Raw genomic sequence first — 57,671 nt, 5'->3', positions numbered from 1 at the left:
TTACCGCTTGTGCGTAACCTTTAGCCCATACAGAAGCTGAGTTGTCGATAGCTGTAGGGGATTCCAGTTTCAGTGCGCGAGCCAGTACAGCCGCTACTTCTTCAACAGTTACCTTGCCGTTGTAGTTGAAGATACCTTTAACAGTATCTTGACCTTGCATGTATCCAGCTTTAGTAACAGCTTCGATGTAAGGAACTGCCCAGTTAGTAGCAGTGTAGCCTTTGTCTTTGTAAGTCAGCTGGCCAGTTACTTCTTGCAGACCGAACAGCTTAGTGATGATCTTAGCGAACTCAGCGCGAGTCAGGTCTTTCTCAAGGTGAGCCTGACCGTCTGGGTAGCCGTTCAGGATACCTTTAGCTGCCAGAGCGTTGAACGCTTCTTCTGGAGATGCTTTTGCTGTTTCACCAAATGCTACAGAGGCAAACATCGAGAATGCCATTGCTGTAGATAATGCTACGGATAAAATTTTCTTCATAACCTTTTTTTCTCCTCCTTGGACATTCATGAACTGAGAATTTTCTTTAGTTGGGTAGCTCATGTCACTCATTAGCCGATGCACCCCCTTTCCCGAGTTGAGCAAGCAAGTATAAATAATGTCTGTGACGGGTATCACAGAAACTTGTAAACATGTTTGAGGGCATACTAATACTAGATTCCTAATTCTACCTAAGTATTATACAATGTGCCTCAAGTCGCGTAAAGAAAATTTTTCTACTTAGTCATGCACTCCATTCACAAGAACCTGTGATAACATCTTGTGCGAATGACTCTAAATCTTAGACGCGCATGTTGCGGAAAAGTTGCGCCTGCCTGAAAAAAACTTTTTGAATTCCCTGCCCCGCTCAATAGAAGAGGATTTATGTATGATCTACTAACTATTGTTAATGATGGGTGGCTACGGGAATCAGTATAGCATAGCGCTTTGGCAACGTCATTAAGCAATATTTGTTAAGTAAATAAACATAATCTTCCTAACTTAAACGGATGTTCAGACTAAATTGCATTCTTTGTATACGCATATTATTGAAGAACGTTTCTTATAGGAGAATAAACTTCTATTATAAAATAAAAAAGCGCCGTTTCCGGCGCTTCAAAGCTTCTTAAATATCGTTCTCCTAACGGATCTTCATCGAAAGCTGAATCAGTTCCTGTCGTTTCTCGGGACTGGAGTTGACGTTCTCATACAGCGCATCGATGGCCACACGGTTCTCACGGTAGGTCTTCTCATGCTTAATGGTGGAATGAGACCATTCGATCAGGGCGTTCTCTGCAAGAACAAGATCGTTATATGCTTCATGGAATCCTGTAGCCTGTACAAGCTCCTCCATAGTCTCCTGGGTAATTTCCTGAAGTGCGCGCTTAGCGGCAATTTCTTTCTCCAAAACCTTTGCTCTATTCTCAAACATATTCTTGGCCTTTGTGTAGTCCAGCTGTGCTTTTGATAAAATCGGTTTCATCGATGGCTTTCACCTTTCAGAAAAAATTATCTTCTAGGACATTGTAACGTAAAACGCCCCGGATTACAAAGTTAATGTGGGAATCTGGAACGATGTTACAATAAAGCCGGCCCGCGAACAATTTTCGCGGACCGGCCGTCTCAGGCTGGTTAATTAAAATTCTTCGGGAAGATGCTTGTGCTCTTCTGAAGAAGGGCCACCGCAATCTTGCCGGCTTCCGCTCTGGTCAGCTTGCCCTTCGGATTGAAATTATATACGGCCTTGGACTGTCCTGTAACCGTAACTGCGCTGCCTTCCATGATTTTAGCCTTGGAGACCGCTTCGATCGCCGGACGGGAATAGTAATCCATGCTGCCCACATCCACGAAAGACTTGCCGAGGCTGGCCGTCAATTTATCATTGTTGGCGTTCATTTTGAGCTTCAAGGCCCTGGCAATCATTACAGCCGCTTGTTCGCGGGTCAGCGCCTGATCGGGTCCGAAGAATCCGTCGCTCAGCCCAGTCACAATCCCCGCTCTCGCCGCCGTCTCGATCGTCTTAAAGTTCCAAGTTGCGGCTACGGCTTCCGGTACAATATCGAAGAATGTTTGCTTGTTTGTATCGTAATCCAGCGGAATGTTCAGCCCCTTGACGAGCAAGGTGGCAAACTCACCGCGGGTGGTCGTATCGTCGGCCCCGAAGGCGTCCGTCCGCAAGTTAGTCATAATTCCTTTGGAATACAGTCCATTCAGAATATTCCGGGCCCACGGGTGATTCGTTATATCGGTATACCCTCTACGCAGCTTCATAACGGTATAATATCCGAACTCATCAAACGGAACTGTAATCGTGTGGTTGGAAGTGTTGACCTCACCACCGATATTCTCCCATGACCCGGTATCAGTATAACGGAAGACAGTAACTGTCGTTCCTACATCATCTACCACATTCGAGTTGAAGGACAGCGTCAGTTCTCCCCGTTGGGACGGTACAATTTTGCGGTTGCTGCTGAACTGCGTGAAATTGCCTTGAAGCGAGTAAGGAGCAATGCCGTTTGAAGCCGCCTTGTAACCGGCCGTTCCTTTGACACCTTCTTCACCCAATCCGCCATTCAGCCAATAAATATCGGACACACGGGAGAAATTATTGGTCGCTATGGTGGAGTTGAAGCGCACTACCAGGTCGGATGGAATTAGCACAGTACTTGCCCCATTGGTTGTTCTGGCATCCGCATCAATATTAATCGTGTTGCCATAATCATTTTTACGTTCAACTACACCGTCAACCGGATCGGCGATACCAAACAGCAGTTTCATGTCAGGGTAGTATTTGCTCGCACCGGTAGTTGTATACCCCTGCATAACCGTCCCTTTAGGGAAGGTAAGCTCCAGCCCCTTGTTGAATACCGTGTATTTGTTTGCCACCTTTTCCGCCATGTACTGAGTATCCACCTGCACGGCACTCGCGTAATAGACGGTAACAGTATCGTTCAAGGTCGAATCGGCACGGACAATCGTTATTTTAATTGAAGTGGCTTTGTCCGGCTTAAGTCCGACGTAATCATACACGAAGCGGTTCGTCAGATCGGCTCGCGGTGTTGCTTCATATTTATCGATCAGAACCTTGGTTGCACCTTCGGCCTCAATATCAAAGCGGACAAAGTTCTTGTTCACTACAATCTGATCCCCGACAGTCGCTACTGGCGACAACACCAGATAGGGTGAAACTTCACGGACGATCTCCAGACGCTGGGTCGTACGTGCACCGGTATCATTGAGGAGTTCCAAGTTATAGACGTGGCTGCCCGGTGTCTCAAAATCGATTCCGCGGATACGGAGCATGAAGTCCTTGGTGCTGCCCGCATAGTCATAATAGTAAGTCTTGCCGTTAAACGTAAAGGATCCCGGATTGGCACGTTTGTTCTCTGAATCCAGCATTTCAGCATTTGAAGCAGAGGTGAAGAACAGCTCAGAACCATAATACAGATTGAGTGTCGTGGCTCCGCTTCCGCGCAGCACCAGATCATAGCTGGTCTGGTTTGTGGTATATTTGCTGTCGCTGTATACAAACTCAGCTGCCGGATCAAGAATTTTGGACAATTCCGCACTGGTATAATCGGCTACGGCATCATGATTGAACTCTGCCCGTCCTGCGGACAATGCAGGATGGAACTGGGACAGTGTGGAGACATTGGTATCAATGATGTAAATCCGGATTTCCTTACGGATCTCACGCTTGTTTCCGGCATCATCGGTAGATACTCCCGTGAAGACAATTTTGTTCTCACCGTAGAGTAACGGACCGTCACTCTTGATCGCCAACGGTATGGTAAACTTTGTAACTGGTGTTGTACCAGTGCCGGGAACGGCAAAGGTGATGCCGAGCTTCTCATTCGATACCCCATTAATGAAGAACTGGGCGCTGCTGATATTCTCGAAGCCGATATATTCCCCGCTGATGGTCAGCGAGTTGTTCTGTTTAGAGTTAAACTCATAGGTCTGCCCGTCAAAAAGGTTATCAATATAAATGTAATTCTTCGATACATACGCGATCTTTACATTCAGATAGGATTGCGAGTCCTTGAACTGAAAGCGTACCTGCTGCTGGCCGTTGGAGAATCCGGAGATTTTGTATACCTGCTCATCGGCGGCAAGGCCTGCAGAAGGTGTTACCCGCGTTAAATTCAGCGCTTTATTGCTGAGGGGGAGATAAATTCCCGTTAACACATCCGAGTTATCAAGGTCCTTACTGCCCTTAACCAGGATATAAAAGTCGGCGCTCTCTACCTGAGTTCCCTCAAGCGGCAGTCTGGAGACTGAAGCCAAATCTCCGGTTCCGTTGTAACCAGGAAGATAGTACATATTTTTGATTACAGTCTCTCCGGGCATGTATTTGTAGGAAGTTACTTTGGAAGTTTGGAAAGTTCCATAAGTGATTCCCAACGTAAGCGACTTCGTCCCTTTGGTGTCAGGAATCGTAAAGGTATTCGTCTTGAATGTGACCAGTCTGTAAGCAGGAGTCACACCGTCCGGACCCGGAATAATCACTTCGTCACTGTCTGTGCCTGGCGTTACAGTAACCTGGCCGGTAGTGGCATTCACCGAATAGGATTTAAGAACGGTAAAAGGAATGGCTGCAGAACCGCCGTCAAGTTTAATGCTGCCTACACTGCCAAACGAACTTGGGCTTGCTGAGTAAGGTAGCAAGACTTGGCCAATAATCGCTACTGTTGTATCCTCTACCGTCAAAGTCGGCGTATTATCCAGGATATTATAGACCCGCGAGCCTTGCTGGAGTTGAAGATCGGTAAATGGCTGAGTCGTATCGAAATAATAAAGCGACCGGTCCACAGTAATCGAGTCCGAGGCGTTCTGAATTACCACTCTGATGGTATTTAGCCCGGAATTCAAATTCAGTGTCGGGGTATAGAATGAACCATCCTCCAGCAATGAGGTTTGCAGGGCAGTACCGCCGTTCAGGGCGATGGTCACTTTCGTGGCGTTGGCCACATTCCCTTGAAGAGTGATCGTCGGGCTGGAAACAACGACCTGTGTTCCTTCATTAAGATTGATATCGCTGGCCCCGCTGCCGAGAACTTTTAATGAAGTGACATAAGGAACCTTATCATACAATACATAAAAAGATTCCGAGCGTTTCAGGTTCCCCTGCATCCCGGAGAAAGTAATCTTATTGAATCCCGAATATAGAGTAAGACCATTGGTGATAAAACGGTTATCTGGACTTGTCGTATCGACAGTCACCGTTCCCGTAGTCACATGAGTAGCATCCGTGGTCCAGGCACTTCCGGTCAGGGTGAGCTGTTCGACTGTAACCGTCATAGTCGTAGAAGTAACCTGAGAATAAGTCCCTGTAATGCTAAGGGTCGGACTGCTGGTCTTGTAAGCTGTATCGCGATTCAGATCCGTGGCTTGGGTTCCGGATGTCTGAGTAAGTTGTATCGTCTTGCGCAGGTCGAGATTATCCGGGCTGAAATAGGTCGTCGATGTTAAACCTGCCGCTGAAACAGGCTGTATTAATCCGGCGGGAAATAACGTTATAATCATTGCCGCCATGACCAGCCATAGGAACGGCCTCTTGATGCGTTGCATGTGCTTATCTCTCCTTTTGATTCATCTGCTTGCCCATAACACTTGCTAGTGTCTTTTATCGGTCAATCCGGCCCATATTTTTAGGGGGAAAAGCAAAAAACTCATCCTAAAAAGGATGAGTTTTGTAAATTCAGGAATAAAATTGACAATTAGTGCTGAGGCTCAGGATTTCGAGCTGCGCTCCGGAGCAAGCTTCATGCGCATGCGCAGGAAGAAATCGAGCAGCGGACGTTTGGTCTTGCTGATAATGCCGGTAATCTCTGCACCGATCTGCAGGAAGAACAGCATCACACAAATTACGACGAACGTTACCCAGTTGGCTTCATAGAGTGAAGCCGACGTTTGGATAATAGCCAGCACTCCAAAGAATGCGGCAATTCCGTAAATAATCAGTACTGTCTGACGGTGGCTGAATCCCAGCTCACGCAGGCAATGATGCAGGTGGCCTTTATCCGGCGCAAAGATCGGCTTCTTCTGCAGCTTGCGGCGGACGATAGCAAAGAAAGTATCCGACAAAGGAACTCCAATGATCAGGAGCGGTGTAATAAACGATACGACCGCAATCTGCTTGAACCCGAGCAGGGCAAGGAGTGCGAGACAGAAGCCCAGAAAGAGCGAGCCGGTGTCACCCATGAATATTTTGGCCGGATGGAAGTTAAAGAACAGGAACCCTACGATGCTGCCAAGCAAGAGCAGACACAGCAGCGCAACCATAGTATTGCCCATGATAAAAGCCATCACTGCCATTGTAGCAATAGCGATACCGGATACGCCAGCCGCCAGCCCGTCCAGCCCGTCAATCAGATTCACGGCGTTCGTGACACCGACAATCCAGAACAGGGTCAGCGGAATCGCAATCCAGCTCTCCAGCGAGGAATACGTATCATTAAATGGAATATTTACGAAATCTACAGTAATGTTGAATCCGAAGACTACGATACATGCCGCAGCAATCTGTCCCAGCAGCTTCACCTTTGCGGAAAGCTCGAACCGGTCGTCCAGTGCGCCGAGCAGAACAATGAGTCCGCCTCCGGACAGCAAGGCCTTGATGAAATCAGACTCACGCGAAGTGAAGTCATAAGGGATAACCGGCAACACGGCCAACAGGCCGAGTACAAACGCCAGAAAGATTCCCAGGCCGCCAAGACGGGGCATGATGGTCGTATGTACCTTACGGGCATTCGGCACATCGGTCGCTCCAATGCGGATGGCGAATTTCTTCACCAGCGGCGTAATGAGCAGGGCGAGTCCCATACATACGATAAATCCGGCGATGTAGATGATTAACATTTGATCAGTCGACCCCCATTTCTCTACCGCATTGAATTATACGCTGAACCAAAAGTAAATTCCAATTCCATTTTCAGGCGGCAAAAAGGCCTTTTTCAGCAAAAAACCGCATTTTATTGAACTTTTGTTACTGTATCTTTCTCCCGCAGCACTTTTACTGCGAATTTCGGCAAGGCAAGCATTCTTTTGTACCGGGTAGGCTCTTTAATTAACCGGTACAGCCATTCCGCACGCAATTTCTGGAAGGCCACGGGCGCCCGTTTGCTCTTGCCCGAGATCACATCGAAGCTTCCGCCGACCCCCATCATAACCGGAATATTGAGCCGCGTTTTATGTTTGGCGATCCAAGGTTCCTGACTGTCGGCTCCTCTGGCCACGAACAGGATATCGGGCTTCGCCGCGATGATCTCATCAACGACTGCATCATCCGCTTCCGGCCCAAAAAAGCCGTCACGATACCCTGCAATCACAACACCGGCATATTGAGATTGTAACCGTGCCGCGGTCTCACGAATCACTTCCGGCGTAGAACCGAGCAGGTAAATTCTCCAATGATAGGTTTCACCCTGACGGAGCAATTCATGTAAAAGATCGAATCCCGCCACCCGTTCGGCGACAGGCTCACGGCAATATTCCGCTGCCCATACGACCCCGGTTCCGTCCGGAACAACCAGCTCCGCTGATTTCATAATATCCATATAAGCGGGGTTCTCCAGCGCGGTCATAATCATAATCGGGTTGGCGGTAATGACCTGATGCACTTCCCGGTTCCGGATCGCCTCCGTCAAATAAGCAACCGTAGCGGTCATATCGACTTTGGAAACGCGAATGCCGAAGATCGGCACCGTAGGCAGCTTGCTGTTCTCTTTCACAATCACTCATCCTTTGCGGTGAAAATATTCGGTAATCTGCCGGGCAGGCGCCTCGGCTTCTTCAACCAGCCTGGCAATCAGCGGCTCACGCTCCCGTCGCCATACATCGCCGGACTCCAGCAGCCGGAGCAGCTCGCGGGCAACCTGCGAACTGTCCAGCGATGCCGTCGAACCGACGGGACGGGAATCAATCTGCTCCAGAAAATGGTCAATCTTCGGATCATAGGATACGCCCATCAGCGGCACACGGCGGCCTGCAGCGTAAATCAGGCTGTGCAGCCGCATCCCGATGAGGGCGTCGCAGCAGGCTACTTCACGCAGCATCTGCAGCGGATGAAGAGCGTCCTCACAGAGGCTCACCCTTCCGCCAAGCTCAGCGACCCTATTCTCCACACGCTGCATCACATAGCGCGAAGCTTCATTGTCTAATGGGTGATGGAACGGCAGAAAACGCAGGTGCAGCGGAGCCTGGGCACAGGCCTGCAGCAGGCCGTCAGCAATGGCATCCAGCTCTCTTCTGGATTCTTCCCAGAAACGGACGGAAATGCCTACACGCTTAAGGCCATTCCCCTCTGCAGTGCTATTATGGCCACTAACAGCCGCAGCTGCCGGTGCTTCCTGAGGAAGCGCTAAACCCATCACCGGGTCAGGCACCACATCGATGCGCTCTCCGGTCAATCCCATGGACTGCAGCAGCGCGCGTGATTTCTCATCGCGCACGGAAATGTAAGTGCACTTGCGGAATACCGCTTTGATCAGCGGATGGAACAGTTTGCGGTTTACCGGGCCGATGCCCTGGGCATAGATAAAGGTAGGCCGGCCCATCCACTGGGCCATCTTGATCACGGCCAGATAGTAAGGGATCGTCTTGCCGCTGGTTACATCCTGCAGCAGGCTGCCGCCGCCGCTAATCAGTCCGGCGCTCTCGTAAATAGCCTGCCGAACCTCCATCAGCTTCATCCGGTGCACGGATTTCACCCCGTAGGCGGCACTGGTCCCTTCAGGATCAATAGACAGCACGACAGGCTCCAGATCAACTCCGGCCGCTTCCGAATACTTGCGCAGCGCCAGCAGAATCGATTGCAGGACCGCCTCATCCCCGCTGTTCCGGAAGCCGTAATATCCGGAGATGATTATTTTTTGAGGAGCGGCGACCATCGTTTCCAACACCCTTCCGCAATTTGCCAGACTCCCACTGCAATCAGACCGATAACAAGACCCAGGCCGAGGCCAAGCAGCCCGCGGATCAGGGAAATTACAATCGGAGAATGAATATGGGCAAAGGTATCAACCATCGAGAGCTGGCCGATTACCGCAATAATCAGAATAAAGGCGGCATTCCGGTACTTATAGGCCATAAAGGCCCCGAGAATAAATAACGGATGGGCAAGCAGGAATTCCTTATTGCGCGGCCGCACATGCACCGTGTTCTCCAGGAAGGTCCGGAAAGACATTTCCAGTGCACTGACGCTCCCGCTGTTTCCGGTTCGCTTGAGGTAATACCAGCCAACCGCTGCAACAACGACGGCGGCAGCAACCATTGCCAGCGTAACCGGCGTCCGCAGCAGCTTGCCGGTCTTGTTGAACGCAAACTCTCCGCGGTACAGCAGCACGTAAATACCGGTAAGGGCGATCGGAGCCAGGTGAAGCAGGCTTACGCCACGGAACTGGTTCAGCACCAGCGCGTAGGTGACATTGTTCAACAGTGCGATGACAAAAGGCACGGCACTGAGGGAGATCAGCGCAGTCTTCACATACAGCACCAGGCTGTGCGCCAGCCTGCGGCGCGGACTCATCGCCGTGTACTTGCGTGCGGCTGCACCGAGCGGCGGCCCCTGCTCATTGATTTTGCGGACAGCCATCACCATAGCGACTGTCGGCGCACTGATAGCCACAGCCAGTGCCAGCGCCTGTTCAAACAGTGTAGGCTTCAGAACAATAAGTCCTGCGCTGCCTACAAGGCCAAGCGCCCAGGCTGCAAGTGTCAGCCAAGGAATGAAATAAGAAACCAGCAAAGCAACCATAGATACGGCACCGACGACAGCGCCGAGCTTGAAATAACGCTGGAACGAGGAATCCGCCACATCGAAGGCAGTAGCCTGTCCCAGGGTAAATCCGTTATCCTCAATCTTGGCTACTGCTCCTTCCGGTCCGGTAAGACTGGTAATGAGATTATCCAGACTGTCGGTGATCTGCGCCTTAGAGGTGTTGCGCAGCGGAATCGTGTTCAAATAGAGCATCCGGATATTACGGTCCTTGGTTGCCAGTGCAAAGCGGTCGGATATCACTTCCGGACTCAAGTTGGAATCGCCCTCGCTGAGTGAGTACAGCCGTGTAACGTTATAATCCAGCAAATAGGCCAGCTTGGAAAAGCCCTTCTGCTGAGCCTTTATATTTTCGATAGCAGCAATACCAATCCCACGCTCGTTCAGCAAATCGGCAAAGGCCTCGATGCTGTTCAAGTCTTCATTATCGTTGAAGCCCTTAACAGACTCACCTTCGAACAAAATCCGTTTAACGCCCAGTTCCGCATATAGGTCCAGCAGCTTCGTGACTGCCTCCTGATTGTAAGGAAGCGAGTCCAGCAGACGCGGTACGATATTAAAGCCTTTGTCGTGCAGCATTTCCAGCGTAAGCGGGTCGGGCTGCAGCGGCTTCAGCGTGGCATCCTCCATCGGAGTCTGGATTATAAGTCCCTGCTGGCCGCGGAAGCTCCAATTCTCCGTAGCGATATTCTGGCCCGCAAATGCTTCCCGGATAATCGGCGCCAATGCCGAGTTGTTCTCCGCACTTGTAAAGAGAACATATGTAAAGTTCTCATTCTCGGGAATGACGGTATCGGTAAGATTAGCGATGTCAGCCGCTCCCCAGATCATCAGGCGGCGCGCCTTACGGAAATCCTCAAGCGTATTCTCATAGATGGCCATGCTTTGCACGCCGGCTTCCTTCAAACGGTCAAGCTGCTCGGATATATAATCCTGCGGGTTGCTGCGGTAGCTGGCCACCTCCACAAGATCGCGGTAATCAAATACAAATTCCACCGTCTTGGATGACTTTTCTGTCTGAAGCCGGTCATAGACAACCGGGAGCGCTGAAATTACACCGAGCACCACCAGGATCCATAACCATTTCCGTGAAGCCATATTCCACCTTTGCCATTTCTGCTGCACCAAAAGTACCTCCTCTATCGCTGTAAAGCCACTTTACAGGCGGCTGCATACCCATAATTTGCCTAACAACCGTCCCTTTTCATGCAGAAACGGATGTGCGTCCTTGAAAGGAGCAGTATCCGTTTCTGCTTTAACCGATTTATCTTGTATTATTTCCCGTCAACACGGCCCATAACCTGTTCAGTCAGGGCGGCTACCTTATCTTTGGCGTTCTGGAGCGACTCGCCCCGTACCGCAAAGTAAACCTTGATTTTCGGTTCTGTACCGGAAGGACGCAGGCAGAACCAGGAACCGTCAGACAGCAAATATTTAAGTACATTTTCCTTCGGAAGACCGTCAAGGCCGAGCGAGTAATCCAAAACTTCCGTTACGCCCGCTCCGGCGATCTCCTGCGGCGGGTTGCTCCGCCAGTCGGCCATGATTCCCTGGATTTGGGCCACGCCGTCTTTGCCCTTCAGCGTACGGGACTCCAAACTTTCAAGGAAGTAGCCGAACTGTTCATACAATTCCTGAAGCACATCATAAAGTGTTTTGCCTTGGGCCTTATAATACGCCCCGGCCTCGGCAATCAGCATAGCCGCCAGCACAGCGTCCTTGTCGCGGGCATAGTTCCCGGCCAGATAGCCATAGCTTTCTTCGTAGCCGAAGAGGTAGGTATAATCACCGGACTGTTCGAACTGCGTCATTTTTTCGCCGATATATTTGAAGCCGGTCAGGGTATTGAACACGGTAGCTCCGTAATGCTGCGCTACTGCCGCTCCCATCTCGCTCGTAACAATTGTCTTGACGACGGCACCGTTCTGCGGAAGCTTGCCCTGTTCCTGCAGACGGCTCAGATAATAATGAATCATCAGCGCGCCCGACTGATTGCCGGACAGCACAACGAATTTGCCTTCATTGTCGCGCACAACGGCTCCCATCCGGTCGGCGTCCGGATCGGTGCCAATCAGCAGATCGGCACCCAGCTCTTCGCCCAGCTTGATCGCCAGCGTGAAGGCTTCGCGTTCCTCCGGATTCGGCGACTTCACCGTGGAGAATTCAGAATCGGGCTGCTCCTGCTCAGGCACCACATGCACCTGGGTGAAGCCGATCTTCTTCAGTACACTGCGAACCGGCAGATTGCCTGTTCCGTGCAGCGGAGTGTATACAATCTTAAAGTCTTTGCCGAGCGTCGAAACAATCTCATCACGGGCTACACTTACTGCCGCCACCGTATCCGTGAAGGCCTCATCTTCCTGCTCACCGAGCCAGTGCAGCAGTCCGCCGGCTTCCGCTTCTTCGCGGGACAGGCGCTTTACGCCATTGAAGGAATCCACTTCAAGAATGTGGGCGATAACCTTCTCTGCCTCGTCCGGCACCAGCTGCCCGCCTTCAGCGTTATACACCTTGTACCCGTTATATTCCGGAGGATTATGACTTGCCGTAATCACCACGCCGCCCGAAGCCTGTAAATGCCGGACCGAGAAGGACAACTGCGGCGTAGAGCGTAGGGATGGGTACAAATGGGCTTCAATGCCGTTGCCGGCCAGCACAAGCGCTGTCTCCAGGGCAAATTCCGGCGAGAAGCGGCGGGAATCGTGGGCAATGACTACGGACGGTCTGCCCTCTCCCTGATGCTGCTCCAGAATATAATTGGCAAAGCCTTGAGTAGCGCGGCCAACCGTATACCGGTTAATCCGGTTGCTGCCCGCGCCGATAACACCGCGCAAACCGCCAGTGCCGAATTCCAAATCACGGTAAAAGCGTTCCTCCAGCTCCTGCGGATCATTCTCCAGCGCCTTCAGCTCTGCCTTGGTCAGTTCATCTACAGAAGGGTCCTGCAACCAGCGGGACAGGGTTTCTGCCGCTGCTTGGCTCAATTGCGTCATATGAAATCTCTCCTTCTCCTCTATAATAAGTGATTGTATAACAGGGGTCAGCTAAGCGCGAACATAATTTCCCCGGAGGCGACGACTTTGTCCTCCACCTTGGCTGTAGCTTGTCCCTTGCCAATGCTGCCTTTCAGCCGGGTGATCTCCACCTCAAGCGTCAATGTATCCCCTGGCACGACCTGACCGCGGAAACGGAAGCCGTCCAGTCCGGCCAGAAAGCCGATCTTGCCGCGGTTGGCTTCCACGCCCAGAATGGCGACCGCCCCTACCTGGGCCAACGCCTCGGTAATCAGTACGCCGGGCATAACCGGATAACCGGGAAAGTGTCCGGCAAAAAACGGCTCGTTGACGGTAACGTTCTTAATGCCCACCGCACGTTTACCCATCTCGATCTCGGTTATTTTGTCCACCAGCAGAAACGGGGGCCGGTGCGGGATAATTTCCTGGATTTCATTGATATTCATCATTGGGGCAAAAAGCTCCTTTCACTATGTAACCGCATCTTTAGAAAACAAAGCCAGCTCTAAATCTCTAAGAGAACCTGCATAAATATGGGCCGCTTCGGTCAAAACTATAATATCCTTCACCACCTGCAGCAGTGGAGGTTAAAATAAGGGGCTTTCTCCACCGCATGCAGCTGCGAGGCGGAGAGGGCCCTTTTGGTGTTCCTCCAGCCCTCCATCATTATACAGTTTCCAGTATAAAAAAGAAAACTCCCCTGCACAACAGGGGAGCTTCGCAAACCGCCTTCACCGGTCCAGTGTTAAGGCGCAAACACCAGGTCATATACATGCTTCCAAGTGCTCCATTGGAGCACTTCAGCGAATTCTCTCTTTCCGAGCAACACGTAACCTGCCGTCAGACCGCAGCCAAGCGCAGCAATGAGCAGCAGCGGAATCAGAAACCACTGAATAATCCTCCAGGCTGACCGGCGTTTCCTGACTTCAGGCTTTGGTGCTTCTGTCGGTTCTTGTTCTTGTCGTTGCGAGTTCTGAGGACTCATCCCTTCACCTACCCGCGCATAGTATTAGCCAGCCCCAGCATCTGGTCACTGGAGGAGAGTGCCCGGGCGGCAAGCTGATAGATCCGCTGGACCTGCATCATTTCAGTTATTTCCTTGCTCAGATCCACATTGGATTGTTCCAGATATCCGGAGCGTACGCCGACTGCCGCCGCCTCTCCGGCTGCCCGCTGCACAAATGCCTCATCCGCCGTTACGCCATCCGGAAGCACATAAAAGTTACCGTCTACCGCCTGCAGGGTACTCTTGCTCAGCGGCTCCACGATCATAATCGTACCGGCTATCTCAGCCGGCTCATTCTCCCCGGTCTTGGTCAGCACACGGCCGTATTCATCAATCGCAGCACTGACATTCACCGGCACGGTGATCGGTTCGCCTTCGGTATTCAGTACAGAGTTGCCTGTATTGTCAACCAGCAGCATGCTGTCAGCATTACCCGGATCGGGAGTGAAATGAAAGGCGCCCTGGCGCGTATAAGCGACCGCACCGTTCACCTGAACGCCGAAGAGGCCGTTGCCCTGCAGCGCCAGATCCGTCGGGTTGCCCGTTTCCTGGAGTGTCCCTTCCTCCCAGTTGTTGCTGATGGTGGAGACGCGAACGCCATACCCGATATTGAAGCCCAGCGGCATGCTGCGGCCGGTCTGATAGTAATCCCGGGACTGCTGCTGGACACGGGTGAGCACATCCTCGAAGGAGCCTTCCTTGCTCTTGTATCCGGCCGTATTCATATTGGCAATATTGTCCGCGATAATGTCCAGCCGCTGCTGCAGGCTGGACATCGAAACAGCGGCTCCGATTGTCGAATTGTTCATGGGTCAACCCTCCCGCTATACTCTGCCGACTTCGTTAACGGCCTTCTGCAGGCTGCTGTCATAAAATTGAATCACTTTCTGATTGGCTTCATAAGCCCGGTAGGCGGCATTCATATCTACGGTAACCTGGGTAATATCCACATTGGAATTCTCCAGATATCCCTGACGGAGCTGCAGATTGTCTGCCGCACCGGCAAAGCGGATTTCTGCCGCATCGGCATCATCAGCATGAAACACGCCGTTTCCGTCGCGCACCAGCTCCTGAGGCTGGGTGACTACACTGATACCGATACGCACTCCGCTCGGAAGCCCCGTCTCCGGATTAATCACATTGCCCTGCCCGTCCACTTTAAATTGATCCTCAGGCCCTGTCAAGACCAGCGGGTTGCCGCCTGCATCCAGCACACGGAAGCCTCCTGCACTCAAGACCTCGCCCGCCGGGCTCACCGTAAAGCTGCCGTTGCGTGTATATAAATTGTTGCCTTCGTCATCCTGTACAGTAAAGAATGCCTGCGGCTGGTAAATAACCTCGCCCTCAGGGCTTACATACTTACCCGATCCGTCAAACTGGATATTTCCTCCGCCTCCAGGATTCGCTACCTGAAGATCGGCGGAAAGTGCAAGGTCCAGCGTCTTGCCGCTCTCGATAAGATCGCCCTGCAAATATTGGGAAATGGATTGTTCGGCGAATACCCCCGTGTTCATCCGGCCCACCGTCTTCGCTTCGCCGCCGCTCATGGCGGAGATCAGCACTTCGGGAAAAGCATGGCTGACACTGTTCACCTGCTTGTACCCCGTTGTATTCGCATTCGCAATATTCTGCGTTGCCGTATCGTGTCTGCGCTGCTGGGCCACCATTCCTGCCGCCGCCGTATATAAGCCTCTGATCATGAGGAATATCCACCTTCCTGAAATCTGCTGTTACTCTTATTATCGGCCGGCTTAGAATTTTTTCTTAGAAACTTTGTCCAAATGGTCCAGCATAATTCCCGTTCCCTTGACCACACAATGCATCGGATCTTCCGCTACCCACACCGGCACGTGCAGCTCCTCGGAGAGCAGTTCGTCCAGCCCGTTGAGCATCGCCCCCCCGCCAGTCAGCACAACGCCGCGGTCGATAATGTCCGCTGAAAGCTCCGGAGGTGTACGTTCCAGCACTGATTTGGCCGCCGCCACGATCATCGAAACCGGATCCCACAGCGCTTCGCGCGCCTCATCGGCCGTCACCGTAAGTGTCTGCGGCAGACCGCTGACCATATCGCGTCCGCGGATGTCGATCTCCTTCTGCATACCGGTGCGGACCGTACCGATGGATACTTTGATGTCCTCCGCCGTACGCTCACCGATCAACAGCTTATATTTCTGCTTGATATATTTTAAAATGGCCTCGTCGAACTTGTCCCCCGCGACTTTAATCGAGGAGGCGGTAACGACGTCGCCCATGGACAACACGGCTACGTCCGTCGTTCCGCCGCCAATATCGACGACCATATTTCCGCTCGGTTGGTAAATATCCATGCCTGCACCGATGGCCGCAGCCTTCGGTTCTTCCTCCATATACACATCCTTGGCCCCGCTGCGTTCGGCAGCCTCCCGGATTGCTTTCTGTTCAACCGATGTGATATTGGTGGGGGCACAGATCAAAATGCGTGGCTTGGCGTACCAGCTGCGGCCGCCTACACGGTCGATGAAATATTTAAGCATCGTTTCGGTGATGGCAAAATCGGCAATGACGCCGTCGCGGAGCGGACGGATGGTTGTGATGTTCCCGGGTGTACGTCCGACCATGCGGCGAGCCTGTTCTCCGACCGCAAGGACTCTCTTCGTATCACTTTCAAGCGTGACCACGGAGGGTTCATCAAGAACAACCCCCCTCCCTTTGACATGAATAAGCACATTGGCCGTGCCAAGATCAATTCCGATATCCTTGCTAAGCATAATGAAAAAGCCCCCAAAGTGTTATTTTAGATGAGAATTGTCCGGATGGAACTAAATTTAAAAATACCATACTTTAGGGGAAGGTTACAATGTATCATGCCTGAATAATTGCTTAAAATAGCGACAATCTCATGGCTTTGCGGCTATGGCGACTTCCCTTTTTTTACCGGACGTTTTTTTATATTTGATCTTAGTGGCCTCTCCCCCCCGAAGATGACGGACCTGCTTGTGATATTCGAGAATATGCTTCACCTGGTCTGCCAGATCCGGATTGATCTCCGGCAAACGCTCAGTCAAGTCTTTATGCACCGTGCTTTTTGAAACGCCAAATTCCTTGGCTATCGTCCGGACCGTATGCCTGGTTTCCACGATGCAGCGTCCGATTTTGATCGTACGTTCCTTGATGTAATCGTGCACGCTCCCGCCTCCCAACTGTGGATAGTTTGGTACATTATATGAGGGGCGGGCCTAGATATTCGCGCTTTCAGGGCGTGACAAGCTCCTTGGGGCTCATTTTATTTCCTGGACAAACTAAAGGCACTGCGGGGATCGTCAATAAAATAGCCCGGTGATGTAGACCCCTGGCTGAAGCAGGCTCAGGTACTTTGCGGATAGCAAGATATCCCGGGATGCAAAAAGGCGGGGGCGAATAGCCCCCGCCTATCAAAAGCGGATTAACGCTGCGGCAGCAGATCGCTCGGATTGACCGGCTTGCCGTCCTCATGCACTTCAAAGTGCACGTGGTTGCCCAGGTTCTTCTCAATTTCACTGCGTCCGGCCGTAGCCAGCGTATCGCCTTGCTTCACCTGATCGCCCTGCTTCACTTTAACTTCGCCGAGGCTTTGATACACGGTTTGCCGGCTGTCCGGAGAAGTGATTTCAACCACCTTGCCGAATACGGCCACATCTTCCACCCGGGTTACTTCACCGCCAAGCGCAGCTTTGACCTCAAAGGTCTGGTTGTCCTCGCGGGCAATGTCAATCCCGGCATTCGGTGTAAAGGTATCGTTGTACTGCACCATGGCGGCCACATGATTCTCTTCAGTACCGTTCTCGTCATAGAATGGCTTTACCACCTGTACTTCGCCAGGATTGGCTACCGGCCAGGCCAGCGTTTCCGCCGACGCTACGACTTCAACGGCTTCAGGCTCTCCGCCGGCAGTGGCCGATTCATTGCCTGACGGAGCTTGCTGCGAGACAGCGGTGGTCTGTTCATCGTTCAGCGGCTTTTGGCCGGCATCCTGATAGACCCATACCAAGGTTAGTATAATAGCCGCTGCCGCTGTGTAAACTGCCGGGAACACCCAGCGTTTGGATAACGCTTTGCGCCATGACGAGGGCTTCACGCCGGAATCTCCCTGTTTGTTTTTGAGAGATTCATCATGGTTTACTTTGTTTTTGTCTTGTTCATTCATATGTTTATCACCTCAGTAACAAGTGTTACCGGGCGAATCGCTTTTATACGTATCTTGCAAGTTATTTTTTCAAAAGAGTTGAGACTTGGGCGAAGCCGACGCCGCTGTAATAGTGTTTGAGAATTTGCGTAGCCGTGCCGCCTTCACGGGCCATGCCGTTCGCGCCCCACTGGCTCATGCCGACACCGTGGCCGTTGCCGTAGGTGGTGATCATCACTTTATCGTTCTGCCGCTTCCAGGTGAATTGGCTGGAGCGCAGGCCAAGCTTCTCACGGATCTCCCGCCCGGTAAAGACAGTGCCGGCAATGGAGATTTCCTTAACCCGGTGACCCGAGGTCAGCGAGAGCACCTCGGCCTGCAAGGTACTGCCCCCGGCCGAGACCGGCTGTGCCTGCCGGGAACCCGTCAGGGTCTTAGAGACAGGGACCGCCCCGCTCTCCAGTCCCAGCTTGCTGCGGAGCTCGCTGTCCGTAAACGTGTAGGTGACCGCCCACTCCGGGGTAATCTCCTGCTCCCAGGGACTCGCGACGCTGCGCAGATAAGGAACAGCAGCATTCCAATATTCCTCGGAGTTCTCCGTGTACCCGCCGCTGGAGGAGAAGAAGGAGGCTGTGATGGGCTGTCCGCGATAGACCATCACGGTCCCGCGCGTCTCCAGGACCGCGCGGCGGATTTTGGCCAGGTCGGCACTCCTTCCGCCGGCCGCCCACTCCCGTTCCAGCGTATCCTGCGATACGTAAGCCTGGTGGCTTACCGTATCGGCGACATCCGCCCCCGGAACGGGAACCCCGCTGCGGTCGCCTGCTGCGAGGCGGCGAACGATAAAGGTGCGGGCGGCCACGGCCTGGGCTTTGAGCGCTTCGGGCTCAAAGTCCGCCGGCATCTCGGCCGCCACCACGCCGCTGACGTAGTCCTCCAGCGGCAGCGTCTCGATTTGTCCGCTCCGCGACAAATAGACGGATACCTGCGGCTGCGCGGCTTCCGCAGCCGGGGCAGACCCGGCCGTGGCCTGCGGCGCGGCCGGGGGCTCGGTTCCGCCGCCGCTGCGCAGCGGAACGATGAGGAGCGGCAGCAGCAGCGCAGCGAGCAGCGGCGCGGCCAGCCAGGCGGCGGGCGCGAGCCGCCGCAGATGCGGGCCGGCGGCGTAGCGGCGCCGCCCGGCCAAGCGGCGCCGGCGCGCGGAGGCGGCCAGCCGGCGCCGCAGCAGCAGGCGCGCCGGCTGCGCAGCGGCGTGCCATGCGTCTCTAATGCGCCGCCGGCCGGCACGCCGCAAGCTTTTGAATTCTTTCATCTCTATGCTACTCCTTCCCTTTTCACTGCTGATTCTTATAGATATGAGTTTCAGCATGCTGCTAGAACGATATGTTGAGAGAAAGAGAGAATACACAAAGTGAAACCAACCTCCGCTGCCTATCCCGGGTACTTTGCGGGGACCCCGATCTTTGCCCCACAAAGTGAAGCATAACCTCCGCTGCCTATTCCGGGTACTTTGCGGGGACCCCGAACTCTGCTCCATAAAGTGAAGCCCATTCTCTACTGTCTAAACTTTGCCCCATAACTCAAACCCGAGCTGATGACAACACCGGACCTTCCTGCGGTCCGTTAACGGGGGAGTGCTAAACCCTCCTGCACATCGCGGGTAATTTATTCGTCATTGGAAGCGTATACATTTAAACATATACTCAGCAATCCGCAAAAAAAAGGAACCGCCCGCACAGCAGGCGATCCCTCTCATATTCAATAGCCGTTCTTAAATCCAGGAAGGCTGAACCTGAAACCGGGGTTTCAGTTCCTCCGTCTTCTTGACCGGCTCTTCCTTGGCGGCTACGGCCGGCTCATCCATCGAGATGCGCCAGATATCGGCGCCCAGCGCCGACAGCTTCTCGGCCAGGTGAACATAGCCGCGGTCGATATGATGCGTACCGCTCACCTCGGTAGTGCCTTCGGCCACCAGACCCGCCAGGATGAGCGCAGCGCCTGCGCGCAGATCGGTCGCACACACCTTGGCTCCTACCAGCTTTGCATTGCCTGTCACGATGGCGGAGCGGCCTTCAATCTTGATCTCGGCATTCATGTTATGGAATTCATCCACATGCATGAAGCGGTTCTCAAATACCGTTTCCGTTACGACGCTCGTGCCTTCGGAGCGCAGCAGCAAGGCCATCATCTGCGACTGCATATCGGTCGGGAAGCCCGGATACGGCAGGGTCTTCAAATCGACTGCCTTCAGCGGCTTGTCGCCGATGACACGGATTCCGTTCTCATCGGGAATAATGGTAACTCCCATTTCCTCCATCTTGGCGATCACCGGTCCCAAATGGTCGGCAATGGCGCCTTCCACATATACATCGCCGCCCGTGATGGCCGCTGCGGCCATATAGGTTCCCGCTTCAATCCGGTCAGGGATGACATTGTGTCTTACACCGTGCAGCTTCTCTACGCCTTCAATCCGGATGATTCCCGTACCGGCTCCGCGGACGATGGCGCCCATCCCGTTCAGGAAGTTGGCAAGATCGACGATTTCCGGCTCTTTTGCTGCATTCTCAATAACCGTTACGCCTTCAGCAAGCGCAGCAGCCATCATAATGTTCTCCGTTGCCCCTACACTCGCCACATCCAGGTATATCTTGGCGCCGCGCAGGCGTCCGTTCGCTTTCGCCTCGATATAGCCCTGGCCGAGACTGATCTCGGCTCCCAGCGCTTCGAACCCTTTCAGATGCTGATCAATCGGTCTTGTGCCGATGGCGCAGCCGCCGGGCAGTGAGATCCGTGTATAGCCCATACGGGTCAGCAGCGGACCCATCACTAAAAAGGATGCCCGCATTTTCCGCACCCATTCATAAGGGGCTTCACAGCTGGCGATGGTCCGTGCATCGACCTCAATGATGTCGTCGTGATATGTAACGCCTGCACCCAAAGATTCCAGCACTTTGCTGATGGTCATTACATCGTCAAGCGGAGGCGCGTCGACAATGACGCTTACTCCTTCTTCTGCCAGTAGAGAGGCGGCTATGATTGGTAGTACGGAATTTTTCGCGCCGCTTACTTTCACGCTCCCGGTCAATCTGTTGCCACCGCGGACGATAAATTTGCTCATGTCGGGTTCCCTCCGCGTCCATTATTTCGAAATTAATTTTGGAATGTAAGATTCATTTGTTAAAATATCGGAAATTCCGTCTGTTGCCCCGAGTATCCGGGCATGCTTCTTAAACATCAGTCTACGCATAATAATTCGTTATTATTCGACACCATTCTCATCGTATTAGCCTACGACAGATATAACCAAACCGACTCTTAATAAAACAGGTTGCGCATCATCCCGCTCCATCCGAGATAATCCAGCAGAAAGCCGGCCACGAAATGGCCGAGTACGATTGCCAAAAGCAAATGCAGCAGTCTTCCTTGCGGGCTCTTGGGATATCTTATGACCAAATCGAGCTTAAGGTTCTGCAGTGCCCACCAGGATAATACAACACAGAGCAAAGAAACGACCATGGACACCAGCCCGCTGGTGCCGATCGCACCTGAGTAATCAACATTGAGCAATTGTTCCATGTTAACCTCCACTGTCAGTTTACTGCTCGGAAATCGACTCTTATATCATACTTGCGAAGGCCAAAAGAATCCAGTACTTTTACGAATTTTTAAACTTTAATGGCCTGGATTTACATGGAAGTTACGAAATTTTCATAAATGAAAACGGCGACTGAAAGGAAGCCCGGCGTTACGGGGACGGAATGATTTTTCGCACCAAAAAAAGAAAGCGGTCACGCCTAAGCATGACCGCTGCTAACCTCATTGTTGTCCTTTACCGGCGGACACTTTGATCCGGGTAACCGCGCGCTGCAGCGCAAGCTCTGCACGGCGATGATCGATCTCATCTTGCCTGCTGCGTGACTGGAGACGGCGCTGAGCGCGCTCCTTGGCCGCTTCGGCACGTTCCAGGTCGATATCCTTAGGCAGTTCTGCGCTTTCGGCCAGCACTGTCACCTTGTCTTTATGCACTTCCACGAACCCGCCGTGAACGGCGATCGTGAGGGTCTCGCCGTTCACTTTAACAGTGAGCGGTGCAACCTGAAGCGGAGTGACAAGCGGAATATGTCCCGGCAAAATGCCCAGCTCTCCCTCAACTCCGCGTACGACCAGGCTGTTCACCTGTTTGGAGAAGACGAGGTGCTCCGGCGTGACAATCTCAAGCAGAAAGGTATTCACTTCCATTCCTCCTCAAAGCTTTACGTAGTAAAGCTTGCATCGAAAGCATCCACTCCAGCTTTACGCAGTAAAGCTCTCATCGAACGCCAGATTTAAGCTTTACAGCGCAAAGCCCGCATCGAGAGCATAAATTATGCTCAAATTACAGCGTTTTTGCCTTTTCGACCGCTTCTTCAACCGTACCTACGAACAGGAACGCTGCTTCCGGAAGATTGTCGTGCTTGCCGTCCAGAATTTCCTTGAAGCTGCGAACGGTTTCTTTGATTGGCACATATTTGCCTTTGAAGCCGGTGAACTGCTCGGCCACGTGGAAAGGCTGGGACAGGAAGCGTTCCACCTTACGGGCACGGGCAACGATCAGCTTATCTTCTTCGCTGAGCTCATCCATCCCCAGGATGGCGATGATATCCTGAAGCTCGGTGTAGCGCTGCAGCAGCTGCTTAACCCCTTGCGCCACGTTGTAATGCTCTTCGCCGACAACTTCCGGAGCCAGGATACGCGAGCTCGATGCCAGAGGATCGACCGCAGGGAAGATCCCTTTCTCGGAGATTTTACGCTCAAGGTTGGTTGTTGCGTCCAAGTGGGCGAATGCCGTAGCCGGAGCCGGGTCAGTATAGTCATCCGCAGGCACGTAGATGGCCTGAATGGATGTAACGGAACCCTTCTTCGTGGAGGTAATGCGCTCCTGGAGCTGACCCATTTCGGTAGCCAAGGTCGGCTGGTAACCTACCGCAGAAGGCATACGTCCGAGGAGGGCGGATACTTCCGAGCCCGCTTGGGTAAAGCGGAAGATGTTATCGATAAAGAGCAGCGTATCGCGGCCTTCCACATCGCGGAAATATTCCGCCATGGTCAGACCGGTCAAGGCTACACGCAGACGCGCGCCCGGCGGCTCGTTCATTTGTCCGAACACCATCGCGGTCTTCTTGATAACGCCGGAGTCGGTCATTTCATGGTACAAGTCATTTCCTTCACGGGTACGTTCGCCTACGCCGGCGAATACGGAGATCCCGCCGTGTTCCTGGGCGATGTTGTTGATCAGTTCCTGAATGGTAACGGTTTTGCCTACGCCGGCGCCGCCGAACAGACCGATCTTACCGCCCTTGGCATAAGGGGCCAGAAGGTCGATAACCTTGATGCCCGTTTCCAGGATTTCCGCCTGGGTGGACAATTCCTCAAAGGTTGGTGCCGAACGGTGAATCGGGTTCTTCTCGGCAACGACTTCGGCGCCATTGTCGATCGGTGCGCCAAGCACGTTGAATACCCGGCCAAGTGTCGCTTCGCCTACAGGAACCGAAATCGGTCCACCCTGGTCAACCGCCTCCATGCCGCGGACCAGACCATCCGTCGAGGACATGGCAATACAGCGGATCAGGTTGTCGCCCAGATGGTTCGATGCCTCCAGGGTCAAATCAATGGGTTTGCCATTTTGCAGGGTACCCTGAATTTTAATGGCATTGAAGATTTCGGGCAGCTGGCCGCGTTCAAATTCAATATCGACAACCGGACCCATAATGCTCACAACGCGTCCTTTGTTCATCTTCTATTTTCCCTCCTTGAAAAATAAGACAAAGTCAAGCGCAAAGCTTAACTTTGCTTATATTAAGACTGTGCGTTTGCTCCGGCCACGATCTCGGTAATTTCTTGGGTAATTGCCGCCTGACGCGCGCGGTTGTACGTAAGTTTGAGATTGCCGATCATCTTCGACGCATTCTTGGTGGCACTGCCCATCGCTGTCATTTTCGCACCCAGCTCACTGGCTTTGCCATCCAGAATGGCGCTGTAAATCAGCGTCTCCGCATATTTTGGAAGCAGCACCTCAAGCACGCCTTCCGGGGATGGTTCATATTCATAATTGGCAGTCGCTTCATGGTGCCCGCCGCCGTTTACCGTATCCATCGGCAGCAATTTATCCACGGTAGGCACTTGGCTGATGGCATTGATGAACCGGTTATAGCAAATGTACAGCTCGTCATATACGCCCGTTTCAAACTGCTGAACCGCAGAATAGGCAATCGATTTGATATCCGCAAAGGTCGGCGTATCGGACAATTCGGTTACTTCCTCGACGATAGGATAGTCGCGGCGTCGCAGGAAGTCACGGCCTTTGCGTCCGATCACAAATAAACCGTATTCGTCCTTGGACTTGTGGCGTTCCGCCAGAAGCAGCGTTACCTGCCGCAGAATGTTGGCGTTATAGCCCCCGGCCAGACCTCTGTCCGAAGTTACAATCAGATAGGCGGTCTTCTTCACCGGACGGCTGACCAGCATCGGATGGGATACCTCTTTGGTGCCGGCGGCAATGCTGGAGACAACCTCCTTCAGCTTCTCCGAATAAGGCCGGGCGGCTTCCGCCTTCTCCTGGGCCTTGCGCAGCTTGGAGGCAGCGACCATTTCCATCGCTTTGGTAATTTGTCTCGTGTTCTGAACGCTCTTGATTTGACGTTTAATATCACGCATGCTTCTTGCCATGATTTCACCACCTTAGAGCTTTGGCGAAGCCAAAGCTGGCTTCGTTAGCGTTACTGAGCTTTGACGAAGTCAAAGCTGACTTCGTGAGCATTACTGAGCTTTGACGAAGTCAAAGCTGACTTCGTAGCGTTACTGAGCTTTGACGGGGTCAAAGCTCAATGCACAAAGAATATGCAGAGCTTTGGCTGACTGCCAAAGCCCGCTTTATATAAGGCTATCAGCTGGTCGCAAAGCCTTTTTTGAATTTATCAATTGCTGCTTTGAGGGCAGTTTCGTTGTCGGCCGTGAGATCCTTCGTATCCGTAATGGATTTCAGGATTTCCGGAGCGCTGCTGTCCACAAAGGAGAGGAATTCTTTCTCGAAACGTCTAACGTCTTTGACAGGGATATCATCAAGATGGCCTTTGACGGCGGTATACAAGCTGATAACCTGATGCTCAACCGACAACGGCTGATTGACGCCCTGCTTCAGAATTTCCATCATGCGGGCACCACGGTTCAGACGGGCTTGAGTCGATTTATCGAGATCAGAGCCGAACTGGGAGAAGGCCTGAAGCTCGCGGTATTGCGCCAAATCCAGACGCAGGGAGCCGGCTACCTTCTTCATCGCCTTGATCTGCGCCGAGCCGCCTACACGGGATACGGAGATACCAACGTTGATGGCCGGACGCTGACCGGAGTAGAACAGGTCGGATTCCAGGAAGATCTGGCCGTCGGTAATCGAAATTACGTTCGTAGGAATGTAGGCAGATACGTCGGAGGCCTGTGTTTCGATAAACGGCAATGCGGTTAAAGAACCCCCACCAAGCTCATCGCTAAGCTTGGCCGCACGTTCCAGAAGGCGGGAGTGCAGATAGAATACGTCACCCGGGAACGCTTCACGGCCCGGAGGACGGCGGAGCAGGAGGGACAATTCGCGGTAAGCCGCGGCTTGCTTCGATAAGTCATCATAGATGACCAGAACATGCTCGCCTCTGTACATGAAGTATTCGCCCATGGCGCAGCCTGCGTATGGAGCGATATACAGCAGCGGGGACGGCTCGGAAGCCGATGCTGTCACGACAATGGTGTACTCCAGCGCGCCGTGGCGGCGGAGCGTTTCCACTACCTGTGCTACTGTGGATTGCTTTTGTCCGATGGCAACGTAGATACATTTCATGCCGTTGCCCTTCTGATTGATAATCGCGTCAATCGCGATTGCAGTCTTACCGGTCTGACGGTCGCCGATAATCAGCTCGCGCTGGCCACGGCCGATCGGTACCATGGCATCGATCGCTTTAAGACCGGTCTGCATCGGCTCATGTACCGATTTACGGTCGATAACGCCAGGAGCGTTGTTCTCGACCGGACGGAATTCGGTTGTAGCGATAGGACCTTTGCCGTCCAGCGGCTGACCCAGCGGGTTCACGACGCGGCCCAGCATAGCTTCGCCGACCGGAACCTGCATGATCTGGCCGGTACGCTTCACCTGATCGCCTTCGCGGATTTCTTTGTAATCCCCCAGAATAACAACGCCGACGTTGCTTTCTTCCAGATTGAGCGCCATGCCCACTACACCGTTGGAGAACTCAAGCAACTCGCCTGCCATTGCGTTTTCCAGACCGTAGACACGGGCGATACCGTCGCCGACTTGAATGACGGTGCCGATTTCGGCAACTTCGATATCGGCTTTATACTGTTCAATTTGACTTTTGATCAAAGTGCTGATTTCTTCAGGTCTGATGCCCAATATCCTCACCCCTATCTATGCTTATCGTTAAAAGATTTCTCGAGACGTTCCAGTTTGCCGGCCAGACTGCCGTCATACAGCGTATCGCCGATGATGACCTTCAGTCCGCCGAGCAGGCTGCGGTCCACCAGATTGGTGACCCGGATCTTGCGTCCGGTCAGCACGCTGAATTCAGCCGCTACCTGATCCTGCTCAGCCTGGCTGAGCGGGTAAGCGGAATACACGCTTGCATCGCCGATCCCCTGGGCGTCTCCTTCTATTTTGATATATGAATCAAGCAAATCTGCCAAAATATCCGTTCTGCTGCGCTGCACGAGCAGTTCGACCGTATTCATCACCGGAGAGGAGAGCTTGCCCTTTAGCGAGGTGCGCAGCACCTGCAGCTTGTCGGACTGGGAAATGCGCGGCGACTGGAGGAACCGTTTTACTTCCGGGTCGGCATCCAGCGCTTGCACCACACTCTTCAATTGCTCCTCAACCTCGAGGATAATCCCGCTCTCCGCCGCAGTGTTATACAACGCTTTGGCGTAGCGTCCGGCGACTACCGTATCGCGGCTCATGAGCGGCCTCCTACCTCTTTGAGGTATTGGTCAACCAGCTGCTCCTGTTCGCCATCGGCCTTGACTTCCTTCTCCAAAAGCTTGGAGGCGATGCGTACGGAAGCCGTACCCAGCTCGCTGCGCAGTGCTTCGACAGCCTTGTTCTTCTCGTTCGCGATATCCCGGACAGCTTCGTTCTTCAGGCGGTCGGCCTCGGCTTTGGCTTGCTCCATAAGGCGGTCGGCCTGATTGCTGCTGGTAACCTGCGACTGCTGAATAATCTGCTGAGCCTCTTGGCGTGCCTGCTGCAGGGCCTGCTTCTGTTCTTCCACATAGGCTACCGCCTGTTCTCTGGTCTTTGCGGCTTCATCCATCTGCTGCATGACCAACTCACGGCGCTTCTCCATGACTCCGAACAGTTTGCTGAAAGCATACTTGTTCAGCAAGATATACAGAATGCCAAATGCGATCATTGAAAACAATATATTTGTCCAAACTATAGTCACTGAGGTCACTCCTTTCCGTTACCGCGGCGTGCGGATGTATACAAAAGTAAGGCGCGGATGGCACTTGCCCTCCCCGCCAAACCGTAGGAACGGTTTATTAAGAAAACATGATCAGGAACGCGATAACGGTTGCCGCCAAAGGAATAACTTCGACGATACCTACACCGATAAACATTGTTGTCTGCAGGGCGTTACGGGCTTCCGGCTGACGTGCGATGGATTCCACCGTTCTGCTGACGATCATACCGTTACCAAGACCTGCACCGAGTGCGCCCAAACCAACCGCGATTGCTGCTGCCAAAAATTCCATTTGTAAATATCCTCCTTTAAAATAGGTTCATTTTGTATTTGCTGATGATATAAGATCTCCCGCTTTCGCGCAGCGGATGCAAGCCCGCCGGCCTCACGGCAGTTACTTAATGCGCCTCTTCCTCGTGAATCGTATACTGCGCGATGTACACCATCGTCAAGATGGTAAAGATGTAAGCCTGCAGCGCCCCGACGAAGATACTGAAGCCTTGCCAGACACCCAGGAATGGAATGCCGACAAAACCAAGCTTCAGAATAACCGTAATCAGAACTTCACCTGCGAAAATGTTGGCGAAAAGACGGATGGCAAGCGCCACCGGCTTAGCCAGGTTCTCAATGATGTTCAGCGGCAAGAAGATCGGGAACGGCTCCACAAAGTGTTTGAAATAATGCTTGCCGTTGTTCTTGATGCCGAGGAAGTTCATCAGCAGGAACACGATGATCGCAAGGCCTGCAGTAATGTTGATATCCGCAGTCGGCGATTTCCACCACAGGATCTCCGCATGTTCGCCATGTACCAGATGCTTGGTCGCTTCAATCACATGGCCGAAAATGGTTACCGGCCCTTCTGCCTCTGTAATGACAGAGAATGGCAGACCCAAGAGATTGGAAACAAAGATAAACAGTATCAGTGTCAATCCCAGCGAAATATAAGGTCTTCCTTTTTTGAGATCCATAGCGCTGCTGATAATCCCTTGAACGAATTCCACCACCCACTCCATGAAATTCTGGAGCTTGCCCGGATTCTCGACCGACAGATTGCGGACCGCCAGCATGGCCAGAACAAACACAATGACACAGCTGACCACCAGCATCAGCACAGCGGATAAATCAATGGGTATTCCGCCGACATAGATTAAAGGCATTTCATGCATAGTATCATCCCCCTTTCTCTGTTAATCTGCTACAGTTTGTTCTTAACGCTTAAATATATTCCTACAGGAATAGAGAGAAGTTGGGGAATGAACAATCCGGCGATGGTCGCTTCCAGCGAGAAGTGCTCGATCTTGACGGAGAACATCGTTACCAAAAGAGCAAAGCAGATCCGTGTCACAAATCCAAGGCTGAAGCTCTTCCCCTCTTTGTTCGCAACCGCTAACGTTACCAGCCTGATCTTCGTGGCCAGATAACGAAAGTTGACCAATCCCGCCAGCAGCCCCAGTGTCATGCCCAGAGTGACTGCACGGGTCTCATGATGAAGCGCCCAGCCCATCAGCAGCCCCGCCATCACAACGAGCGTAACCCGGGTAACGGCATTGATCATGGGAGTCATATTATCCATTTTGCTCCCCCAGAAATTTTTTGATCAGGAATACAACGTTGACGCTTCCAAGGACCAGTCCCGCTATCGTACCGACAGCAAGCCAACCCTTAGGCCCATCCATGGAATGCTGAAACCACCTAGCCGCAAAAAAACCTATTAATATGTAAGCGGCCAGCAAAGTCCCGGCACTGCCGAGAACAAGAGCGGTTTGCAGCAGTCCGGGCCCGTCTTTTTGTTCCTTCATAGGCTACAATCCCAACTAATTTTACTGAACTTCCAGACTCTTTGTCAATTCATTGAAAATTGCGCAAAAGTGTATGAAAACATGAAAATAATCACAGCAAAATGCACCAAAACCATATAAACCGTACAGTTTTACTGTATGCTCTTTTTCATTTGTTTAGTATCTTTAGTTGCGAACCATCATTTACTATTTGTGAATTTTCTGTGAAATTCCTCTGGTCTCTCTTTATTGACTCCGAAATGGTGCAAAATCGCATTGACAATTCTCTCGGAGGCTCTTCCATCTCCATACGGGTTGGCGGCCCGGCTCATTGACTCGTATAGCACCTGATCGGTCAGCAGAGCATGTGTCCGTTGATACACCTTCTCTTCTTCCGTTCCCACAAGCTCCAGTGTTCCGGCTTCAATCCCTTCCGGGCGCTCGGTCGTTTCACGCAGCACGAGCACAGGGACGCCGAAGGAGGGAGCTTCCTCCTGCAGGCCGCCGGAGTCGGTCAGAATCAGGTGGGTATGCGGATAAAAATTGTGCAGGTCTACGACATCCAGCGGATCGATCAGCTTGATTCTAGGATGTCCGCCCAGGATCTCATGCGCCGGTTCCTTGACTGCCGGACTCGGATGCACGGGATACACGATAGCCACATCTTCGAATTCATCTGCGATTCTTTTGACAGCACGGAAAATATGACGGTGCGGTTCGCCTTGTGATTCCCTGCGGTGCGCCGTCATCAGAATAAGTCTTTTTCCCGAAGCAAATTCCAGTACGGGATGCCGGTAATCCGGCTGTACGGTATATTGAAACACATCGGTTACGGTGTTGCCTGTGATATAAATGCTTGACTCTTTTTTGTTCTCGTGTCTCAAATTACCCGCTGACCAGTCGGTAGGCGCGAAGTGCAGATCAGCCAAAACACCCGTAAGCTGACGGTTCATTTCCTCCGGATAAGGCGACAGCTTATTCCAGGTACGCAGCCCCGCTTCCACATGCCCCACCTGAATCTGCTGCAGGAAAGCAGCGTAGCTGGCCAGGAATGTGGTCAGGGTATCGCCGTGCACCAGCACGAGGTCAGGCTTGGCCTCACGGAGCACAGGTTCAAGCCCCTGCAGCACACGGATCGAAATTTCGTTCAGCGTCTGGCGGTCCTTCATTACGTCCAGATCGTAGTCCGGAGTAATCTTAAACACCTCCAGCACCTGATCCAGCAGCTCACGGTGCTGGGCGGTCACGCATACTACGGATTCAATCTGCTCGGGATGCTTGGCCAATTCCAGGACCAAAGGCGCCATCTTGATCGCCTCGGGGCGCACGCCGAAAATCGTCATTACTTTAATCTTGGACATATCCCCTACCCTCTCTTTTTGGAAATTGAGTACTCCATTCATGCCAGTTCTATACTACTTGTACTGCGCGAATTTGGTTTCAGTCAAATACACGATTCCGCCAGTTTCAGTCAAATACACGATTCCGCCAATTACTTGGTTCCGTATAAACGGTCGCCCGCATCGCCAAGTCCCGGAACAATATAGCCATGGTCATTCAGATGATCGTCCAGCGCAGCCACATAAATATCAACATCCGGGTGGGCGGCTTGTACCGCTGCAACGCCTTCCGGAGCGGCGATCAGGTTCATCATCTTGATCTGTGTGCAGCCGCGGTTCTTCAGCGACGTAATCGCGGCAATGGCGGAACCGCCGGTAGCGAGCATAGGGTCGATGACGATCAGCTCGCGTTCCTGCACATCTGTAGGCAGCTTGATGTAGTATTCAACGGGCTGTAGCGTTTCCGGATCGCGGAACAGGCCGACATGCCCAACCTTAGCCGCCGGGAGCAGCTTCAGCACCCCTTCGGTCATTCCGAGACCGGCCCGGAGAATCGGAATCAGGCCCAGCATTCTGCCGGAGATAACCTTGCTCTCCGTTTCGGCAACCGGCGTCTTTACAGTAATCGTCTCCAGCGGGATGTCCCGTGTAATCTCATAAGCCATAAGCATGGCAACCTCGTCAACATGCTCTCTGAATTCTTTTGTGTTCGTCCGTTCATCGCGAATAAATGTCAGCTTGTGCTGAATCAAAGGATGATCGCAAATTACCAATTTTCCCATTCTTGTCCCTCCGGTAATTGTAAGTCTTGGCCGCCGGAAAGCGCTTTTGTCTCCGCCTGCGGCTAAATCCTGTTTATTATATCATCACCGGTGGCGCATTTCACCTTAAGCGGAAAATGCTTCCCGGACGTGCTGTGCAGCGGTAAATGAGCAGCAGCGGATAACAAACGAGCAATAATGGTTCTTTTTGCAATTAAAACAAAAATTAGTGTGCGGCATTTTGCGTCTTTTATACAATTCACATTTCTTTCACGAATTTTATTGAAAGTTCCATGAACTTTCATGAATGTTTCAGAGCATTAAGGCGCTTTCCTTCAGCAGAAAGATGTGAACATTGTGCAAATTCAGCCGCCTGAGGTAGGGTACAAAAAAAGCCTCCGTAAAAAACCGGCTATACCGGTTAATGACAGAGGCTGAAGCATCATGCTTTAAATTTAGTACTGCAGACCCGGATAAATCGGATACTGCTCGGTCAATGCAGCGACCTCACGGCCCGCTTCGCTCAGCATGCTTTCATCCTGCGGATTCTTCAGCACCTTGGCAATGATATGGCCAATGGTCACCATCGCCTGCTCGTCCATGCCGCGCGAGGTTACCGCAGGCGTACCGATGCGGATGCCGCTGGTTACGAACGGACTGGTCGGATCGAACGGAATGGCGTTCTTATTCACGGTGATGCCGATCGAGTCCAGCACCTTCTCCGCATCTTTACCTGTGATGTTCAAGCTGCGGGTGTCGATCAGCATCAGATGGTTGTCCGTACCGCCGGACACGATGTTCACCCCTTCGCCGATCAGCGTCTCGGCCAAAACCTTGGCATTCTTCACCACATTCTCGGCATAGGTCTTAAACGACGGCTGCAGCGCTTCGCCGAAGGATACCGCTTTGGAGGCAATCACATGCATCAGCGGTCCGCCCTGCGAACCAGGGAATACAGCCTTGTCAATCGCCGCCGCCCAAGGCTGGCGGCACAGGATCATGCCGCCGCGCGGACCGCGCAGCGTCTTGTGCGTAGTGGTTGTCACAAAATGGGCATGCGGCACCGGGCTCGGATGCACTCCTGCAGCCACAAGTCCGGCAATATGGGCCATATCGACCATAAAGAGGGCTCCGACGTCACTCGCAATGGAGGCAAGAGCTTCAAAATCAATAATGCGCGGATATGCGCTGGCGCCGGCGACAATCAGCTTCGGGCGGTGCTTAAAGGCTGCTTTGCGCACTTCATCATAATCGATGAGGAAGGTATCTTCCTGGACGCCGTAAGCCACGAAGTTGTAAAGCAAGCCGGAGGCGTTCACAGGACTGCCGTGGGTCAAATGCCCGCCATGCGCCAGGTTCATACCGAGTACAGTATCTCCCGGATTGAGGGCGGCTAAGTATACAGCCATATTGGCCTGCGCCCCGGAATGCGGCTGCACATTGACATGCTCGGCGCCGAACAGCTGCTTGGCGCGGTCGCGGGCCAGATTCTCAACGATGTCCACATCTTCGCAACCGCCATAATACCGTTTGCCGGGATAGCCTTCGGCATATTTATTGGTGAGGACGGAACCCATTGCCTCCATTACAGCGCTGCTGACGATATTCTCCGAAGCGATAAGCTCAATGTTAGCGCGCTGGCGGCTCAGCTCCAGCCCCATTGCTTCCAATACCTGCGGGTCACTCTTACGCAAATGTTCCATGTTTCTCAGTTCCTCCCTAGTGCTTTAGTTTTATGTGTTGTTGTTTTAACCCATTACCTCACTGCAGCATTCCTGGAGACGTCCCCGCCGTTCTTCAATCACACTGCGGCGTACCGCTGGTCTCCGGCGCACGGTACACTGCGCGTTCTCCGCCGATCAGCGGCGGTCTGCTCCAGGCGGCATTCACCCGGGCGCTGCCGATATAGCGCACGCTTGGACGGAAGGGAACCGCTACCCGGCGTAAATGCATGCCGATCAGCGTCTCGCCGATATCGATGCCGGCGTGGGCCTCGACGGTTTCGGCCAGTACCGGATCCAGCATCGAGCGGTAAGCGGCGGCGGCCATTGAGCCTCCGGCTCCCGGAACCGGCACCGCCGATACTTCGCGCAGTCCGAGCGATTCCAGTAAGCTCCGCTCCATCACCAGCGAACGGTTCAAATGCTCACAGCACTGGTAGACCGGATGAAATCCGCGTTCCCCGGCTACCTCCCGTACACCCGCCAGCAGCTGCTCCGCTACCTCAAGTGCACCGGCGGTTCCGATTCTGGCCCCGGCTACCTCACTGGTGCTTACACCGATGACAAGAACCGAGCCGGACCCCAGCTTACCGGCATCCGCCAATTCGCGCAGGACGGCTGCCGTGGTCCCGGTCAGTCCAAGCTCCGTACCCTGCGAAGCTTGGACTGATTCCGGCTTGATGCCCTCTTCCATCACTTCCGCCTCCAAACCGATTAATATAACTTTGTTCATTATAACTGAATTCTCGCGATTTAAACAAAAAAGAGCAGTCCGCGAAATTCCGCGCGGATGTGCTCTTTTGCCCAGGCGACCGGCCGTTTATTCCGGTGCTCCATCGTGGTTTGCATCCACACTTGTCGCCAGTCACACCGGAACCGGGTAATATTTATTTCATCTTAAAGGATAGGCCGTGAAAAATCAACCGTCATTACAGCCGGCGCAGCGACTCCAGCTTGTCGAGCAGGCTATGGAGTGCCGTGCGGATCTCCGCCGCCGTCAGCTCGTAATCCTCGCGCGACCCGCCGAACGGATCGGAAATGTCGAAGCTCGGAATGCGCTGGCGGATTTCAATGATCCGCTGCATCGCGGCGGCATCCGGCTCTGCGCCGAGCGCCAGGCTAAGTTCGGCATCGGCATAGAGGCTGTCGAGCTCCCGCAGGTCCTCGTTAACCGATTCCTCATCATGCACATATTCTTTAAGCGTGTAAGTCTTCATTACTGCTTCGGGATAATACTGCAGCAAATGCCGCTTATGACTGCCGGTGAGGGTCAACACCAAATCGGCCCAGGCTACGGCTTCGCCGCTGACCTGGGAAGAGGTAATATGGTCTTGTATGCCTTCATCGCGCAGTACTGCGGCGGCATGCCTCGATATTGAAGTGCCGGTAATGGCGGAAACGCCTGCAGACCGCACTTCCAGCGCAACCCCCCGCTCCTTCGCCAGCTTCCGCAGCAGGCCTTCGGCCATCGGGCTGCGGCAGGTATTCCCGGTGCAGACAAATAAAATACGCAGCATGCTTTCCACCTCCGTCAAATAGGATCGGATAATATCAGGCCCCGCTTGGTGAGGCTATTTTATTTTATCAAAAGATGAACAGCAAGCCAAATGCCAGCAGGATGGCCCCGCCCAGCGCCTCGCCGTAATCGCCGAGCCCCCGGCTGACTCTTCTGCCCAGCAAAAGGCCGGTAACCGACATCAGCCCGCCGCAGGCCCCGAAGGCCAAAACAGTCAGCGCGATATTGCTCACGAACATCCCGAGGGACACGCCGACGGAAAAGGAATCCACGCTGACGCTGAGTGAAATCAGCAGCATGCCCCAGAACGTCCGGTGATCGACCGGCTGTCCCCCTTTACCGCCATCCGCACGGAACGAGTTATATATCATATGGCCGCCCAAGAGTACCAGTAATCCGCCTGCGGCGAACGCCGTGACCCTCCCCAGCAGATGGCCCACATAGCTGCCGGTAACGAGGCCGAGCAGGGGCATCACCACATGGAACACGGCGATGAATAGTCCAAGCTGCAGCACATGAAGGAGGCGGATGCCTTTCATCCCGATACCGACACCCAGCGAAAAAGCGTCCATTCCCAGCGCTACCGCCATGATGGCAATCGTTATCAATTGACCCCAGCCCGCAAACACTCCCGTTATGTCCATGCCCATCCCCCTAAAGTACAAATATCTTGTACAACCACGATATGCGGACAAGGGGGTAAACATGACAACGGGCACGGGAACGAAGCAGCCGTGCGGCACGCCTGAAGGGCGGCGCAGGGCTAGCCGCCAGCGGGGGACGCCGCTGCTCAGCCGGCGTCGATGACGGTTCCGCCGGCTGCCTTCATCAGCCGGTTCATGATGGCGGCGCCGAGGCCCGTCTCCGGGCAGGCCTCGGCCAGAATATAGGTCGCTCCCGCTTCATCGAAGTGCCGCAAGGCGGCATACAGGGAGCGCGCCCCTTCCTCGGGCGAGGCCAGCCGCCCGAGGGACACGACGCAGGCGGCCGGCCCGGCGGGATACAGGGCCCGGTGCTCCTCGAAGAGGAGCAGCCCTGTCGTCTCGCCGCGCCGCTTCGCCGCCTGCAGCAGCCCTGCGGCCGTGTCCGCCACCTGCCGGGCGGACCCGCCGCGCACGACGCCAAGCGCGCCGCGCGGGGCGTAGTGCGTGTACTTCATGCCCGGCGCGCGCGGCGCCGGGCCGCCCTCCCCGGCCGCAGCCTCTGCGGCCGGCGGCAACGCGGACTTGCCTGCGGCAAAGTCCGCAAGCGCAGCGGGCGCGGCGTCGACCGCGCCCGGACCCGCCACCGCCGCAAGCTGCTCGGCGGTGATGCCGCCCGGCCGGAGCACGGCGACCGTGCCGCCCGGCTGCACCTGCACGACGGTCGACTCCAGGCCGACCCCGGCCGCGCCGCCGTCAAGCACCCCGCCGATATACCCGGCGAGGTCCTCCAGCACATGGGCGGCCTGCGTCGGGCTTGGCCGCCCCGAACGGTTGGCGCTGGGCGCAGCCACCGGACAGCCGGCCTCGCGCAGCAGCGCCAGCGCGAGGGGATGGGCCGGCATCCGCACGCCGACCGTATCAAGGCCCGCCGTCACCAGCGGCGACAGTACGCCGGGACGCACCGGCAGCACCAGCGTCAGCGGACCCGGCCAGAAGGCCTGAATCAGCGCCTCCGCCACCGGGTGCACCTCGCTGACCAGCTCCTCCAGCTGCTCCCGCCGGGCGATATGGACAATCAACGGATTGTCCGACGGGCGGCCCTTCGCTGCGAACACCGCTTCCACGGCAGCGGTATTCCGCGCATCAGCGCCGAGCCCATAGACGGTCTCGGTCGGAAAAGCTACCGTGCCTCCGCCGCGAAGCATCTGCGCCGCAGCCGCAAGGGCTTCCTTGTCCGCCGCCTTCAGTGCCAAAGCCTCTGCACCGCTGCCCGCAAAGCCTTCATTCTCTACTGTCCAGCATACCGTCGCTACCTTGCCGCCTACATGGCGCTGAACCGCAAAAGACGGTTGTTCCTGTTCTCCCATAGCTATCCCTGACTTTCTCGCTAGTTTACAATCCTATAATGATCCCGCTCCACGGGGAATGGTTATGCAGGTTCCGTCCCTTGCCAAGGACGGTCCCTTCAGGACAGCATAAACGGCTCCACCCGGTGGAGCCGCAGCTGTTCATTATCTGTTATGGACGGCAAGCGTGCAGCTTCCGTCTCTGTTATCCTTCCGGGCAGCTATAATAGTACCACATCCCTGCTCAAAACAGTAGACCGCAAGAGACTCCGTCCATTTGCCGCGCTTAGCTTGTTCAGGACAAATGAATCGGGCAGGCCAGTCTGCGCGCCCTTCTGCGCCTCAGGACCATAATCCGCTGATCCAGCTCCAGAGATTATGCAGCAGATCCCAGAGGAAGAACCGTACCTCCGGCGTTTCAGCTTGCTCCGCAGCGGTATCGGCAGCCCCCGCCGGGTTCTGTACGGCATTGGCCGCCTGGCCGCCCTCCACTGAGCCGGCCGCCGCTGCCGTCTGCACGCCCTGCGCCGGTGCGGCGGCAGCGGCTGCATCGCCGGACCCTGCATCGATAAAGCACAGCGGCGGGAACAGCACGCACCACCAGTTCTGGCCCTTGCCCGCTCCCAGTGTCACCCGCACCGCCTCATAGTCACCGGCCGGGTAGACCGTGCCGCCATACAGCTTGGTCGGAAAGGGCACTACGCCCAGCTCGACGTTATAGGAGTAGGAGATGCCGCGCCGCTTCAGTTCCCCCCCGACCAGTGCGTTCAGCTCCGGCAGGTGGCTGCGGATCAGGGTCCGCGCTTGCTCCAGGCTCTGCGGATTGTCAAGCCCCGACACCCACTCGTTCATCTGCGCCACCACCGCATCGCGGATCTGCCGCTTGACCAGCTGGTCGGCCGTGCCGTCCGAATTGGCCAGAATGCGCAGCCGGATCGATTCCTCCGGAATGCCTGTCCCCGCTACCGCCGCATCGCTCTTTTGCCCTTCCCACATCATCAGAATCATCATCATGACCGAAATTATAATAGCTGTATGCTTAACCGTTGCCCGCAAAGAATCCTGAAATCCCGAATAGCGAAATTCCATCACCGGCAGCCCCTCTCCTCTGAAACTATGATAGTCCCAGTATGTCCGGCAAAGGGCGGATGCAAACCTATGAAACTATTATTTTTGTAAAAAGCATAGAAAACACCGCCGCAGAATCATCCGGGCGGTGTGTTCATGGAACCGGTGCGCAGCGCTTATTCCTGAATCTCCAGCGCAGTCTTGGCCTTTTTCAAATCATGCTCCACCTGTTCTTCCAGGTCGTAAGGATGGTACATTTCATTCTCGATCATATATGCAGCGATTTTCTGGTGCGTCTCAATCGCAATATCAAGCTGGGCTTTAAGCGTCTTATGCACCTTCGGAGTGGCTGTTTCCGTAAGCGCTATGGCGTAAGTACGAACAGCGGCTTTGGCGGACAGCAGCATATCGGTAGCGATGGCCAGATCGTCCATCGGCTTAACGGCTTTAACCAGCATCTCTTTGGTTTTGGTGGTTGTCATGGGTGATTCCTCCTTATTTTAAGAGTGAGGTCAATTCTTCGATCGCTTTGGACGAATGGTCCAGATCCTCTTCAATCAGCTTTTTAAGCTTCTCATCCTTGACGAGCTCCAGCATGGTTGCCGCTTTGGTTGCACAGGAAGTTTTCAGGGTCAGAAGCTCATGCACTTCAAGTTTTTCATGCAATGCCAATTCTTTAGCCATAACTCTTCGCCTCCAGTAGTAGATCTTAATCTAAAAATTCAATTTTTTATTTAAATCTCCTAATATTAATAAACCTCAGCCGCAAATATAAACATCCGAATTAACAGAATAAACAGATAAAGTATTTAAAATTACCCTGTATAGTACTTGGAATGAAGCTGCTGCAGATCATAGATCGGATCATGGACCGGGAAGTACTCCATTCCGACAAAGCCGTCATAGTCCATTTGCTTAATCGCATCGAGGATGTAATCGTAATTCAGCTCCCCCATATACAATTCGTGGCGGCCGGGGACGCCCGCTGCCTGGATATGGCCTACAAGGTGAATGTTATTTTGCAGACGGGTCAGCACATTCCCCTCCATAATCTGCACATGGTACATATCGTAGCACACCTTAACTAGGGGATGGCCGATATGGGCTGCAATGGAGAAGGCTTCCTCCGAGGTGTTAAGGTAGATGTCAGACAGCTCCTTGTCGATCACCGTATTCAGCGGCTCGATTGCGCTAATCACCTCATATTCCTCCAGTACCGGTACACAAGCCTCAAGGCCTTCGATCAGCGCGGCCTTCATCTCCTCACGGGAACGTCCCGGAACGACAGAACCCACCGTCTGCACCATGCGGCGGCATCCCAGCTCACGGCATGCTTCGGCGGTTCCCTTGACAGCGTCGAGCAGCGCGGAGCGCCGTGAAGGGTCCACCAGACTTTCGGGGGTCACCACAATCGAGGCTACCTCCATGCCCGTTTCCTGCTGCAGCCTGCGGATGTGCTTGAGGTCTTTGTCATGCCAGGACCAGAACTCAACCGCAGCAATGCCATGCTCGTGAAGCAGCTTGATTGCCTCATAGATTGACTTGTTCTTAAACAAGGTTTCCGTGTTAAAGGATAGCTTCATGGGACTCTCTCCTTTCCATCAGTGATGATGCTGCCATACAGATTTACCCGGTCCCCCTGGTTCCAAACGTCTGCACCGTCTTTCCAGCAATAAATATTGGCGATCTGCTGATCCTGCCGCGGACAGGCAATGTGATTGCCACCTTAGCCGATGCCGGACTGGTACTGCTCTGGCTCTTCAGCGAGATCATCGGTGCCGGCTTGTCCTTTACCGATATGCTGCTGATTACGGCTCTGGCCGGGGTATTTGAATATTTATATCACATTTGGCTGCTGCGGGACCACGATCCTGTCAAGAAACAACAGGCCTAAAGAGGTAAAAAAGCGCCAAGCCGCCCAGGCCGTCTAAGCCCGGAGTCTATGGCGCTTTTTGCTGTTCAGTGCGTATCGATTGGCTTTACCACCCAGAGCGGAACCTCCAGCCTGTTCGTATAGGTGGTCAGCGGGGGTTCGGCAGGATGCGCCTGCCCCAGAGCGGCAGTGGCCGAATTGGCTTCCAAATCAAGGACAATCTCCTGCAGTGGCCAAGGCAGATGGTGAATATCCCCGGCATACAGACCGCCTTCGCCATCAGCCGCATACAAACGGTACCGTTCGGTCAACCAATGGAGCAGGCTGTCGCTCGGCCCGGAAGTATTCGGGACTTGCCGGCTTGTATCTGGCTGTAAACTCCGCCGGGGGTCCGCCGGGAACCGGCCTCTTGCTGCTGTACCGGATATATTCTCCATCCCGGCGGCAGCTCATCTGCGCCAGCCGGCCTCCATCTCTTTACCCGCGGGTTGATCTGCTGCCGTTAAACATCGCCGGCACCGCCGGAAGCACCGGCAATTCCTCCTCTTCCTCCTGCCCGTACAGCAGCACGCTCATGGCAATGCCCATACATGCCATGTTGATGATGAGCGACGTCCCGCCAAAGCTGATGAACGGAAGGGTAATTCCCGTCAAGGGCATAAGCCCGATGTAGGCGCCGATGTTCTCCAGAATCTGATACAGCAGCATGGCGGTAATGCCGATGATCAGAAACGGCCCGGCACGGTCCCGGCTGGCCAGCGCAATCAGCACCAGCCGGTGGATCAGGATAAAAAAGAGCAGCAGCAGCAACGCTGCGCCGAGGAAGCCGAACTCTTCGGCTACCGCCACAAAGATCGAGTCCGAATACATATAAGGCACACGGTTCGACTGTACCGTGCTTCCCTCCAGATACCCCTCGCCGCTCATCCCACCGGAAGCAATGGCCATCTTGGCATTGCGGACCTGGTAGCTGTCGTCGGAGCTGGCCTGCTCCGGCACGAGCCAAGTATCGAAGCGGGCGATAAAGTGGTCGCGCCCCAGCGTATTTTTAATAAAATTGACCGTGGCATCATGATAATTGATATAGCTTAGAATAAAGGCCAGCGCCATCCCGCCGAAGATGAGAAAGCCGATCAGCGCATGCGCAAACCGCATCCGGCCCACCCACAGCAGACCGATCAGAATGACCAGATAGCTCAGGGCGTTCCCGAGGTCGTTCTGCAGAATCACTATGGCAAAAGGCAGCAGGGCGGCAAGTCCGAGCGGCACACAATCGCGCCAGAATCTTAAAGTCTCCCTATTCTTCCGCACCAGGATATAGGCCAGGAACAGGATTAGCAGCAGCTTGAACAGCTCCGCCGGCTGAAGGCTGACCCCGGAAATAACAATCCAGCCCTTGGCTCCGTTTATCGTCTTGCCGAAAAAGCTGACAAACAGCAGGATCCCCAGTCCCAGAAGATAGAAGTAAGGGGCATATTTTACGAGCAGGCGGTAATTGAACAGAGCCGTTACAAGGAACACGGCAAAGCCCAGTCCGTAAAACACCAGCATTTTCAGATGCATGCCGTCCTGCTTCTCACGGCCGTGCGTAACACTGTATATGGACAGGATGCTGACGCACATGAGCAGGAGCAGGACCACCACCAGAACACCGTCGATCTTGCGGATCTTTTGCAGCATGGAAGGACTCCTTGTTTCGAGGTTTGCAGCAGCACACCCGCGCCAGGCCGCATAACCCCATTATAACGCACCGGATGGAATGCATACAGTTTTTACCTGGGTATCTTTGGGCAGCCCTGAGATGAATTCCATGTTCTCTGCAAAAAAAAAGCGGACCCTCCCGTTCGGGAAAATCCGCATTCCTGTTCTATGATCCTTGCTTGGCCGCCGCCGGATAAGGCGCCGGGTTCGGCAGGTCCTCTTCCACTTCCTGCCCGTGCAGCCGCACGCTCATCACAAGCCCGATGCTGGCCATGTTAATCATCAGCGACGTCCCCCCGTAACTGATGAACGGCAGCGTTATCCCGGTGAGCGGCATCAGGCCGATGAAGGCACCGATGTTCTCGAAGATCTGGTACAGCATCATGGCGACAATTCCGATAATCAGGAACGGGCCGCCTTTATCTTTGGATTCCAGCGCGATTAAGATCATCCTGTGAATCAGGATAAAATACAGCAGCAGCAGCACGGCCGAGCCGACAAAGCCGAATTCCTCGGCAATCGCTACAAAGATCGAGTCGGAATAGGTGTACGGCACGCGGTCCGTTTGAACGGAGCTGCCCTGCATATAGCCTTCGCCGCTCATGCCGCCCGAGGCAATCGCCAGCTTGGCGTTCTTCGTATGATAGCTGGCCTTGGCTGTGGCCTTATCGGGAACGAGCCACGGGTCAAACCGCTCTACCCAGTGGGAACGCCCGATGTCCGTGAAGAAATCCTTAATCTCATCATGGTAATGGATATAGCTCATGATTCCCGCCGTCGCCACGGCTGCGATAGACAGCAGTCCGATCAGCGCGTGCGAGAATTTGATATTACCGATCCACAACAGCCCGATCAGAATTACGATATAGGCCAGTGCGTTACCCAGGTCGTTCTGGCTTAACACAATAACGAACGGCAGCAGGGTCATCAGCGCCAGCGGTACAATGTCATGCCAGAATTCCAGCTTGCTCTTGCGTTTCTTGACCAGCACTGCAGCCAGAAACAGAATCAGAATCAATTTGAACAGCTCGGCAGGCTGCAGGCTAAAGCCCCCAAACTTGATCCAGCCCTGGGCGCCGTTCTGGCTGGCCCCGACGAAGCTGACCAGCACCAGTATCCCGACGCCGACGATGTATATATAAAGCGCATATTTAACGAGCAGCCGGTAATCCAGAAACGTCAATCCGATAAATGCAACAATGCCGAGGATATAGTATTTGATCATCCGCAGGTGGAAGCCGTCCAGGCCTTCCCTGCCGTGTGTCACACTGTAAATAGCCATGATGCTGACGGCCATCAGCAGAACCAGCATTACAACGATCACGCCGTCGATTTTTTTAATCTTCTGAAGCATATTCTGTCTCCTTACTCGGTCCTGGATCTATCGTGAATTCTCCTAACGCCAGATCCGTCCATACCATTGTAATGGAAGAGACCGCAAAACACCAATTCCGCACGGTTCCCGGTAGAATTTACCTGTTATTCTCCCTGCCGCCGGATGCCCAGCACATGGCGGCCAATTCCGGCGAGATCGTCGACCGTGACGATCTCATCCCAATGACCGGCCGCTTCCAGCAGCGCGGCCACCTCGCCGGCCTGGCCCTGGCCGAGCTCGAAGCCCACGAGCCGCGGCGGCGCGGGCAGCAGCCGCAGCTGCTCCAGCATGCGGCGGTACGGGTCCAGCCCGTCCGCACCGCCATCCAGTGCCGTGCGCGGCTCATGGTCGCGCACCTCGCGCTGCAGCCCGGCGATGTCACCGCCGGGAATGTACGGCGGGTTGGAGACGAGGATATCCGTCGTAAGCCCCGCGAACGGCTCGAGCAAGTCGCCGAGCCGGAAGTCCACGGCTGCGCCGTGCCGGGAGGCGTTGCGCCCGGCCACAAGCAGGGCGCCGGGCGAGATATCGCCGGCGCACACCCGCCACGCCGGCGCCTCAAGCGCCAGCGTGACGCCGATGGCCCCGCTGCCGGCGCCGATGTCGACGGCGGTCAGCAAACGGCCGCCGTCCGCGCGCCCGGACGGCCACAGCTCGCCGCCGTATTTCAGCACGGCCTCGACCAGCAGCTCCGTCTCCGGCCGCGGAATCAGCACCTCCGGCGTCACCTCGAACACCCGGCCGTAGAACTCCTGCTCGCCGGTGATATATTGTACCGGCTCACCGGCAGCGCGCCGGGTCAGAACCGCTTCCCACGCCTCCTTACGGCCGGCGGGGAAAGGGTCGGCCAGCGCCATATAATAAGCCGCACCCGAGACGCCAAGCACATGCTCCAGCAGCAGCTGCGCGCTGCGCTGCGGCTCATGGCAGCCATGCAGGGATAAAAAAGAAGAAGCCTCGACAAAGGCTTCCCGGATGCTTTGCACGTCAGGCATGACATATGCGTCGTTGTTCAAAGCGTTATTCTCCTTTTTCCATCAAGTCGGCCTGCTCGGCAATCGACAATGCGGAAATAATCTCGTTGATGTCCCCGTTCATTACCTGGTCCAGGCGGTGCAGCGTCAGGCCGATGCGGTGATCGGTCACCCGGCTCTGCGGAAAGTTGTAGGTGCGGATGCGCTCACTGCGGTCCCCTGTACCCACTTTGCTCTTGCGCTCACCGGCATACTTCGCTTCTTCCTCCTGGCGCATCATATCGGAAATCCGTGCGCGCAGCACCTGCAGTGCCTTCTCCTTGTTGGAGTTCTGGGATTTGCCGTCCTGGCACGTAGCCACGATGCCGGTTGGAATATGCGTTACGCGTACGGCCGACTTCGTCGTATTAACCGACTGTCCGCCCGCGCCGCTGGAGCAGAAGGTATCGACACGGATATCCTTGTCGAGAATCTCGATATCGATCTCCTCAGCTTCCGGCATGACCGCCACCGTCGAGGTGGAGGTGTGGATGCGTCCGCCGGATTCCGTCGTCGGGATCCGCTGCACGCGGTGCGCGCCGCTTTCGTATTTCATCTTGCTGTAGGCGCCGCGGCCGTTGATCAGGAAGATTACTTCCTTGAATCCGCCGAGGTCGTTCGTATTGGCATCCATCAGCTCGACTCTCCAGCCCTGGCTGTCGGCATACCGTGTGTACATGCGGTAGAGGTCCGAAGCGAACAGCGCCGCCTCATCGCCGCCGGCCGCGCCGCGAATTTCCACAATGACATTCTTGTCGTCATTCGGGTCCTTCGGCAGCAGCAGGATGCGGATCTTCTCCTCCAGAGCAGCCTGGCGGGAGGTCAGGTCTTCGATCTCCATCTTGACCATTTCCTTCATCTCGTCATCGAGCTTCTCGCCCTGCATCGCCTTGGCGGCATCCAGTTCTTCCATAACGTTCTTATATTCGGTATAAGCCTCGTAAGCAGGCTGCAAATCAGATTGTTCTTTGGAATAATCCCTCAGTTTCTTACTGTCGCTTGCAACATCCGGGTCACAAAGCAGTTCACTGAGTTTCTCATAGCGGTCCGCCAGTGATTGCAATCGGTCCAACAAGGGAATTCACCTCTCCTAAATCAAAATCATACGCCGTAAATCGCAAGTAAGCAGCGATAGATATACGACAATATATTATATCACCGTTCACAACGGTTGGCTACAGGCCTTACACACAAAATGTAAGCGGCATAAAGCCACTGCCGGGAGGCCTTGTATTTAAGTTGAACAAAAGAACAGCACACAACGGATAGGTATTGGAAGAACACATGGTCCGAAAGTTCAAACAGCTCCATAAAATCACGGCCGAACTTCGTGTGAAAGCCAACCGTCCCGTTCAATGCAATTAGTTGGATTTTCGCATACTAAATTCTCCCTTTTTATGCATCTTAGCCATTATAATTCGATTATCGCCACCTAATCGGGCCGATTTGGGCGTAAACCCTCACTTCGTCCTATATTAAGTGGCGGAAATCCAACTAGAATTGCTGTCATCGCTGTGCAGGTGAAATTAGGTTGCGATTATCCAATTATGTAGAGCTGCTGCCACCAGATTCTTCCGCAAATAGCTGCGGCAATCATCAGAACTAATCCCATCATTATCTTACATAGTATGCAGACGCGGCAAAAGACTTATACGCAGACATCGCGCCGGGACTTGCCGTTCCATCTATATCCCAGCCGGTTAGCTTCCCATCCGGGAGCTGCCGTCCCCCTGCCAGCTCACAGGTTCAATAGAATTCCCCCGCCTTTGAAAAAAAGGCCATCCGGAGCTTCCGCTTCCGGATGGCCTCATGATTCCGTCCCGCTTTAGACGTTGAAACGGAAATGCATAACGTCGCCGTCCTGCACCACATATTCCTTGCCTTCCAGCCGCAGCTGGCCGCGCTCCTTCGCACCGTTCATGGAGCCGGCGGCTACCAGGTCCTCATATGCCACCACTTCGGCGCGGATGAAGCCGCGTTCGAAGTCGGAGTGAATGACACCGGCTGCGCCCGGCGCTTTGGTGCCGCGGCGGATCGTCCAGGCACGCACCTCCTGTACACCGGCTGTGAAATACGTGTACAGGCCGAGCAGCTTGTAAGCCGCTTTGATCAGCCGGTTCAGGCCGGATTCCGCAAGGCCCAGCTCTTCCAGGAACATCGCCTTGTCTTCCCCTTCCAGCTCGGCGATTTCCGCTTCCACCTTCGCGCTGATCGGCACAACCTCTGCATTCTCGGCGGCAGCAAATTCGCGCACCTGCTGAACGTACGGGTTATTCTCGGCCTCGGACACTTCGTCTTCGCCCACATTGGCAGCATACAGTACCGGCTTCAAGGTCAGCAGATGCAGGTCGCGAACCAGCAGCCTCTCGTCGTCCGACAGCTCTACGCTGCGCGCCGGCATGTCGTTGTAAAGAGCATCCTTCATGCGTTCCAGCAGTTCTACTTCCGCAACGGCCTTCTTGTCGCCGCCCTTGGTGTTCTTGCGGGCCCGGTCCAGACGTTTCTCCACGCTTTCCAGATCGGCGAGAATCAGCTCCAGGTTGATCGTCTGGATGTCGCTAACCGGATTCACTTTGCCGTCGACATGGGTTACATTCTCGTCGACGAAGCAGCGGACCACATGCACAATGGCATCCACTTCACGGATATGGGCCAGGAACTTGTTGCCGAGTCCTTCGCCCTTGCTCGCGCCACGCACCAGCCCGGCGATATCGACAAATTCAAAGGCCGTCGGAACCGTCTTGTTCGGCTGCACCAGCTCGGTCAGCTTATCCAGACGCTCGTCCGGCACTTCCACGACACCGACGTTCGGGTCGATCGTGCAGAAAGGATAGTTGGCGGATTCTGCGCCCGCTTGCGTAATCGCGTTAAACAATGTGGATTTTCCGACATTGGGAAGTCCAACAATACCTGCTTTCAAAGCCATTTATATGACAACTCCTATTTCTGTGGGGTTATAGTTATCCATCTCATTTTTCAGGCAAGGCCCAATCTAAATCATTATATATTAGAACCCTAGCGCCAGCAACAGCGGATGTCCCCCCAGGTGTGTCCAATAAGCGGCGGTCAGCGCTCCGTTGCAGCAAGCTCCAGCACCTTCCGGATTGCCGGCTGCTCCACCAGCGGACCCGAACGGTCCGGGTTCACCTCGACATCGGGAACGGTCTTGACCTCCTCATTGCAGCTGCCGTCTGCGGTCAGTCCCATTTCTCCCGAAAAGCTGAACAGGTATCCGCTGTTGGGCAGCGCCGCGATCAGCGGATCGCCTCCGATCCCGTCGCCGCCTGTCCGTTCGCCGACCAGAGTAGCGATTCCGCTGCCTTTGGCAAAAGTGGCCAAAGCCTCGGAAGAGGAGTATACCGCCTTATCCACCAGCAAATATATATTCCCTTCAAAGCCCCAGCCCTTCTGCGGCTCAATAAGGTCTATGGCACCGGTATAATAAGTAAACATTGAGGAGCTTTCCGGCGGTAAATGGGGTAATTCTTCGTTTTCCAGCCCGGAAATTGCCCAAATTTTGCTTTTCTTTATCCGCGCTTCCAAGAAGGGCTTTGCATATTCAGCCCCCCTGAACAATGAGTAAACCGTATTCTTGGCAGGCTTGGTAATTAACAGGGGCAGCAGATTATTTTGCCAATAGAGGGTTACACCACCCCCATTGCCCCGGATATCCAGGATCAGATTGTCGTAATCCAGGACCTCACTCAGAAATTTGCTGATTACCGGCGCATCCTGATCCATGTGCTGGCTGTCAAAGCTGCGGATTCCAAGATAGGCTGTCCGGCCCGGTTCCAAGATAGCCGTCTCCACATTTTGAAGCGAGCCGCTTTCGGTATTGAACGAGGCCGTCTCCTCCTGGCTTCCGCCTTTATTGTCATTATTCCCAGATGCTGCGCTTGGCGGCACAGGACCCCACTCCTGAGTGTAACGCTTTACAACATTCGGCTGATTTACGACATCCAGCCAAGGCCCATAGTTCAGGTCGTTCATCAGACGCTCGTACGTTTCCCGTATATAGTCATACCCTGGTTTGCCGAAGAACCCGGTGTGCAAATTGTTCAGCTCTGCAAGCACCGAGTTCATGCCCATGAGGAACTCCTCATCCGTTTTCGCTTCAAGCACCCGTTCCTTGTACTCCTTCTTGTTCGCCAGCCAGTCCACTCCGTTCAGCCGCTTGTTGACCTCCAGGAACGGATAATTCTCGGAGATAACGGTCCACATATACTCGAAATCCTCCAGCTTCTCTGCTTTGGTCAGCTTGGAACGGCCGCCGCAGCCGGCCAGCACGGTAGTAAGGAGCAAGGCTGAGATCAGGAGCAGCAAGGTACGTTTCCGTCGTTTCAGTTGTTTCACGTCATTCGGTTGTTTCACGTCATTCGGTTGTTTCATCTCTAACCACCCTTTATCCAGACGATAAAGTTTATACTATTTTCCTATAATTTATATTTCAAAGAATAAAATCACAGTTTATCCTGATTGCAAAGAATCCTTATAGATAAAAAGACCTCTTATGAGGTCTCAGAGTGTCGAGAAAGTCCAGGGGACTTTTCGACACTTCTATTTTTATGTGGGGAGACTCAACTCTCTAATCAAAAATCGATTTAAAACGCTCTGAGGACCCTGTTTTTTAGACCACCAAGACAGTTTTAAACCCCCTGCAAAAAAACAGGGGGTTTCTCGACAGCCTGAGACCTCTTATGAGGTCTTTCATCACCGTGTCTATTAAATTCTTTTTACTTTTGGCTGAGTCCCGATGCTTAGTGCATTCGCCGATGTAAATGAAGCCCGATTCCACCGTAACGGACTGAGTTGCACTTATTAGGCATTGGGTTAAAAATAAGGCCGCCTGGGTCCGTTAGCCGCAGCGGTCTGTCACGGCCTGCAGAGGTCTGCAGACTTCTGCAGGAATCAGCCGCACTCTGCGCGACCTGCGGCTGCGCGGTGCGGTCATGGCTTCTGCCGGCACGGGCCTGCTGTGGCTGTGGCTGGTATCCCAGCACATCCGCAAGCGCCGGGACTGGGCCAGCTTCGCGACGGCTGTCAGCGGTTGTTGGCTGGCGGCAGCTGCCAGCGTTCAGCGCCCCTAACGCCGCACCAGCCGCCGGGTGCCGCGCAGGGCGGCGAGGTCGCCGGCGCCGATCCCGAACATGGCGGTGCGCAGTTCGAACTCCACCTGCGCCAGCGCCCGGTCCAGCGCGTCCTCCGACTGCACAGCCGGGCCGAGCATGCTCCGGCCGAAGCCGGCCAGGTCGGCGCCCAGCGCCAGCGCCTTGGCGGCATCGACGCCGCCCCGCAGGCCGCCGCTGCCAACCAGCGCGCCCTGCGGCGCCGCCGCACGAACCTCCGCGATACATTCCGCGGTGGGAATTCCCCAGTCGGAGAAGGCTTCGGCGGCCGCCCGTTTGACCGGGTCGGGATTGCGGAACTTCTCGACCTGGCTCCAGGAGGTGCCACCGGCCCCGGCTACGTCGATGAAGGCTGCACCGGCATTGTACAGGCGCAGCGCCGTTTCGCCGTCGATGCCCCAGCCGACCTCCTTCACGCCGACCGGCACCTCCAGCGTATGGCACAGCGACTCAATCCGGTGCAGCAAATCCTTGAAGCCGGTATTGCCCTCCGGCTGAAAAATCTCCTGCAGCCCGTTCAGATGCAGCACAAGCCAGTCGGCACCGGCGATCTCCACCGCCCGCCGGCATTCCTCGACGCCGAAGCCGTAGGAGAGCTGCACCGCCCCGATATTGGCAATGACAGGAATGCCGCCGGCCCGCTCGCGTACCCGGAATGTCTCTGCGAGATCGGGCTTCTCGACCGCAGCCCGTACGGAGCCCACGCCCAGCGCCCAACCCCGCCGCCCGGCGGCTTCCGCCAGGCGGGCATTAATGGCGCCGGTCGCCTTGCTGCCCCCGGTCATGGAGCTGATCAGCAGCGGTGTACGGAGCCTGCGCCCCAGAAACTCCGTTTCCAGCAGGATGTCGCTGAAGTTCAGCTCCGGAAGCGCATTGTGCCGGAAGCGGTATTGCTCGAAGCCTGAAGTGATGCCGCTGCCCCCAACCTCCTCATTCAGACAGAGCCGCACATGCTCGGTTTTGCGCTCACCTGTGACAGACGCCGGCAGCAGCGCCTCTCGGGACGGTGAGGTCTGATCCCGCTCCTCGCCTGGATGACCTCCAGACTCGTCCCGCAGCTCTTCCTGTGGTCTATTGGACATGCAGCCTTCCCCCGTTCCCGCTATAGATATGGCCGCCTTCAGCGGGCGGCCCAATGCTTCTGCATTAATGAAGTACGTATTATTATAGCACAACCCGGCAGCCGATTCCCGGCAGGGCGCCGAATGACCGGAAGGTCATTAAAGGGCTCGCTGAGCCATGTTCCATGGCCTTGGCAAGAGTGCTTACAGTATGGCTGCATTCAGGCGCAGCTCGCGGTATCGCGCTACCGTCTTCCGGAGCATTTGCAGCTTGGCCCGGTCGCTAACATAGACACGCCGCTTAAAGACGTTATAGCCTGCCGAAGCCGCAGCTTCGATAATCGCGGCGTAGAAATGCACAGCCAATTCTACGGCAATCGCACTGTCCGGCGGGTAGCTGTCCAGATTGGCAAGCCCCTTGTCAAACCATCCGCGCGCCTGCCGCGCCAAATCCTCGATGGTTTGGATAAAGCCTTCGTTGACCTCATGCCGCTCCAGCTCCTTTTGGCTGTATCCATGCTTGACCATCAGCTCCATCGGCAGATATCTTCTCCCCCGCTCCAGATCCTCGCCGACATCGCGGATAATGTTGACCAGCTGCATCCCGATCCCGAGGGCAATGCCGGCGGACTGTGCTTCACCGTCCGTATCCTCCCGCAATACAGGCAGCAGCATCTCACCCACGGTGCCTGCCACCAGGTAACAGTATTGTTCAAGCTGATCCATCGTTTCATAGTGGGTAAAGGTCAGATCGCGCAACTGGCCCTCCATCTGCAGCAGGAACGGCTCACGCCCGAGCTGCGGGAAGCTGCTGAACAGCCAGCGCAGCGCCGGCCAGATGAAATGGCCATCCGCTGTATCCAAATCGCCGAATAACTTGCGCAGCTCATGAATGGTGTAGGGCGAATGCTGCGGTTCATCCACGCTGTCATCGATCATCCGGCAGAAGGCGTAAATGACATGCACCGCTTCGCGGCGCGGGCTGGGCAGAACACTGAACGCCCGGTAAAACGATGAGGACGCCCGCTTCATCAGTTCCTCGCATTGCTGTAAGCTCTGCTTATCCATTGTTATTCATCTCCTTCATCATTTCATGAACCGCCAGCCGGGCGCCCTGCATTACAATCGGCACGCCGCCTCCGGGATGGACGGATGCTCCTGCCGCATACAGCCCCCCCAGCGGGTAAGGCTTCGGCTGAGGACGGAACACGCCGGATTGGCTCAGCACCGGCGCCAGCCCGAAGCTGCCGCCGCCGTACAGGCCCTCCCGCTGCGCGTCGGCCGGCGTGCGGAGCTTCCGCCAGCGCAGGCTTGCGCGCAGGCCGGGAAAGCCCCGCTGCTCGGCATCCGCCAGCACCTTGTCAGCCAGCAGTCCGGCGATGCTCTCCCAGTCCCGCTCCGGGTCCGCCGGAACGGGGATCAGGAAATAGAGCACGCTTTCCCCGGGCGGGGCTGCCGTCTCATCCAGCGCAGCCGGATTAAATACATAATAGGAAGGATCCATAGACAGCCGCTCTTCTTCGAACAATTCGCGGAGATTCATGTTCAGGCTGTCCGGCAGGAAGAACTGATGCACCGCCGTATCGCTCCAGCGCTTGGCTGCCGCCGCATAGATCAGCAGGCATCCGGAGGAAGGCTGGAACTTGCCTCTACGGATGCGAACGCTGGACTTGCCCCCGGATGGCTCCGGCTTGCCGCGGCCTGTCAGCAGCCCTGGCGGCAGCAGCCCCTCCAGATGCGGAAAATCGCCGTTGTAGAGAACCGCATCATAGCGATGCTCCACACCGTCCGCCACAAGGCCGCGGCAGCGGCTTCCTTCGATGATCAGCGATTCGACCTCGGTACAGGTCCTGATATCGACTCCTCTGTCCATAAGCTCACGGGATATGATCTCCGGCAGCCGGCCGTACCCGCCCTTCAGCATCCAGATGCCGAAGGCATTCTCGGCATAAGGGAGCATCGTATAAATGCCCGGTGTGCGGAAGGGAGCGCCGCCGATATACAGACTCTGCAGCGAGAAGGCGTCGATCAGCTCCTCGCTGCGGAAATATTGTCCGACCGCCGAACGCAGGCTGCGGTAGACCCGCAGGCGGGTCAGCAGAGCCAGATTGGCCGGTCGGAAGAACTCACTGCGCCGCAGATATCCCTGCTCCAGGAAGGCGGACCGGCCCAGCGGGTACAGCCGGGACATATTCTCCATGAACCGGAGGAACGCTCCGCCTTCTCCGGGATAGAGGCGCTCAATTTCGGCAGCCTGCTCGGCAAGCCCGCCGAGCTTACTGAGCGTACGGCCGCTCCGGAAATGTATCCTGCAGAGCGGATCGCAGCGCAGCAGCTCCAGGCCTTCCGGAGGCAGGCCCCCCTCCGCGAGAATTCCGGTGAGCATTTCCGGCAGGAGCACAATCGTCGGACCCTGATCGATCCGGTAGGGTCCTTCTTCTTCAAATGCTACCCGCCCGCCGACTTTGGCCGCCCGTTCATACAACGTAACATGAACCCCGCGTTTACTGAGCAGCAGCGCCGCCGTCAGGCCGCCGATGCCGCCGCCGACAATGGCTGCCCGCTTCACAGCGGCACCCCTGCCCGGGCGGTGCGGGAGACATTCACCCTGCCGCGCCGGGCCAGATCATGCCTCTGCAGCAGGCCTGCGCTGATCTTGGCCGATTCAAAGATCGTCGGCAGGCCGCTGCCCGGATGCGTTCCTCCGCCCACCAGCCACACGCCCTCCACCTCGGAGAAGGTATTATGCGGACGGAGGTACATCATCTGTCCGAGGTTATGCGCCAGATTAAAAGTGGCTCCATTGTATACATTCAGTCCGTTCTGCCAGTCCAGCGGGGAGAAGAACCGGCTTTCCTCTACCCTGTGCGCCAGCCCCGACAGCTCCGGAATCTGCTGGAGCCGCTCCAGCATCGACTCCTGAACCCCGTACCCGTCCCGTTCCCAGTCAATCTCCGCCTGCAGATTGGGAACCGGCATCAGCACATACAGCGATGACTTGCCTGAAGGCGCAAGCGTCGGGTCGACGGCCGACGGGTTGTGAACGTAGATGGACGGATCGGCGGACAGCCGGCCGAGCTTTGTAATCTCCTCCACGTTGCGCCGGTAATCCCCGGAGAAATGCACCGAATGGTGCGTGAGGTTCAGCGGGCCGTCCACGCCAAGATACAGCATGGCCGTCGAGCAGGAATACCGCTTCCGGGACAGCTTCGCCGGAGTATAGCGTTTCAGCACGCCGGGTTCGAACAGCTGTGTCATGGCGGAGCCGAAATCGGCCCCGATGACCACATAGTCGGCCTCCACCTTCTCGCCGTTGTCCAGCAGCAGCCCTGCCGCTCTTCCGCCGCTGACTAGCACCCGCTTCACGCCGCAGGAGGTATGAATCACGCCCCCATGCTCCGCGATAACCTCGCCCATCGCCGACAGCACGCGGTTGATTCCGCCTGTCGGATGATACAGGCCATAGCGGTGCTCCAGGAAGGAAAGAATCGTGAACGTACCGGGGCACTCCCACGGCGACATCCCCAGGTACTTGGCCTGAAACGTAAACGCAAACCGCAGCCGCTCGTCGTCAAAATATTTAGCCAGCCGGTTATACACCGTATCCGTCGCGTGCAGCTTGGGCAGGGCATGCAGCACATCCCTCTTGGCATAATCGCCCAGCCGTTCAAAAGGGCGCTGCAGCAGCGGCATGACCCGGGCAAACTTCTCTTCCTCCTCCTTCATGAACCGGCGGTAGCCCGCCGCATTACCGGGAAAGAGCCGTTCGATCGCTTCTGCCGTTGCCTCCTGGTCGGTGGAGGGCGAGAATACCGTATCGCCGAAATGCAGCGAGTAGAGCGGGTCCAGCTTATTCATGAAAACATAGTCATGCACCGAACGCCCGGCGGAGGCAAACAGCTCCTCCAGCAGATGCGGCATCATCAAAAAGGTCGCTCCCCGGTCGAACCGGTAGTCTCCCAGCTCAAGCAGCCCCGAACGGCCGCCGACTGCATCCTGCTTCTCATAGACCTCCACATCGTAGCCTTGAGCCGCCAACAGCATGGCAGCGGCCAGACCTCCCGGACCCGCTCCGACAACGGCTACCTTCGCTGCTTCTCTTCCCACCAACTTGGTTCTCCTCCTTGCGTTATTCAAGTCAACGTCCGTCAATGTACAAACATTATACAATATATATACATAGTTAATACAAACATCATACAATCTTTGGCGGCGGAAGTAAACTCTGCAGTCTTAAAGAGCAGCGACGGCACAGCTCTATCAATTTTAATGGGCCCCGGTGGCACAGCAAAAAACCCTTCTCACCGCATTGCTGCGGTAAAAAGGGTTTGCTCCGGCTTACCTTTAACGTTTGTTGCCAAACTTGGCAAAAGTCTGCTCAAACCAGGACTGCCAACGCTCTGTAGACCCTCCCAGCACCTCATCGGCAACGCTGGGCTGCGGCGGGTCAGCCTCATAGGCTTTGCCGCCGGCGATGAGCTTGATGCCGGGGGCCTTCTGTTTCAGGCGGGCCAGCAGATCCTCGCTATAAGGCAGCAATTCTTTGTCCGTCAGCGAAATACAGACCGCACCAATCCGGCTCTGCTTGTCCAGCATGGCCATAACGCCCTCTTCCGGCGTATTCGCCCCCAGATAGATGACTTCGACTCCGCTCTTGCGCAGGAACAGCGAGAATAACAGCAGGCCCACCTGGTGATGCTCGCCTTCCGGACAGAAGGCAAGCACCTTCGGCAGATGGGCATACACCGGAAACACATGGAAGAACTGATAGAACCGGTTAGAGATCATATGCGTCATATAATGCTCCTGTGCCACTGTCGCCGTACCTTCCTCCCAGGCATCGCCCACCTTGACCAGAATGGGAACCAGCACCTGATGGAACATGGCCTCGTAGCCGTAAAGCGAGAATCCGAAATCGATCAGCCCGTTGGCCCGCTCGCCCTGGAATTCATGAAGGGCGCTGTAAATCTGTTCCTTCATTTTGTCAAAAGCATCTCCCGGAGTACCGCTTGCTGCGGTCACCTTGTCCTCCAGCGACTTCCGTTTGCTCTCCTTCAGCATCCGCACAGCCTGGGAAATACTCATCCCATGGGTCTCGGTTTGCTCCTTGAGCCAGCGTAAATCGTCGATGTTCTCCTGGCTGTACAATCTGTAGCCCGACTCGGTCCGCTCCGGCGTAACGGCCTGGTAGCGTGTTTCCCAGGCTCGCAGTGTAACAGACGGAATATCCAGCATTTCCGCAACCTGTTTAATGGAGTACATGTCTTGCATTCACTCGCTTTCCCGTTTCCGCTCTCAGCATTTGTATAACCTCTTAGCTTAAAGCTTATACAAATCATTTACATTCATTATACATTCGCTTGAGTGTAAATGTCATCCTCTGATCGAATCACTGCCGCCGGCCGCTGCTTCAAACCTCCCCCGCAGGTGTTAATAGGTTGTTACAATACCGCAGAGGGACATACTAATCCTTTGAGCCCAGATTCCCCTACACTGACTGGAGGAACATAGATGAAATTCCATCGCTCCCGGGCTTCCAAGCCTTATATACATAGCAAAAAACGGCGCCGCCGCACCCCCATCCTGCTCGCTCTGCTGCTCCTTGCCGGCTGGCTCGCCGGTGTCATGGTCTATCAGACCCATAAACCGCTGCCTCCGGGCCTTTCTTATGAAAGTGCGGCATACCAGACAAATAAGCTGGACTTCTGGTACGATCTGACGGTTCCGGACGGCAGCGAACAGGGCCGCAGAGAAGAACAGATTCTGCCGCGGATGCTGCGAATCATTGAGGACGCCCGCCAATTTCTGATTGTCGACTTGTTCCTGTTCAACGACTATACCCATCAGGATCAGAGCTTCCCCAAAGTCAGCCGCATGCTGACGGACAAGCTGCTCGCCCAGCAGGCAGCCTATCCTGAAATGGAGATCGTATTCATTACCGATGAAGTCAATACCAATTACGGCTCCGCCCCCAATCCTCTGCTGGAGGAGATGAAAGCAGCCGGCATCCGGGTCATCCTGACCGACGTCGATCCGCTGCGTGATTCCACACCGGCCTATTCCGCCGTCTGGCGCACCTTTATCCAGTGGTTCGGCCAGGAGGGCCGCGGCTGGATTCCCAACCTGATGGCGAGCAACGGACCGGATATCACCGCCCGTTCATATCTGAAGCTGCTGAACGTAAAGGCCAATCACCGCAAGCTGGTCCTCAGCGAGAAGACCGCACTGGTATCTTCGGGCAACGTCCATGACGCCAGCGCCTACCACTCCAACATTGCCCTGGAAGTGCAGGGGCCGATCCTTGCCGAAATCCTGCGCACCGAGCAGGCGGCAGCGGACCTCTCCGGTGCGGGTCCGCTGCTCAGCCGCGAGCCGGTATTCGCCCCGCAGCCGCAGCAGGCGTCCGCCGGTCCGCTCGAGGTCCGTTATTTGACCGAAGGAAAGGTATACAAATATGCCCTGGAAGCCATTGCTTCGGCAGAGCACGGGGATGTGCTGTGGATGGGGATGTTCTATCTGGCGGACGACGGCATCCTGGATGCCCTGGTGGAGGCATCGGCCCGCGGTGCGGAGATCCGCCTGCTGCTCGATCCGAACCAGAACGCCTTCGGGCGGGACAAGATCGGCATTCCGAACCGTCCGGTGGCTATGGACTTAACTAAACGTTCGGGCGGCAGCATTGCCATCCGCTGGTATAACACCGGCATAGAGCAGTATCACACCAAGCTGCTGTATCTCGCCAAAGCCTCCGGCAGCTCCATCGTGCTTGGCGGGTCCACCAATTTCACCAAGCGCAATCTGGATGACTATAATCTGGAGAATAACCTTTGGGTAGCTGTACCGCGGGGCGAGCCGCTGTTTCTGGAACTGGAGGACTACTTCAGTATGCTGTGGAACAACGAAGGAGCAGAGTATACTCTGCCCCTTGAGGAATACCAGGGTGATATCACCCGGCTGAAATATATGCTGTTCCGGCTGCAGACCCTGCTCGGGCTCACAACATTCTAGCTTATGGCTCGGCAATAACTTCTTCTTCGGACAGAACGGTTACCTTTACCCGCACGATACGCCGGTCGAGGACCTCATGGGCTGTAAACAGGACCTGGCCGTACGTAAGCGACGGCTGCTCCCCGTTGTCCGGGATATACCCGAGCTGTCCAATGATAAATCCGCTTAGCGTATCATAATCGCCGACGGGCAGGGTCGTTCTCAGAATCCGCTGCACATCATCCAGCGGCAGCGTACCGGCCATAACAAAATGGCTCTCACCGACTTGCTCGACTTCGGCATACGTTTCAGGCTCATCATGCTCGTCGTAGATATTGCCGAGAATCTCTTCAATCACGTCCTCGATGGTGACAATGCCGTCGGTTCCGCCATACTCGTCGATCGTAATGGCCAGGTGAACCTTATTCTTCTGCATTTCCTGGAACAGCTGGTCCGTCCGCAGCGTGGACATCGCATAGAACGGCTCGCGGATCAGGCTGCGCAGGCTGAATTCCGCCCTGTCGCCCTGCTCGATGAAGCGGATCAGGTCCTTGATATGCAGGACGCCGATAATCTGGTCGATATGGTCTTCATATACCGGATAACGCGTGTACTGCTCGGTATTGATCAGCTGCACGGTCTCACGCAGCGTGGCATCCGCCTGCAGGGCGGCAATGCGTGTCCGGTGCGTCATAATATCGGACACGATTTTGTTGTCGAACATAAAGATATTGTTGATCAGTTCCTTCTCCAGCTCCTGAATGGTCCCCTTCTCTTTGCCGACATCCACCATCATCCGGATTTCTTCCTCCGTCACATTCTCCTCTTCCTTGTTCGGGTCAACCCCGAAGAGGCGGACCAGCACGTTGGTGGATCCGTTAAGCAGCTTGACGAAAGGCTTCGTAATCTTAGACAGCATTATTAAGGGGGAAACCGCAAAGAAGGCAATCG

At 54.9% G+C, this 57,671-nt stretch carries 55 protein-coding genes and 1 riboswitch (2 of these 56 only partly in view); of the genes, 2 read left to right on the top strand and 53 right to left on the bottom strand.

The genetic code is table 11. The features are described 5' to 3' along the window. The 39 genes from F1381_RS05145 to F1381_RS04955 all read right to left on the bottom strand — a co-directional run. Positions 1 to 547 carry the 5' end (the start) of an S-layer homology domain-containing protein gene (locus F1381_RS05145; RefSeq protein ID WP_151733743.1) on the bottom strand. 2,324 nt of this gene lie to the left of the window's left edge, so the window shows 547 of its 2,871 coding nt (coding positions 1-547); its start codon is at positions 545 to 547; its stop codon lies off the left edge, out of view. A gap of 568 nt (positions 548 to 1,115) precedes the next feature. After that, positions 1,116 to 1,457, bottom strand: coding sequence for a hypothetical protein (locus F1381_RS05140; RefSeq protein WP_151733742.1), 342 nt, complete (start codon positions 1,455 to 1,457; stop codon positions 1,116 to 1,118). A 149-nt stretch (positions 1,458 to 1,606) separates the two neighbouring features. Beyond that, a complete protein-coding gene (locus tag F1381_RS05135; RefSeq protein WP_151733741.1) occupies positions 1,607 to 5,545 on the bottom strand; it encodes an S-layer homology domain-containing protein in 3,939 nt (1,312 codons plus the stop codon). 162 nt (positions 5,546 to 5,707) lie between these two features. Beyond that, a complete protein-coding gene (locus F1381_RS05130) occupies positions 5,708 to 6,835 on the bottom strand; it encodes a glycosyltransferase family 4 protein (protein WP_151733740.1) in 1,128 nt (375 codons plus the stop codon). Positions 6,836 to 6,948: 113 nt separating this feature from the next. After that, entirely contained in the window at positions 6,949 to 7,707 is a 759-nt protein-coding gene (locus F1381_RS05125) for a WecB/TagA/CpsF family glycosyltransferase (RefSeq protein ID WP_425495244.1), read from the bottom strand. A 6-nt stretch (positions 7,708 to 7,713) separates the two neighbouring features. After that, the gene (gene csaB / locus F1381_RS05120; protein WP_151733869.1) at positions 7,714 to 8,865 is read right to left on the bottom strand and encodes a polysaccharide pyruvyl transferase CsaB; all 1,152 of its coding nucleotides are present in this window, start codon (positions 8,863 to 8,865) and stop codon (positions 7,714 to 7,716) included. Then, entirely contained in the window at positions 8,841 to 10,877 is a 2,037-nt protein-coding gene (locus F1381_RS05115; protein ID WP_151733738.1) for a DUF5693 family protein, read from the bottom strand. The genes csaB and F1381_RS05115 overlap by 25 nt, the downstream gene beginning before the upstream one ends. A 149-nt stretch (positions 10,878 to 11,026) precedes the next feature. Then, positions 11,027 to 12,745: a phospho-sugar mutase gene (locus tag F1381_RS05110; protein WP_151733737.1), complete on the bottom strand. Its 1,719-nt coding sequence runs from the start codon at positions 12,743 to 12,745 to the stop codon at positions 11,027 to 11,029. 47 nt (positions 12,746 to 12,792) lie between these two features. Continuing rightward, on the bottom strand, positions 12,793 to 13,215 hold the full coding sequence (gene fabZ / locus F1381_RS05105; protein WP_151733736.1) for a 3-hydroxyacyl-ACP dehydratase FabZ: 423 nt from the start codon (positions 13,213 to 13,215) through the stop codon (positions 12,793 to 12,795). A gap of 296 nt (positions 13,216 to 13,511) precedes the next feature. Then, a complete protein-coding gene (locus tag F1381_RS05100; protein ID WP_151733735.1) occupies positions 13,512 to 13,751 on the bottom strand; it encodes a DNA-directed RNA polymerase subunit beta in 240 nt (79 codons plus the stop codon). 8 nt (positions 13,752 to 13,759) lie between these two features. Further along, on the bottom strand, positions 13,760 to 14,581 hold the full coding sequence (locus tag F1381_RS05095) for a flagellar hook-basal body protein (protein WP_151733734.1): 822 nt from the start codon (positions 14,579 to 14,581) through the stop codon (positions 13,760 to 13,762). A 15-nt stretch (positions 14,582 to 14,596) separates the two neighbouring features. Next, a complete protein-coding gene (locus F1381_RS05090) occupies positions 14,597 to 15,472 on the bottom strand; it encodes a flagellar hook-basal body protein (RefSeq protein ID WP_151733733.1) in 876 nt (291 codons plus the stop codon). Positions 15,473 to 15,523: 51 nt separating this feature from the next. Further along, positions 15,524 to 16,519, bottom strand: a complete 996-nt coding sequence (gene mreB / locus F1381_RS05085; RefSeq protein ID WP_151733732.1) for a rod shape-determining protein MreB — start codon at positions 16,517 to 16,519, stop codon at positions 15,524 to 15,526. A 129-nt stretch (positions 16,520 to 16,648) separates the two neighbouring features. Continuing rightward, the gene (gene spoIIID / locus F1381_RS05080) at positions 16,649 to 16,936 is read right to left on the bottom strand and encodes a sporulation transcriptional regulator SpoIIID (protein WP_151733731.1); all 288 of its coding nucleotides are present in this window, start codon (positions 16,934 to 16,936) and stop codon (positions 16,649 to 16,651) included. A gap of 257 nt (positions 16,937 to 17,193) precedes the next feature. Continuing rightward, the gene (locus F1381_RS05075; protein ID WP_151733730.1) at positions 17,194 to 17,934 is read right to left on the bottom strand and encodes a M23 family metallopeptidase; all 741 of its coding nucleotides are present in this window, start codon (positions 17,932 to 17,934) and stop codon (positions 17,194 to 17,196) included. A gap of 61 nt (positions 17,935 to 17,995) precedes the next feature. Continuing rightward, complete coding sequence (spoIID, locus tag F1381_RS05070) at positions 17,996 to 19,225, bottom strand: stage II sporulation protein D (RefSeq protein ID WP_151733729.1); 1,230 nt, start codon at positions 19,223 to 19,225, stop codon at positions 17,996 to 17,998. A 459-nt stretch (positions 19,226 to 19,684) separates the two neighbouring features. Further along, a complete protein-coding gene (gene murA / locus F1381_RS05065) occupies positions 19,685 to 21,031 on the bottom strand; it encodes a UDP-N-acetylglucosamine 1-carboxyvinyltransferase (protein ID WP_151733728.1) in 1,347 nt (448 codons plus the stop codon). A gap of 197 nt (positions 21,032 to 21,228) precedes the next feature. Continuing rightward, positions 21,229 to 21,489: a DUF1146 family protein gene (locus F1381_RS05060; RefSeq protein ID WP_151733727.1), complete on the bottom strand. Its 261-nt coding sequence runs from the start codon at positions 21,487 to 21,489 to the stop codon at positions 21,229 to 21,231. 240 nt (positions 21,490 to 21,729) lie between these two features. Next, a complete protein-coding gene (locus tag F1381_RS05055; RefSeq protein ID WP_151733726.1) occupies positions 21,730 to 22,146 on the bottom strand; it encodes a F0F1 ATP synthase subunit epsilon in 417 nt (138 codons plus the stop codon). Positions 22,147 to 22,288: 142 nt separating this feature from the next. Next, positions 22,289 to 23,686 (bottom strand): F0F1 ATP synthase subunit beta, encoded by a 1,398-nt coding sequence (gene atpD, locus F1381_RS05050; protein ID WP_151733725.1) that lies wholly within the window; start codon positions 23,684 to 23,686, stop codon positions 22,289 to 22,291. A 62-nt stretch (positions 23,687 to 23,748) separates the two neighbouring features. Beyond that, on the bottom strand, positions 23,749 to 24,618 hold the full coding sequence (gene atpG / locus F1381_RS05045; protein WP_151733724.1) for an ATP synthase F1 subunit gamma: 870 nt from the start codon (positions 24,616 to 24,618) through the stop codon (positions 23,749 to 23,751). Positions 24,619 to 24,835: 217 nt separating this feature from the next. Continuing rightward, positions 24,836 to 26,347 (bottom strand): F0F1 ATP synthase subunit alpha, encoded by a 1,512-nt coding sequence (atpA, locus tag F1381_RS05040; protein ID WP_151733723.1) that lies wholly within the window; start codon positions 26,345 to 26,347, stop codon positions 24,836 to 24,838. 11 nt (positions 26,348 to 26,358) lie between these two features. After that, entirely contained in the window at positions 26,359 to 26,907 is a 549-nt protein-coding gene (locus F1381_RS05035; protein ID WP_151733722.1) for a F0F1 ATP synthase subunit delta, read from the bottom strand. Further along, entirely contained in the window at positions 26,904 to 27,359 is a 456-nt protein-coding gene (atpF, locus tag F1381_RS05030) for a F0F1 ATP synthase subunit B (RefSeq protein WP_425495243.1), read from the bottom strand. Before atpF ends, F1381_RS05035 begins: the two co-directional genes overlap by 4 nt. Positions 27,360 to 27,489: 130 nt before the next feature. Further along, positions 27,490 to 27,702: a F0F1 ATP synthase subunit C gene (gene atpE, locus F1381_RS05025; protein ID WP_039877624.1), complete on the bottom strand. Its 213-nt coding sequence runs from the start codon at positions 27,700 to 27,702 to the stop codon at positions 27,490 to 27,492. A 106-nt stretch (positions 27,703 to 27,808) separates the two neighbouring features. Then, a complete protein-coding gene (gene atpB, locus F1381_RS05020; RefSeq protein ID WP_151733720.1) occupies positions 27,809 to 28,576 on the bottom strand; it encodes a F0F1 ATP synthase subunit A in 768 nt (255 codons plus the stop codon). Between the two features lie 29 nt (positions 28,577 to 28,605). Further along, positions 28,606 to 28,983 (bottom strand): ATP synthase subunit I, encoded by a 378-nt coding sequence (locus tag F1381_RS05015; RefSeq protein ID WP_151733719.1) that lies wholly within the window; start codon positions 28,981 to 28,983, stop codon positions 28,606 to 28,608. Further along, a complete protein-coding gene (locus tag F1381_RS05010; RefSeq protein WP_151733718.1) occupies positions 28,976 to 29,209 on the bottom strand; it encodes an ATPase F0F1 in 234 nt (77 codons plus the stop codon). Before F1381_RS05010 ends, F1381_RS05015 begins: the two co-directional genes overlap by 8 nt. A gap of 179 nt (positions 29,210 to 29,388) precedes the next feature. Continuing rightward, positions 29,389 to 30,549: a non-hydrolyzing UDP-N-acetylglucosamine 2-epimerase gene (gene wecB / locus F1381_RS05005; protein ID WP_151733717.1), complete on the bottom strand. Its 1,161-nt coding sequence runs from the start codon at positions 30,547 to 30,549 to the stop codon at positions 29,389 to 29,391. 131 nt (positions 30,550 to 30,680) lie between these two features. Continuing rightward, on the bottom strand, positions 30,681 to 31,310 hold the full coding sequence (gene upp / locus F1381_RS05000) for a uracil phosphoribosyltransferase (RefSeq protein ID WP_151733716.1): 630 nt from the start codon (positions 31,308 to 31,310) through the stop codon (positions 30,681 to 30,683). A 434-nt stretch (positions 31,311 to 31,744) separates the two neighbouring features. Further along, entirely contained in the window at positions 31,745 to 32,992 is a 1,248-nt protein-coding gene (locus tag F1381_RS04995; protein ID WP_151733715.1) for a serine hydroxymethyltransferase, read from the bottom strand. A 94-nt stretch (positions 32,993 to 33,086) separates the two neighbouring features. Next, on the bottom strand, positions 33,087 to 33,704 hold the full coding sequence (locus tag F1381_RS04990) for a TIGR01440 family protein (RefSeq protein ID WP_151733868.1): 618 nt from the start codon (positions 33,702 to 33,704) through the stop codon (positions 33,087 to 33,089). 101 nt (positions 33,705 to 33,805) lie between these two features. Beyond that, a riboswitch (ZMP/ZTP riboswitch) is annotated at positions 33,806 to 33,889 on the bottom strand. A gap of 50 nt (positions 33,890 to 33,939) precedes the next feature. After that, entirely contained in the window at positions 33,940 to 34,527 is a 588-nt protein-coding gene (locus F1381_RS04985; protein ID WP_151733714.1) for a low molecular weight protein arginine phosphatase, read from the bottom strand. A gap of 67 nt (positions 34,528 to 34,594) precedes the next feature. Further along, a complete protein-coding gene (locus F1381_RS04980; protein WP_151733713.1) occupies positions 34,595 to 35,170 on the bottom strand; it encodes a manganese efflux pump MntP in 576 nt (191 codons plus the stop codon). Between the two features lie 146 nt (positions 35,171 to 35,316). Beyond that, positions 35,317 to 36,537 (bottom strand): L-threonylcarbamoyladenylate synthase, encoded by a 1,221-nt coding sequence (locus F1381_RS04975; protein WP_151733712.1) that lies wholly within the window; start codon positions 36,535 to 36,537, stop codon positions 35,317 to 35,319. Positions 36,538 to 36,858: 321 nt separating this feature from the next. Continuing rightward, entirely contained in the window at positions 36,859 to 37,572 is a 714-nt protein-coding gene (gene spoIIR / locus F1381_RS04970) for a stage II sporulation protein R (RefSeq protein ID WP_151733867.1), read from the bottom strand. A 188-nt stretch (positions 37,573 to 37,760) separates the two neighbouring features. Beyond that, positions 37,761 to 38,066 (bottom strand): spore coat protein, encoded by a 306-nt coding sequence (locus F1381_RS04965; protein ID WP_151733711.1) that lies wholly within the window; start codon positions 38,064 to 38,066, stop codon positions 37,761 to 37,763. 13 nt (positions 38,067 to 38,079) lie between these two features. Beyond that, positions 38,080 to 38,268, bottom strand: coding sequence for a YvdQ family spore coat protein (locus F1381_RS04960; RefSeq protein WP_151733710.1), 189 nt, complete (start codon positions 38,266 to 38,268; stop codon positions 38,080 to 38,082). A gap of 131 nt (positions 38,269 to 38,399) precedes the next feature. Then, positions 38,400 to 39,167 carry a TIM barrel protein gene (locus F1381_RS04955; RefSeq protein ID WP_151733709.1) on the bottom strand — a complete coding sequence of 256 codons (768 nt, stop codon included), beginning with the start codon at positions 39,165 to 39,167 and terminating at the stop codon, positions 38,400 to 38,402. On the opposite strand from F1381_RS04955, the gene F1381_RS28750 reads away from it, so the two are divergent. After that, complete coding sequence (locus F1381_RS28750) at positions 39,158 to 39,478, top strand: DUF2512 family protein (protein ID WP_151733708.1); 321 nt, start codon at positions 39,158 to 39,160, stop codon at positions 39,476 to 39,478. The two genes, F1381_RS04955 and F1381_RS28750, sit on opposite strands and share 10 nt — an antisense overlap. 65 nt (positions 39,479 to 39,543) lie before the next feature. On the opposite strand, the gene F1381_RS04945 is transcribed toward F1381_RS28750, so the two are convergent. The 13 genes from F1381_RS04945 to F1381_RS04890 form a co-directional block, all read right to left on the bottom strand. Continuing rightward, positions 39,544 to 39,894 (bottom strand): DUF2071 domain-containing protein, encoded by a 351-nt coding sequence (locus F1381_RS04945; RefSeq protein WP_151733707.1) that lies wholly within the window; start codon positions 39,892 to 39,894, stop codon positions 39,544 to 39,546. A 40-nt stretch (positions 39,895 to 39,934) separates the two neighbouring features. Then, a complete protein-coding gene (locus F1381_RS04940) occupies positions 39,935 to 41,137 on the bottom strand; it encodes an FtsW/RodA/SpoVE family cell cycle protein (RefSeq protein ID WP_151733706.1) in 1,203 nt (400 codons plus the stop codon). 187 nt (positions 41,138 to 41,324) lie between these two features. After that, positions 41,325 to 42,512 carry an FtsW/RodA/SpoVE family cell cycle protein gene (locus F1381_RS04935; protein ID WP_151733705.1) on the bottom strand — a complete coding sequence of 396 codons (1,188 nt, stop codon included), beginning with the start codon at positions 42,510 to 42,512 and terminating at the stop codon, positions 41,325 to 41,327. 125 nt (positions 42,513 to 42,637) lie between these two features. Beyond that, on the bottom strand, positions 42,638 to 43,528 hold the full coding sequence (gene prmC, locus F1381_RS04930) for a peptide chain release factor N(5)-glutamine methyltransferase (protein WP_151733866.1): 891 nt from the start codon (positions 43,526 to 43,528) through the stop codon (positions 42,638 to 42,640). 25 nt (positions 43,529 to 43,553) lie between these two features. After that, a complete protein-coding gene (prfA, locus tag F1381_RS04925) occupies positions 43,554 to 44,621 on the bottom strand; it encodes a peptide chain release factor 1 (protein WP_151733704.1) in 1,068 nt (355 codons plus the stop codon). A gap of 750 nt (positions 44,622 to 45,371) precedes the next feature. Next, a complete protein-coding gene (gene ychF, locus F1381_RS04920; RefSeq protein WP_151733703.1) occupies positions 45,372 to 46,472 on the bottom strand; it encodes a redox-regulated ATPase YchF in 1,101 nt (366 codons plus the stop codon). A gap of 140 nt (positions 46,473 to 46,612) precedes the next feature. Then, positions 46,613 to 47,935, bottom strand: coding sequence for a S41 family peptidase (locus F1381_RS04915; protein WP_151733702.1), 1,323 nt, complete (start codon positions 47,933 to 47,935; stop codon positions 46,613 to 46,615). Between the two features lie 466 nt (positions 47,936 to 48,401). Next, on the bottom strand, positions 48,402 to 48,554 hold the full coding sequence (locus F1381_RS28120; protein ID WP_187355199.1) for a hypothetical protein: 153 nt from the start codon (positions 48,552 to 48,554) through the stop codon (positions 48,402 to 48,404). Positions 48,555 to 48,629: 75 nt separating this feature from the next. Further along, on the bottom strand, positions 48,630 to 49,754 hold the full coding sequence (gene fni, locus F1381_RS04910) for a type 2 isopentenyl-diphosphate Delta-isomerase (protein WP_151733701.1): 1,125 nt from the start codon (positions 49,752 to 49,754) through the stop codon (positions 48,630 to 48,632). Between the two features lie 183 nt (positions 49,755 to 49,937). Continuing rightward, positions 49,938 to 50,801, bottom strand: coding sequence for a phytoene/squalene synthase family protein (locus F1381_RS04905; RefSeq protein WP_151733700.1), 864 nt, complete (start codon positions 50,799 to 50,801; stop codon positions 49,938 to 49,940). Continuing rightward, a complete protein-coding gene (locus F1381_RS04900) occupies positions 50,794 to 52,302 on the bottom strand; it encodes a phytoene desaturase family protein (RefSeq protein WP_151733699.1) in 1,509 nt (502 codons plus the stop codon). The genes F1381_RS04905 and F1381_RS04900 overlap by 8 nt, the downstream gene beginning before the upstream one ends. Further along, a complete protein-coding gene (locus tag F1381_RS04895) occupies positions 52,299 to 53,840 on the bottom strand; it encodes a phytoene desaturase family protein (protein ID WP_246187909.1) in 1,542 nt (513 codons plus the stop codon). Before F1381_RS04895 ends, F1381_RS04900 begins: the two co-directional genes overlap by 4 nt. A gap of 237 nt (positions 53,841 to 54,077) precedes the next feature. Then, entirely contained in the window at positions 54,078 to 54,995 is a 918-nt protein-coding gene (locus F1381_RS04890) for a MerR family transcriptional regulator (protein WP_151733865.1), read from the bottom strand. 249 nt (positions 54,996 to 55,244) lie between these two features. On the opposite strand from F1381_RS04890, the gene F1381_RS04885 reads away from it, so the two are divergent. Then, the gene (locus F1381_RS04885; RefSeq protein ID WP_151733697.1) at positions 55,245 to 56,741 is read left to right on the top strand and encodes a phospholipase D family protein; all 1,497 of its coding nucleotides are present in this window, start codon (positions 55,245 to 55,247) and stop codon (positions 56,739 to 56,741) included. 1 nt (position 56,742) lies between these two features. Here F1381_RS04885 and F1381_RS04880 read toward each other — a convergent pair whose 3' ends face one another. Continuing rightward, positions 56,743 to 57,671, bottom strand: the 3' portion of a protein-coding gene (locus tag F1381_RS04880) for a hemolysin family protein (protein WP_151733696.1). 400 nt of this gene lie beyond the right edge of the window; 929 of the gene's 1,329 nt are visible here — the last part of the coding sequence; the start codon falls outside the window, past its right edge; it ends in the stop codon at positions 56,743 to 56,745.

The organism is Paenibacillus tengchongensis (genome assembly GCF_008973665.1).
GTDB classification, from domain to species: domain Bacteria; phylum Bacillota; class Bacilli; order Paenibacillales; family Paenibacillaceae; genus Paenibacillus_AQ; species Paenibacillus_AQ tengchongensis.
Note: the sequence above shows the minus strand (reverse complement) of the source record. Positions and strands in the feature narration are given on the sequence as shown.

Coding starts and splice junctions, on each gene's coding strand:
- F1381_RS04940 (WP_151733706.1), bottom strand. CDS start 41,137: ATGCTGCAAAAGATCCGCAAGATCGACGGTGTTCTGGTGGTGGTCCTG.
- atpE (WP_039877624.1), bottom strand. CDS start 27,702: ATGGAATTTTTGGCAGCAGCAATCGCGGTTGGTTTGGGCGCACTCGGT.
- F1381_RS05090 (WP_151733733.1), bottom strand. CDS start 15,472: ATGATCAGAGGCTTATATACGGCGGCGGCAGGAATGGTGGCCCAGCAG.
- ychF (WP_151733703.1), bottom strand. CDS start 46,472: ATGGCTTTGAAAGCAGGTATTGTTGGACTTCCCAATGTCGGAAAATCC.
- atpG (WP_151733724.1), bottom strand. CDS start 24,618: ATGGCAAGAAGCATGCGTGATATTAAACGTCAAATCAAGAGCGTTCAG.
- F1381_RS04960 (WP_151733710.1), bottom strand. CDS start 38,268: ATGGCTAAAGAATTGGCATTGCATGAAAAACTTGAAGTGCATGAGCTT.
- F1381_RS05095 (WP_151733734.1), bottom strand. CDS start 14,581: ATGAACAATTCGACAATCGGAGCCGCTGTTTCGATGTCCAGCCTGCAG.
- F1381_RS05035 (WP_151733722.1), bottom strand. CDS start 26,907: ATGAGCCGCGATACGGTAGTCGCCGGACGCTACGCCAAAGCGTTGTAT.
- F1381_RS04980 (WP_151733713.1), bottom strand. CDS start 35,170: ATGGACATAACGGGAGTGTTTGCGGGCTGGGGTCAATTGATAACGATT.
- csaB (WP_151733869.1), bottom strand. CDS start 8,865: ATGGTCGCCGCTCCTCAAAAAATAATCATCTCCGGATATTACGGCTTC.
- F1381_RS05100 (WP_151733735.1), bottom strand. CDS start 13,751: ATGAGTCCTCAGAACTCGCAACGACAAGAACAAGAACCGACAGAAGCA.
- F1381_RS04905 (WP_151733700.1), bottom strand. CDS start 50,801: ATGGATAAGCAGAGCTTACAGCAATGCGAGGAACTGATGAAGCGGGCG.
- F1381_RS04890 (WP_151733865.1), bottom strand. CDS start 54,995: ATGTACTCCATTAAACAGGTTGCGGAAATGCTGGATATTCCGTCTGTT.
- F1381_RS04885 (WP_151733697.1), top strand. CDS start 55,245: ATGAAATTCCATCGCTCCCGGGCTTCCAAGCCTTATATACATAGCAAA.
- F1381_RS05010 (WP_151733718.1), bottom strand. CDS start 29,209: ATGAAGGAACAAAAAGACGGGCCCGGACTGCTGCAAACCGCTCTTGTT.
- F1381_RS05130 (WP_151733740.1), bottom strand. CDS start 6,835: ATGTTAATCATCTACATCGCCGGATTTATCGTATGTATGGGACTCGCC.
- F1381_RS04915 (WP_151733702.1), bottom strand. CDS start 47,935: ATGAAACAACCGAATGACGTGAAACAACCGAATGACGTGAAACAACTG.
- atpF (WP_425495243.1), bottom strand. CDS start 27,359: ATGATCGCATTTGGCATTCTGTATATCTTGCTGAACAAGTATGCTTTC.
- atpB (WP_151733720.1), bottom strand. CDS start 28,576: ATGCATGAAATGCCTTTAATCTATGTCGGCGGAATACCCATTGATTTA.
- prmC (WP_151733866.1), bottom strand. CDS start 43,528: ATGCCTGACGTGCAAAGCATCCGGGAAGCCTTTGTCGAGGCTTCTTCT.
- F1381_RS05140 (WP_151733742.1), bottom strand. CDS start 1,457: ATGAAACCGATTTTATCAAAAGCACAGCTGGACTACACAAAGGCCAAG.
- F1381_RS04985 (WP_151733714.1), bottom strand. CDS start 34,527: ATGCTGCGTATTTTATTTGTCTGCACCGGGAATACCTGCCGCAGCCCG.
- mreB (WP_151733732.1), bottom strand. CDS start 16,519: ATGCTTAGCAAGGATATCGGAATTGATCTTGGCACGGCCAATGTGCTT.
- murA (WP_151733728.1), bottom strand. CDS start 21,031: ATGAGCAAATTTATCGTCCGCGGTGGCAACAGATTGACCGGGAGCGTG.
- F1381_RS05110 (WP_151733737.1), bottom strand. CDS start 12,745: ATGACGCAATTGAGCCAAGCAGCGGCAGAAACCCTGTCCCGCTGGTTG.
- F1381_RS04935 (WP_151733705.1), bottom strand. CDS start 42,512: ATGCTTCAGAAGATTAAAAAAATCGACGGCGTGATCGTTGTAATGCTG.
- F1381_RS05015 (WP_151733719.1), bottom strand. CDS start 28,983: ATGGATAATATGACTCCCATGATCAATGCCGTTACCCGGGTTACGCTC.
- F1381_RS04955 (WP_151733709.1), bottom strand. CDS start 39,167: ATGAAGCTATCCTTTAACACGGAAACCTTGTTTAAGAACAAGTCAATC.
- upp (WP_151733716.1), bottom strand. CDS start 31,310: ATGGGAAAATTGGTAATTTGCGATCATCCTTTGATTCAGCACAAGCTG.
- F1381_RS05060 (WP_151733727.1), bottom strand. CDS start 21,489: ATGGAACAATTGCTCAATGTTGATTACTCAGGTGCGATCGGCACCAGC.
- fni (WP_151733701.1), bottom strand. CDS start 49,754: ATGTCCAATAGACCACAGGAAGAGCTGCGGGACGAGTCTGGAGGTCAT.
- F1381_RS05135 (WP_151733741.1), bottom strand. CDS start 5,545: ATGCAACGCATCAAGAGGCCGTTCCTATGGCTGGTCATGGCGGCAATG.
- F1381_RS04995 (WP_151733715.1), bottom strand. CDS start 32,992: ATGGAACATTTGCGTAAGAGTGACCCGCAGGTATTGGAAGCAATGGGG.
- F1381_RS04975 (WP_151733712.1), bottom strand. CDS start 36,537: ATGGGAGAACAGGAACAACCGTCTTTTGCGGTTCAGCGCCATGTAGGC.
- fabZ (WP_151733736.1), bottom strand. CDS start 13,215: ATGATGAATATCAATGAAATCCAGGAAATTATCCCGCACCGGCCCCCG.
- atpD (WP_151733725.1), bottom strand. CDS start 23,686: ATGAACAAAGGACGCGTTGTGAGCATTATGGGTCCGGTTGTCGATATT.
- F1381_RS04965 (WP_151733711.1), bottom strand. CDS start 38,066: ATGACAACCACCAAAACCAAAGAGATGCTGGTTAAAGCCGTTAAGCCG.
- F1381_RS04990 (WP_151733868.1), bottom strand. CDS start 33,704: ATGGAAGAGGGCATCAAGCCGGAATCAGTCCAAGCTTCGCAGGGTACG.
- F1381_RS04945 (WP_151733707.1), bottom strand. CDS start 39,894: ATGGAGAATATATCCGGTACAGCAGCAAGAGGCCGGTTCCCGGCGGAC.
- wecB (WP_151733717.1), bottom strand. CDS start 30,549: ATGTCCAAGATTAAAGTAATGACGATTTTCGGCGTGCGCCCCGAGGCG.
- spoIID (WP_151733729.1), bottom strand. CDS start 19,225: ATGAAAGAATTCAAAAGCTTGCGGCGTGCCGGCCGGCGGCGCATTAGA.
- F1381_RS05075 (WP_151733730.1), bottom strand. CDS start 17,934: ATGAATGAACAAGACAAAAACAAAGTAAACCATGATGAATCTCTCAAA.